Genomic DNA, 57,179 nt, shown 5'->3' on the forward strand with positions numbered 1-57,179 from the left:
AGGCCACGTACCGTCGCGGGTTGCTGCACGGTGAGGCCAACAACTACTTCCCCGACGGGCAACTGGCCGAAGCCGAAGTCTATCGCGACGGCGTGCGCGACGGCCACTACCGCCGCCTGCACCCCAACGGCAACCCGGCGGTCGAAGCCCGTTACCTCAACGGCCAACTGCTGGAACCGGCCCAAGCCTACGCCGAAGACGGCCGCCCGTTGGACGCCGAGGGCAAACCGATCTCCCGGCTGCGCTGGTGGTTCAAGCGCTGGAATGACCCGACTTAAACATGTTCCCTGACTTTCCTGTGGGAGCGAGCCTGCTCGCCAAAGCGGTGGATCAGCTTGAATCGATGGTGACTGTGCCGCCGCCATCGCGAGCAGGCTCGCTCCCACAACAATGGCCCTGCGTTGCATACAAAGGTCATGAACACCCAGATTCCCTGTGGGAGCCAGCTGGCTCGCGAAAGCGGTGGATCAGCTTGAATCGATGGTGACTGTGCCGCCGCCATCGCGAGCAAGCCCGCTCCCACAACAAGGGCCCTGCGTTGCATGCAAAGGTCATGAACACCCAGATCCCCTGTGGAGCCAGCTGGCTCGCGAAAGCGGTGGATCAGCTTGAATCGATGGTGACTGTGCCGCCGCCATCGCGAGCAGGCTCGCTCCCACAATTGGCCCTGCGCGCATGCAAAGCTCATGAACACCCAGATTCCCTGTGGGAGCGAGCCTGCTCGCGAAAGCGGTGGATCAGCTTGAACCGATGGTGACTGTGCCGCCGCCATCGCGAGCAAGCTCGCTCCCACAACAATGGCCCTGCGTTGCATACAAAGGTCATGAACACCCAGATCCCCTGTGGGAGCGAGCTGGCTCGCGATGGCGGTGGGTCAGTTGTATCGATAGCGCCTGTGCCGCCTTCTCCCCAGCTCAATGAATGCCCATACCTTTTGCTGGGGGCCATCACGCTAAAGCGCCTGCACAACATACCCACGTATGGTATCGAACGTGGTCCGGCGCGATGCAGACTCATTCTCCAGCGACGGCCACTTTCTCATGCCCAGAGAGGTGGCTTTCGCCAAAGCCCTTGAGCCAAGCCTTCGGAGAACGACCATGACCACGCATTTGAACGCCCCTGCAGCAAAGGATGGAATGCATCCGGATTCACACATGAGCTTGCACGCTACCTCGTACGAGGAGCTGGTCCCTTCACGTTATGCGCTGAAGATTGGCGAGATCGACGTACTGGTGGTCAGCGATGCGTTGTTCCCGGTCGCCTTCGACCACCCCGACTGGCACAACGGCTTTGAACATGACCCTGAAGAATCGGTCCGCGTTCGGGTCCGCCTGATGCGAGACGCGGCGGCGTCCGGTGAACTGCTGGTCGCCACTCACCTGCCATTCCCCTCCGTTGGCCGGGTGGCGGTCGACGGTGACGCCTTTCGTTGGGTAGCGGCCTATTGGGACTACTGAGTGCCCGTTGGATCGAGGCCAGCGTCCACACCGGACGCCGGCCCCTGCCGATGATCAACGGCGGATGACCCTGTACATCGGGGGTGCCCTGCGGGTCGACAATTTCCATGCCGAGCATCAGGCCACGCCCACGCCCCCACCGATCCAGTCGAACTCGTTTTGCAGTGCCTGCAAACCTGTGGAGAGGGGAGCCTCGCTCCCACAAAATCCCCTCACCACAAAATCCTCAGTGTCCCAGTCGATCGGGCCCACCTTCGCACATTGGCATGCAGAGTTTGTGGTCTATAGTTCCTGACAGATCCCAGGATCTTTCGCTCGGGCCAACAGGAGCTACACCCCTCGAGCCGTACCGCGCCGACGCCCACCAGCCGTCGGTCGAACAATGCAGGGAGCACACCATGCCGATCCAGCGGCCTGAGACACTGAGGTTGGCCCCTGGCACTGCTCATCGTGCCGAGGCCGATGACCATACCGAGGCCGGCGTGCTTCGGCGCGCCTTCGATCAAGCCAAGGAAGCCTACATCCTGTTCCCGCTGCTGGCCGTCCTGCTGTTGCTGGCCATCTGGAGCGCCACCCTCTACCTGATCAAGGTCGAACATCTTCGCGCGCAGCAGAGCGCCGCGACGGCCAGCCTGGAAATGGGCGCCACCTACGAAGCACAAATGTTGCGCGCCATCCATGAAATCGATCAAACCCTCAAGCTGGTCAAATACACCTATGAGACCGAGGCCGAGCCTAATCCCCTTCGCCGGCTCCAGGAGCGGGCCTTGTTACCGCCGGCCCTGGTGTTCGATGTCAGCGTGGTCAACCCGGACGGCAGGCTCGTGGCGAGTACGCAGGTCAACGGCCGGGAAAATATCGCCGACCCGAATGAGCAGCAGACACTGCGGCACAGCGACTCATTGTCCATCAGCCATCCGTGGAGAAGTCCAATCACCGGAGAATGGCGCTTGCGCTTCAGCCGGCGACTCGATGCCGCGGATGGCACGCTTTCCGGAATCGCCAGGGTCGAGGTCGACGCCGCCTATTTCGTCAGTAGCTACGACGCCTCGAAACTCGGCGAACAGGGTGCCCTCGGGTTGCTGGGCACTGACGGCCTCTTCCGCGTGCGGCGTACCGGAGAAACGGTACTGGCCGGCGATACGGTCGATTACACGGCAGTGGTGCCGGACGCGGAAAACACCGAGGCGGTGCTCTCGGTCAATGGTTGGGACGGGGTGCGGCGCTACACCAGTGCCCGCCAGCTCTACGACTTTCCGCTGGCGGTGATTGTCGGGTTGTCCGAGGAAGAACAACTGGCCGCGGTGAACCAGCAGGCGCGTACCTACCTCTGGCGCGCGGCGGGTGGCAGCCTGGTGCTGGTGCTGCTGGTGGGCGTGCTCGCCCGGATGAGCTGGCAACTGGCGCAGAGCCGTTTGCGCGCCGCCGAAGCCCAGGCTCAACTGGCCGCCGCCGCTCGCCAGGCCGGCATGGCCGAAATCGCCACCAACGTCCTGCACAACGTGGGCAATGTGCTTAACAGCGTGAATATTTCCGCCGACCTGGTCACCCGCAAGCTGCGCACCAGCAAGGCCTTGGGGCTCGGTAAGGCGGTGCAAATGATGAACGAGCACGCCGATGACCTCGGCGATTTCATCTCCCACGACGAGAAAGGCAAGCTGCTGCCCGGCTACCTGAACCAACTGGTGGACGCGCTTGCGCTCGAGCAACAGAGCATGACCGAAGAACTCGGCCAACTGAGCAAAAGCGTTGATCACATCAAGGAAATCGTCGCCGCCCAACAATCTTACGCAGGCACCTCCAGCCTTGCCGAAACCGTGCAGATCAAGGACCTGATCGAGGATGCCTTGCGCATGAACGCCGGCATCATCGCGGCGCATCGGATCACCGTGGTGCGAAACCTGGCCGAAACACCCTTGCTGCAACTGGACAAGCACCGGGTGCTGCTGATCCTGATCAACCTGATAAAAAACGCCAGCAGGGCGATGGATGACCGGCCGGAGCCGCCCCCTCGAATCATCCTTCAGAGCGAGATTCCCCAAGAAGACACCCTGGTGATCAAGGTCATCGACAACGGCGAGGGCATAGCGCCCGAGAACCTGACGCGGATCTTTGCCCATGGCTTTACCACACGCAAGGATGGCCATGGTTTTGGCCTGCACAGCTGCGTCCTGGCGGCCATGGAGATGGGCGGCTCGCTGGAGGCCCATAGCGATGGCCCGGGAACGGGAGCGACCTTTACGCTCAAACTGGCGATCTAGGCTACGCTTCGGCGCGTGATAACGCACAGCTTCAGCCAACATTACAAGGAACAGATGAATGGCGATCCACGCAACGAGGTTACCTTGACCCCCATGGTGAAAAAGCCCAATACCTTGGCCTTGGTAGTCGTGACGCTGTACGCCGGCGGCGCCAGTGCCGACGCAGCCGACATGTTCTCGCTGAGCAGTTTCGGCACGGTGGGGATCGTTCATTCCAGCGAGAAAAAAGCCGACTTCACGTCCAGTATCTTCAAGCCCAACGGCGCGGGGCATTCGCGCAACTGGAGCGCCGACGTCGACAGCCTGATAGGCGCCCAACTGACCGCCACCTTCACCCCGCAGCTGTCGGCCGTGGTGCAGGTCATTTCCGAGCAGCGCTACGACAACAGTTACCGGCCCTTCGCCGAGTGGGCCAACATCAAGTACCAGTTCACGCCGGATTTCAACGCACGCATTGGCCGTACCGTGTTGCCGACGTTCCTGGTGTCCGACACCCGCAAAGTGGGCTACACCCTGCCCTGGGTGCGGGCGCCTATGGAGGTCTACGGCCTGATGCCGATCTCCAGCAGCGACGGCATCGATGGCAGCTACCGGTTTCGAGTCGATGAAATCACCAACACGGTGCACGCCCACTACGGCCAGACCGACAGCCGCGATTCCGACGGGACCGGCAAGGCGCTGACGAGAAATCTCTGGGGAGTCACCAACACCACCGAGCTCGGCGTCCTCACCACACGCATCACCTACATGAAGGCCGACCTGACCCTGGAGCCATTCAATTCACTCTTCGATACGTTCAGAGAGTTCGGTCCGGAAGGCATCGCCATCGCCGATCGCTACGATTCCGATGACACCCCCGTCGACTTTATCGGCGTGGGTGCCAGCTACGATCCAGGCGACTGGTTCGTCATGAGTGAATGGGGGCGTCTGGATAGCCGTTCCGGTCTGGGCAGGACCAGCGCCTGGTACATCAGCGGCGGGTACCGCATCGCAGCGTTCACCCCCTATGTCACCTACGCGCGCTCCAGGACCGAAACAGAAGTCTCCAGCCCGGGCCTGACGCTATCGGCCTTGCCGCCGGCCCTGGCGGGCACTGCCGCCGAACTCAACGGTGCGCTCAACAGCATCCTGGGCTCTAATGAAGGCCAGCAGACCCTTTCCCTGGGTACGCGCTGGGACTTCACCAAGAACATGGACGCCAAGGTGCAATTCGATCACACACGCTTCAAGGGCAACTCGGTCGGTCCGTTGATCAACCCCCAACCGGATTTCACGTCGGGGGGTTCGCTCAACGTCATCAGCCTGGCTGTTGATTTTGTCTTCTGATGGAGCAGGCCATGTGGGTTGTGAGACTCATCGGATTCGCCATGGCGGGGCTCGCCCTGTGCGCCGCCAGCGTTGCCGTCAAGGCCGACGTGGTGGTGGTCGTCGCCGCGTCCAGCCCGGTGAAGACGCTCGCGCGCAATCAGGTGGCGGATATTTTCCTGGGCAAGGCCAGTCGTTTTCCCGGCGGCGGACAGGCGATTCCCATTGACCAGACAGAAGACTCACCGACCCGTGATGAGTTCTACACTACGTTCACCGGCAAGTCCGCAGCCCAGCTCAAGGCGCATTGGTCGAAAATCATCTTCACTGGCAGGGGCCAGCCGCCGCAGGCGGTTTCGAACGGGGCGGAGGTCAAGAAACGTATCGCAGAGAACCCCGACACCATCGGCTATATCGAGGCACGGGAGCTGGACGGCAGCGTCAGGGCACTGCCGCTGGAGTCGCAATGAGTACGGGCCTCTACGTACCGGGCTCCGTGTCGGCCGCCTGGGCTTGCAGCAACAGCTTGAACTGATCGGCGGGCACCGGTTTGTTGAAGTAAAAACCCTGGAACTCATCGCAGGCATTGTCCCGCAGGAAATCGGCCTGCTCCTTGGTTTCCACGCCTTGGGCCACCACGGTCAGGCTGAGGGTCCGGCCCATCGCGATGATGGCCTCGGTCAGGGCTTTGTCTTCCGACACGCTGCTGGTATCGCAGATACACGAGCGGTCGATCTTGATGACATCCAGCGGAAACTGCTCGAGCGCGGAGAGCGACGAATAACCGATCCCGAAATCATCGATGGCGATGCGGACCTGCAGGCGCTTGAGGCCGGTCAACACACCCAACGCCCTCTTGACGTCCTGCATGAGCAGGCTCTCGGCGATCTCCAGCTCCAACAGGCGCGCGTCCATACCGGTTTCGGCCAGTATCTCGGCCAAGTCCGTCAGCAGGTTCTCATCGGCAAACTGCCGTGCCGTGAGGTTCACAGCGATCCCCAGGTGTGGCAGCCCTTGTCGTTGCCAGGCGACGTTCTGCCGGCAGGCCGTCTTGAGCACCCACTTGCCGATCGGCACGATCAAACCGGTCTCTTCCGCGATCGGGATGAATTGCATGGGCGCCACGATTCCCAGGTCGGGATGATTCCAACGCAGGAGCGCTTCCATACCGGTGATCTGGCCACTGGAAATGTCCCGCTTGGCCTGGTAATGCAGTTGGAACTCCTGGCGCTCCAGCGCGTGGCGCAAGCTCAGCTCCAGCGTCAGCCGTTCCAGTGAGTCCGCGTTCAACTTCGCGGAATAGAACTGGAAGTTGTTCTTGCCACACTGCTTGGCCTGGTACATCGCGATATCGGCGTTTTTCTTGAGTGTCTGCTCGTCCAGGCCATCTTGTGGGAACACACTGATACCAACGCTGGCGGTCACACGGAACTCCTGGCCCTGGAGGTTGAAGGGCCGGGCAATGGCGGTCAGGACTTTTTGGGCGGCAGTCGCCACGTCGTTGTCCTGCGACAGCTCCGGCAGCAAGATCACGAATTCGTCGCCGCCCAATCGGGCCACCGTATCGCTGCCGCGCAGACACGCCTCGAGGCGCAGCGCGACCTCCTTGAGCAGTTGATCGCCGGCATCGTGCCCCAGGGTATCGTTGACTTGCTTGAAGCGGTCGAGGTCAAGAAACAGCACCGCCAGTTGCCGATCATAACGGCTGGCCTCGCGGATGCTCTGGCTCAACAGCTTGCTGAACAGGCTGCGATTGGGCAAGGCCGTAAGGCCGTCGTGATAGGCCAGGTACTCGACACTTTCCGCGTAGGCAATTTTCGCTTCGCCGGCGCGCAAGCGGCTTTGCACCAGTTGCCAGCTCATCCGGGCGAGCAGCCCCGCCAGCAACACCAGCACCAGGCTGCCGCCCGTGGCGCGCCACAGGTAGGTACGCGCTTGCTGGTTCACCGCGGCCAGTTGTTCTTCCTCGGACAACCCGACAATCACCGCCAGTGGGAAGTCGTAGAGCTGGCGGGCACTGGTGTAGCGCCACACACCATCCCCCGCATTGATTGCGCGTACGGCTTCGGTGCTTTCAGTGTCCGGGACCACGGTTGCATAATCGATCGATTCGCCGGCCGATACCTCCTCCCCACTGCGCCGTGCCCGAAAGACACCGTCACTACCCAACAGGCCGAGCAAACCTTGATTGCCGAGTTTCGAGGCGTCATAACTGCTGACGAAATAGGCGGCATCGACCTCGACCATGGCGATTCCGGCGAACGCGCCATCCCCACCATCGAGCCGTCGGCTGAAACGCAACTTCCACTCCCCCGTCACCGGGTTTTTCCACGGGCGGCTGATCGACAGCGCCGTGTCCGGGCCCAGCGTTTGCAGCTCATCCTTGGCCATTCGGCTTCCGGCTTCGCTCGGCTGGGTACTGGCAACGACCCGACCGCTGGCGTCGACCACACTGACATCGAACAAGTAGGGAGAAGGCAACAAGGCGCGTGCCTTGAGCTTGGGCAGCGGGTTGGGCTGCCGCTCGGACTCGTAGGTGTACTTGACCAGCTTGAGGGTCTGATCGATTTCACGTACAGCCCGCAGGATCTGCGCTTCGTAGGTGGCGCCGACTTCCAGGCTCGCCTCGGCGATCGCCTGCTGCGCCCGGGCCTGTTCGACCTTGATCAGGTACAGGGTGCCCGCCCAGATGACCACCAACAGCAGGACAGCCAGCAGCGGAAACAGGATGTAGGCTTCCCTGGCCTGATCGAAAACGCGCCGAAACCAATGGCTCGTCACATCGGCCAAGGCGTTTTCACGATGGACGATATCCAGGGCCGACGTCATTACACTCGCCCGTTGGATCGCCATGGTGTGCTCCCTGCCTTGTTCACTGCTGACGGCCTGCGGGTATCCGATGCAGCTACGGCGCGATGCGTGCGCAGTCCCTGATCGCCGGCACGGAAAGATTCCGGACCTGCTGAAAACTATAGACCACAAACCGTGCCCGCCACGGCCAATCGCACGCCGATCGCGGCTTTGCGTGGGGTGTGAATGACGAAGTGCAGTTGACGCCTTTGACTTATTGGTCCAGTTTCTAATGCAACCGAGCCCCGCAGTTCTCGTGCAGGACGCTAAGCTTGATGAACCCGGTTCGTAAACTCAAAGGGTCTTTGCAAGCCTATGAATGATGTCAGTAGCCCCTCCTCCCCTGCCATTGGCCACCCACGGTCATTCCTGTGTCGTTGATTCCCCTGGTGGTGTGTGACGACTCCAACATGGCGCGCAAGCAGGTGTTGCGTGCACTGCCGACAGACTGGCCGGTTTCGGTCACCGAAGCGAACAATGGGCGCCAGGCCATGGACGCCATACGCCAGGGCCTGGGGCATGTGGTGCTGCTCGACCTGACCATGCCGGAAATGGATGGCTACCAAGTGTTGAGCGCCTTGCGCGACGAGGGATTGAAGGCGCAGGTCATCGTGATTTCCGGTGACGTACAGGATGAGGCGGTGCGCCGCGTGCATGAACTGGGCGCGCTGGCGTTCCTGAAAAAACCCTTCGATGAAAACGACCTGCGCCAGACGCTGGCGCGGCTGGGGCTACTGGCCCAACCCAGCCAGGTGCCGTTGCAGAATCGTTCGGCCACGAACACGGCCATCAGTTTCCACGATGTGTTCCGCGAGACGGTCAACGTGGCCATCGGCCGGGCAGCGGCCCTGATCGCCAAGGTGCTGGGGGTCTTCGTGCGATTGCCGGTGCCGAACGTGAACCTCCTCGAGGTCGGGGAGTTGCACATGGCCTTGAACGACGTCGGCAGCTCCCAGCAACTCACCGCGATCTGCCAGGGGTTTATCGGCAGCGGCATCGCTGGCGAAGCCCTGTTGATCTTCCATGACTCGGAAGTCGCCGACATCGCGCAATTGATGCAGCGCCAGAGCGCCGACTATTCGGACCTGGAGATGTTGCTGGACCTTTCCAGCGTGCTGATCGGCGCGTGCCTGAGCAGCATTGCCGAACAGATCGACGTGGTGTTTTCCCAAGGCCACCCGCAGATTCTCGGCCAGCACGCGGCCATCGAGGAACTGATCCGGGACAACAGCAAGCACTGGAAAAAGACCCTGGCGGTGGAAATCAGCTACAGCCTGGAAGGGCACGATATTCGTTTCGACCTGTTGCTGTTGTTCACAGAGGACTCCATCGAACGGTTGACCCACAAACTCGCCTACCTGATGAACTGAGCCATGAGCGAATCCATCGATCTGAACGAATTCCACTGGTTGCTGGCCATCGTTCAGAGCATTGACGTCGGGGTGGTGGTGCTCGACCGCGAGTACCGCGTGCAAGTCTGGAACACCTTCATGGAGAACCGCTCCGGAGTGCAGCCCAAGGACGCGCACAACCAGGATTTTTTCAGCCTGTTCCCTGAAATCGATCGCCAATGGTTCAGCCGCAAGGTAGAAAGCGTCGCGACCCTGGGCACACCAGCGTTCACGGTCTGGGAGCAGCGGCCGTACTTGATGCGCTTCAAGAGTTACCAGCCGATCACCGGCCAGGAAGCGTTCATGTACCAGAACACCACGCTGTTACCGCTGCGCTCGCCCGACAACACCATCAAGCATATCTGCCTGGTGATCTATGACGTCACCGACGTCGCCACCAACCGGCATCAGCTCCAGGCCGCCAACGCACAGCTGCAACGACTCTCCAGCACCGATCAGCTGACAGGGCTGTACAACCGCGGTCATTGGGAGAGCAACCTGAAAGCCGCCTTCGCCCGGCACCAGCGCTACGGCCATGCGTTGAGCCTGGTCATGCTCGATATCGATCACTTCAAGCGGGTCAACGACACCTACGGTCACCAGGCTGGCGACAAGGTCATCGAGCACGTCGCCAGGCTGCTGCACGAACATGTGCGCGAATCCGACGTGGCCGGGCGTTATGGCGGTGAAGAGTTCGGCGTGGTGCTCTCGGACACCGACAAGGCCGGCGCACAGATTTTCGCCGAGCGCCTGCGCAAGGCTATCGAAGCGCTGGAAGTGCAGTTCAACGACCAGACTATCCGCTTCACCGTCAGCCTGGGAGTGGCGGACCTGAGCCAGCCCTCGAACGACCACGCCGAGCTGATCGCCAGGGCCGACCAGGCGCTGTATACCTCGAAGAAGACCGGGCGCAATCGGGTGACAGTGCATGATTAACGAACCCACAAAGGCTCAGCGCCCGATCACACCAGGCTCACCCAGCACCCGGCCCTGGTGGCGAGGGAGCTTGCTCCCGCTGGGCTGTGTAGGAGCTGGCGAAGCCTGCGATCTTTTGATCTTTCGCTTGGGACTCAAGTGTCTGGGGAAAGATCGCAGCCTCGCTCCGCTCGGCAGCTCCTACCCAGGGGGAGCAAGCGCCCTCGCGACAAAGGTGAGTCTCGATTCGGCTGATGGTGGGATGTGTGTTGCATTCATTCAACCGCAAGGGTTGAGGAAGTCTTGCCATACTTACCCAGCAACTTGAGCGTCACCCCATTCGTCCAGCCGAAGCCGTCCTGCAATTCATATTCGCCACCTCCCCCGCCGTCGCCCCGTCCGGACAGGTCGTATTTCTCCACCAACTTGTTTTCCTTGCGGTAGAGGTTCTCGACCTGCTGTAAAAAGCGGCCGCCTACCTGTTGCGCCAGCGCGGTGTGCCCGTAGCGATCCAGCCCTTCCGCCGCGACCCATTGCAGCGGCGCCCAGCCATTGGGTTCGTCCCACTGCTGGCCGGTGTTGACCTGGGTGGTGGCAATACCTGCGGCACGCAACAGGCCATCACGGACCGCATCGGCGGTGCGATGGGCATGTTCGGCGCTGGCCAGGCCCGTGAACAGCGGGAAAAGCGTCGCGGCCGTGAGCTGCTGGCGTTGTTGCTGGCGTTGCCAGTCGTAGTCCACGTAAAAACCTTTGTCGGCATTCCACAGGTGCTGCTCGATGGCCCGCTGGCGCAATTCGGCGCGCCGGCCGTAAGCCTGGACGCACGGGGCGTTCTGCACCGTCTCGCAGGCTTTGGCGATGGTCTGTTCCAGATGATAGATCAGGCTATTGAGATCCACGGGCACAATGGCCGTGGTGCGAATACTCGCCAGGTTCTGGCCGTCGTCCAACCAGCGCGAACTGAAGTCCCAGCCACTTTCGGCGCCGGCGCGCAGGTCGCGCCAGACTTCCTCCTTGGGCCGGGCCGGCGCCTGTTCGGCGGTGCGGACATCTTGCAACCAGGACTCCTGTCGAGGCGTCGGGCTGGCATCCCAATAGCGGTTGAGCACACTGCCATCGGCGAGTTTGACCACGTGCCGATCCGCAGCACCGGGCTTGAGTGCCTGGGCGCCCGCCATCCAATAGGCATACTCCTTCTGCAACTGTGGCAGGTATCGCCCATAGGCCTGGTCACCTTCGATACGCGCCTGCAACTCCACCATGTAGGCGAAGAATGGCGGCTGCGACCGGCTCAGGTAGTAGGTGCGATTGCCATTGGGAATGTGGCCGTAGGTGTCGATCATGTAGGCAAAGTTATCGGTCATCTGGCGGACCTGGGCCTTATCGCCGCTTTGCTCGAGACCCAGCATGGTGAAATACGAATCCCAGTAATACATCTCGCGAAAGCGTCCGCCAGGTACCACATAGGGCTGCGGCAAGGGCAACAAACTGCTGTAGGCCGGCACCTGGCTGTAGGATCGGCTCAGGATCGGCCAGAGGTTGTCGATGTGTTCCCGGATCGGAGCGCCGGGCTTGGGCGCCGGGCTTTCGGCTTGGCCAGATTCGATGAAGTTGGCTTTCACGAAAGCCTCGATATCGAAGCCGTCGTGGTCACGTCGGGCCAGGTAGTCGGCGCGGATCTGCGCCGGATCACGGTTGGGCAGTGCGTCCACGAAATGCTTCTGGTCGGTGAACACCTGACCACGCTGCACCGCCTCAAAGAGCTCGGGGTAGGCCTGGTCGGGGGGAAGATTGGCCCGTCCCTGGGCGTCGACGTAGCTCCAGGTGGCAGGCGGTTGGCTCGAACAGGCCACGCACAGCAGCGTGGCAAAGGAAAGGCTGGTGAGCTCAATAGGTCGCATCAAGGGGTCCGTCCTGTTTTTCGTTCCTGACGAACGAGTGACCTGCCGGGATGGACCTGGGTTCAGTCAATGATGCAGTGCCGGACGATGTCCAGACCAAACTGGTCAGTCCAATCTATATTTTTATTAATTGGTCTTGCCAATATTTTTTCCAGCCTGTAGTTTCGGGCCAAGGTCATGGGTGCAGGTCACCACTGGCCTACAACAAAAAAGAGAGCCCCGGTCCCGGCAGCCGCGCGCTCACAACCCTCCTCCCACCTGCTGGCAGCCACCGCCTGCAGGCCAGCCAAGGAGCATCGCCATGCTGACCGTCATCTGTAACGAACCCGGTTCGCTCACCCCCATCGAACGTGAACACCCCCTCAGGAAACCAGGGGAAATCCTGATCCGGGTCAAGCGTGTCGGGGTCTGCGGCACCGACCTGCACATCTTCACCGGTAATCAACCGTACCTCGAATATCCGCGGGTCATGGGCCACGAGTTCTCCGGGGTCGTGGAGGGCACCGACGAAGCCTGCGACCTGGCTGTCGGCGATGTCGTCTATGTGATGCCGTACCTGTCCTGCGGGACGTGCATTGCCTGCCGCCAGGGCAAGACCAACTGCTGCACCGCTATCCAGGTGCTGGGGGTTCACTGCGACGGTGCTTTCACTCAATACCTGAGCGTTCCCCATGCATTCGTGCACAAGGCCGTGGGGATTTCCCTGGAACAGGCCGCGATGATCGAATTCCTCTCGATCGGCGCTCACGCCGTGCGTCGCTCGAACATCCAGGCGCAGAAACACGCCCTGGTGGTCGGCACCGGCCCGATCGGCATGGCGGCGGCGATCTTCGCCAGCCTGCGCGGTGCGAAAGTCACCGTCCTGGATACCCGCGAGGATCGCCTGTCGTTCTGCAAGCAATACCTGAATATCCACGCCGCCGTGCACATCGGCGAAGGCGACAAGCAGGCCCTGGCCGAGCTGACCGAGGGTGATTTTTTCGACGTGGTCTTCGACGCCACCGGCAATGCCCGGGCCATGGAGCGCGGGTTCGAGTTCATCGCCCACGGCGGCACCTATGTGATGATCTCAGTGGTTCGGGACTCCATCACCTTCTCCGACCCTGAGTTCCATAAGCGAGAAGCCACGCTGATGGGCAGTCGCAACGCCACCCAGGAAGACTTCCGGCACGTCGAGCAATGCTTGCGCGACGGTTTGATTCCGGATGCGGCCCTGAACACCCACCGACTGACGCTGGCCGAGGTGCCCCACTCGTTCGCCACCTTGCTCGACCCCAAGCAAGGTGTCGTCAAGGCAATCATCGAGTGCTAGGAATCGGAGGACGCCCCCATGAACCCGCCTTCTTCTTTGCTTGTTCTGACACCCGGCGATGATGTCGCGGTGGCCCGAGGCGATATCGTCGAAGGTCAGCCGGTGAGTGCCGACGGCATCCGCCTGGTCGCCCGGCAGGCGATTCCGTCCGGCCACAAGATCGCCCTGCGCCCGGTGTTGGCCGGCCAGCGGGTGCTCAAGTACGGCCAAACCATCGGCCAGGCCACCCAGGCCATCGAGCCCGGCGATCACGTCCACGTGCACAACCTGGACATGCCCGCCAACACGGCCGAACACAGCGTACGGAACGTCTATGCCCCCACGTCGTTGAGCGAGAACCCCGCGACCTTCGAAGGTTACGTCCGCGAGGATGGACGCGTCGGCACACGCAATTACATCGGGGTCATTTCCAGCGTCAATTGCTCGGCAACCGTCTGCAAGCAGATCGCCAATGCCTTTTCTGCCGAGCGCTTGAAAGACTTCCCCAACGTCGACGGCGTCGTTGCAATCACCCATGGCAGCGGCTGTGGCATGGGTGCCCAGGGCGAAGGGATCGACATTCTCAAACGAACCCTGAGCGGCTATGCCAATCACGCCAATTTCGCCGGTGTGCTGTTGATCGGCCTGGGTTGCGAGGTCAATCAACTCACCCCGTTGATGAATGAACTGGCGGATCGCCCCGTGGCGCTCAAGGCCAGCCTGGTCATCCAGGACGAAGGCGGTACTCGCGAAGCCGTGCGACGTGGCATCGCCCACATTGAAGCGATGCTGCCCCTCATCAACCAATACCAACGGACGACCGTCGCCGCCAGCCACTTGTGCGTCGGTTTGCAATGCGGCGGCTCGGATGGCTACTCCGGTATCACGGCCAATCCGGCGCTCGGCGCGGCCGTGGACCTGCTGATGCAACAGGGCGGCACGGCGATCCTTTCGGAAACCCCGGAAATCTACGGGGCCGAACACTTGCTGACTGCCCGCGCCGCGTCTGCCGACATCGCGGCAAAATTGATGGCGCGCATCCATTGGTGGGAAGCCTACGTCCGCCACAACGACGGTGACATGAACAACAACCCTTCGCCGGGCAACAAGGCCGGGGGCATCACCACCATCCTGGAAAAATCCTTGGGCGCCGTGGCGAAAGCCGGTGCGACCGGGCTGATGGGCGTATACCAATACGCGGAAACGGTCGATGCCCGGGGCCTGGTGTTCATGGACACCCCCGGTTACGACCCGGTGTCGGCGACCGGCCAGGTGGCGGGTGGCGCCAACCTGATCTGCTTCACCACGGGCCGTGGCTCGACCTACGGGTGCAAGCCCACGCCCTCGTTGAAAATCGCCACCAACACCCGGCTGTTCCAACGCATGGAGCTGGACATGGATTTCAACGCGGGCGGCATTGTCGATGGCGTGGAATCGGTGGCCCAGGCGGGTGAGCGGTTATTCCGACTGATGCTGGCGACCGCGTCCGGGCACCGCACCTGCAGCGAGGAAAACGGCTTGGGCGATAACGAATTCCTACCCTGGCAGATCGGTGCGGTGATGTGAATGGGGGGAGTCGTTGCCCCCCTTTCCCTGTGGGAGCGAGCTTGCTCGCGCCCACCATCAAGCGCCTATGGTAGCCTTTGCCGACTCTCCGATGGACGTCCACCCATGGTCTCACCGATCAACGCCGCCGAACGCAAGCCCTACCAGAAAATCGCCGATCAACTGCGCAACTACATCGCCCAGGGGGATTTCAAGGCCGGTTCCAGGCTTCCCCCCGAGCGCGACCTGACCCAACTGTTGGGGGTTTCCAGGCCGTCGCTTCGCGAGGCGCTGATCGCCTTGGAAATAGACGGCGACATCGAGATCAAGATGGGCTCCGGCGTGTATGTGCGAGCCCGGTCCAAGGACGGAAAAAACCCGAGCATGACCTTGGGCGAGAGCCCTTCGGAACTGATGCAGGCGCGTGCGTTGATCGAAGGTGAGTCGGTGATCCTGGCCTGTCTGCATGGCAAGAAAAGCGACTACCGCTATCTGCAGGACTGCATCGATGCCATGCGCGCGAGCATTGCCAACGGCCTGCCTCCGCTGGAGGATGACCGTAAATTCCATCAGCGCCTGGCCAAGATGAGTGGCAACTCCGCCCTGGTGCGGATCATCACCGCCCTGTTCGATGAACGACACAACCCGATTTCGGCTCACCTGAGCAAACACTCGGAGAATGCCCTGACGTGGGAAGCCGCAGTCGCCGAACATGAAGCGATCCTGCGCGCCGTAGCCCTCAAGGATGTACTGGGTGCCCAAACCTCGATGCGCCAGCACCTGAGCCGTTCGGAAAACCGCTGGCTGCGAGCGCTGGAGCCGGAAGACACGGGCGACTAGGCCTGCGGTCTTGAAATTTTGGTGACCTGATCAAGTGCCATCGCGAGCAAGCTCGCTCCCACGGTTTGATCGGGGCGCACCTCGATTTTGCGACCAGCCCAAGCCTGCTGTGGGAGCGAGCTTGCTCGCGATGACGGCAGCACAGCCACCATCGCTTTCACAAGGCTTGCCAAACCTGATGGCCGGTCATACGTCCTCCGGCGAGTTCGGGAGCAATCGCCGACAAAATTCGTACGCCTTTGGCCACTGATACCACCCGCAAACCACCCAGAATCCAGTGGGTGATCGTCCACGCCAAAAGCAAATCAAAGCCTTGGTTGCGTTGCGCTTCGCTCTGCTTGGTCAGCGTCAAGCATTCGCAATTTGACACCACAACGCTGTCACCTATCGTTCCTCTCGAGACCGCACCCAGGGACCGGGTGGCCCGGACGCCTTTGCAGGCGCGGTCGTCAATGTCATTCCCTCAAGGAGCAACAAAATGTCTGGAGCGACCCAAACCATTGATGTGCTCGTCAATGTTGACGCCGATTACCTGCTCGCCCATCCCAACGACGTAGGCGGCGCGATTGCCATGCTGGTGACCCGCAGTGCCATCGACAGCCATGCCAATATCACCAGTGGCGAAGGCGAAGGCGGTAACGAGTTGTGGTTCGACGTAAAACCCGGTGACACCATTCGCTGGCGCGCCACCACGCTGTCGCGCAACTTCGACCGAATCGCCTTGATCAAGGACATCGAGATCGGCGACCCCCACCAGGGCGGCGATTACAAGGGCACCATTTCGAAGCCGACACCGTACAACATCCCCGGTATCCCCGTGCCTTATCTGGACAACGGCGCTCCCGGCGGCATCTCCAAAACCGACGTGACCTATACCTTCTGGCAGTCCACTGCGCTGAGCCCAGGAAAGCTCTGGTACAAAATCTACTTCGTTCTGCTGGACCGTAACCTGAACCAGATTGGCCCGACCAACACGTGGGACCCCTACATCACCGTCAATAACCAATAACTGAAAGGCAAACAGCCCTGTGGGAGCAGAGCTTGCTCGCGATTGGGTTAGCCAGTCGACAACGCCATTGCCGGTCTGCCGCCATCGCGAGCAAGCTTTGCTCCCACAGGTTTGAGGCTTATTTGAGGCTTAACTGACTGGCATTACCCTCCTAGGCCGCTTTTTCAAACTCCATCAATGCCGCCAACACCAACGGGTGCAGGACAGCGTCAGGATGTTTCGTTTGCCAGGCCATCAAGTCGCGACACATGGTTGGCGTCCAGAAGCTCTTGATGTGCTGGTACACACCCCGCACCGCCACCGCATGGTCCGGCTCACTGGCGAAATACTGACCGATCTGGTTGGCCATCTTGATCAAGCTGTCAGAACTCATCGACGCACCTCGGCTTTTTCGGCATGGCGGCGTTCCCTCAGCAGGCGGCCTTGTTCATCACTGAAGGCCTGGTAACGCTTCTGCCATTCCGAAGGCTGGCTGACCCGCACGACCTCCACCGCTGTCACCTTGTACTCCGGGCAGTTGGTGGCCCAGTCGGAGTTGTCGGTGGTGATCACATTGGCGCCCGATTCCGGGAAGTGGAACGTGGTGTAGACCACACCCGGCGCCACCCGCTCGGTCACCCTGGCGCGCAGTACCGTCTGCCCGGCACGGCTGCCGACACCCACCCAATCTTCGTCGACGATCCCGCGGTTCTCGGCATCGGTCGGATGGATTTCCAGACGGTCCTCCTCGTGCCAGGCGACGTTTTCGGTGCGCCGGGTCTGGGCACCGACGTTGTACTGGCTGAGGATACGGCCGGTGGTCAGCAGCAGTGGGTAGCGGTTGTTGACCTTCTCTTCGGTGGGCACGTAGCCGGTGAGCATGAAGCGGCCCTTGCCGCGCACGAACTGCTCGATGTGCATGGTCGGCGTGCCGTCTGGCGCGGCATCGTTGCAAGGCCATTGCAGGCTGCCGTGGCGCTCCAGTTCGGCGTAGCTGACGCGGGTGAAGGTCGGCGTCAGGCGGGCGATTTCATCCATGATTTCCGAGGGGTGGTTGTAGTGCATCTTGTAGCCCAGGGCATCGGCCAGGGCGATGGTGGCTTCCCAGTCGGCCTTGCCGGCCAATGGGTCCATCACCTTGCGAACACGGGAGATGCGGCGTTCGGCGTTGGTAAAGGTGCCGTCCTTCTCCAGGAACGAGCTGCCCGGCAGGAACACGTGGGCGAACTTGGCCGTCTCGTTGAGGAAGATGTCCTGGACGATCACGCATTCCAGCGCGGACAGCGCGGCCGTCACATGCTGGGTATTGGGGTCGCTCTGGGCGATGTCTTCACCTTGGCAATAAAGCGCCTTGAAGGTGCCGTCCAGGGCCGCTTCGAACATGTTCGGGATACGCAGGCCCGGGTCGGGTTGCAGGGTGACGTTCCAGGCCTGCTCGAACTCGGCGCGGACCGCTTCGTTGGAGATGTGCCGATAGCCTGGCAACTCGTGGGGGAACGAGCCCATGTCGCAGGAACCCTGGACATTGTTCTGCCCACGCAGCGGGTTCACCCCGACACCTTCGCGACCGATGTTGCCGGTCGCCATGGCCAGGTTGGCGATGCCCATGACCGAGGTGCTGCCTTGGCTGTGCTCGGTGACGCCGAGGCCGTAGTAGATGGCCGCGTTACCGCCGGTGGCGTAGAGCCGTGCCGCGGCGCGGATCTGCCCGGCAGGTACGCCGCAAACCGGGCCCAGGACCTCGGGGGAGTTTTCCGGCAGGCTGACGAAATCGCGCCAGCGGGCGAAGTCCGACGCCTCGCAGCGGGCTTCGACAAAGGGCTGGTCGATCAAGCCTTCGGTGGCAATGACATGGGCCAGCGCGTTGAGCATCGCCACGTTGGTGCCGGGACGCAGTTGCAAATGCAGTTCGGCGCGGGCGTGGGGCGAATCCACCAGGTCGATGCGCCGTGGGTCGATGACAATCAGTCGCGCCCCCTGGCGCAGGCGGCGCTTGAGCTGGGAGCCGAACACCGGGTGCGCGTCGGTGGGGTTGGCGCCCATCACCAGGATCACGTCGGCCTTCATCACCGAGTCGAAATTCTGGGTCCCGGCGGATTCGCCCAAGGTCTGCTTGAGGCCGTAACCGGTAGGCGAATGGCAGACCCGGGCACAGGTGTCGACGTTGTTGTTGCCGAATGCGGTGCGCACCAGTTTCTGCACCAGGTAGGTTTCTTCGTTGGTGCAGCGGCTGGACGTGATGCCGCCGATGGAGTCGCGCCCGTACTTGAGCTGGATCCGGCGCAGTTCGCTGGCGGCGTAGGTGACCGCCTCGTCCCAGCTGACTTCCTGCCACGGGTCGTTGATGTGCTTGCGGATCATCGGCTTGGTGATGCGATCCGGGTGCGTGGCGTAGCCCCAGGCGAATCGGCCCTTGACGCAGGAATGGCCATGGTTGGCCTGGCCGTTCTTGTCCGGGACCATACGCACCAGTTGTTCGCCTTTCATCTCGGCGCGGAACGAGCAACCCACGCCGCAGTAGGCGCACGTGGTGATGACGCTGCGCTCCGGCTGGCCGATTTCCACGACGCTCTTGTCGATCAAGGTCGCCGTCGGGCACGCCTGTACGCAGGCGCCACAGGACACGCATTCGGAATCGAGGAAGTTGTCACCCCCGGCCGCTTCCACCCGTGAATCGAAGCCGCGCCCGCTGATGGTCAGGGCGAAGGTGCCCTGGATTTCCTCACAGGCACGCACGCAGCGGCTGCAGACGATGCACTTGCTCGGGTCGTAGTCGAAGTACGGGTTGGAAATGTCCTTGGCCTCGTCCAGGTGGTTGGCCCCTTCGTAGCCATAACGCACTTCGCGCAGGCCCACCTGCCCCGCCACGGTCTGCAATTCGCAGTTGCCATTGGCCGAGCAGGTCAGGCAGTCCAGCGGGTGGTCGGAAATGTACAGCTCCATCACGTTGCGTCGCAGCGTGGCGAGCTTGGAGGTTTGCGTGCGCACCACCATGCCCTCGGTCACCGGCGTGGTGCAGGACGCGGGATAGCCGCGCATGCCGTCGATTTCCACCAGGCACATGCGGCAGGAGCCGAAGGCTTCAAGGCTGTCGGTGGCGCAGAGCTTGGGAATGGTGGTGCCGAGCAAGGCTGCGGCACGCATGACCGAAGTGCCGGAGGCGACGCTGATTTCGCGCCCGTCGATGGTCAGGCTGACCTGCACGTCGCTTTCACGCGCAGGGGTGCCCAGGTCGATGTCGGTGCTGGGATCGAAGATGGTAATCATTGGTCGGCCTCCGTGGTCGCCAGACCGAAGTCGGCGGGGAAATGCTTGAGGGCGCTGGCGACAGGGTAGGACGTCATCCCACCGAGGGCACAGAGCGAACCGTATTGCAGGGTGTCGCACAAGTCCTGCAGCAACAGGGCCTGTTCCTGACGGGCACCGGCTTCAGTGCTGGCGATCAAGCGATCCACCACTTCCACCCCACGGGTGGAGCCGATCCGGCACGGCGTGCACTTGCCGCAGGACTCCTCGGCGCAGAACTGCAAGGCGAACCGGGCCATCTGGGCCATGTCCAGGCTGTCGTCGGCGACCACCACACCACCGTGGCCGAGCATCGCCCCCATGGCGGCGAACGCTTCGTAGTCCAGCGGCGTATCGAACTGCGAAGGCGGCACCCAGGCACCCAACGGCCCACCCACCTGCGCGGCCTTCAGCGGGCGTCCGCTGGCGGTACCGCCGCCGTAACCTTCCACCAATTCTCGCAGGCTCAGGCCGAAGGCGCGTTCCACCAGGCCGCCGCGACGGACATTGCCAGCCAGTTGGAACGGCATCGTGCCCAGGGAGCGGCCCATGCCGAAGTCGCGATAGAACTGCGCGCCCTTCTCCAGGATGATCGGCACCGAAGTCAAGGTCAGCACGTTATGCACCAGCGTCGGCAACCCGAACAGGCCTTGCAGCGCCGGCAGCGGCGGCTTGGCGCGCACCGTGCCGCGCTTGCCCTCGAGGGACTCCAGCAGCGCCGTTTCCTCGCCGCAGATATAAGCGCCGGCACCGACCCGCACTTCCAGCTCGAACGCGCGGCCACTGCCGGCGACGTTCGCGCCCAGGTAACCGGCCTCACGGGCGATGTGCAGCGCGTCGTTCAGCGTACTGACGGCATCCGGGTACTCCGAGCGCACGTAGATATAGCCCATCGTCGCGCCTACGGCGATGCCGGCGATGATCATGCCTTCGATCAGCAGGAAGGGGTCGCCTTCCATCAGCATACGGTCGGCGAACGTGCCGGAGTCGCCTTCGTCGGCGTTGCAGACCACGTACTTCTGCGGCCCCTGGGCATCACGCACCGTGCGCCACTTGATGCCCGCCGGAAACGCCGCGCCACCCCGGCCACGCAGGCCGGAGTCCAGCACGCTGGCGACGACATCCGCGCCGTCCATCTGGATGGACCGGGCCAGGCCCAGGAAGCCGCCCCGGGCACGGTAGTCGTCCAGAGACAGCGGTTGCGTGATGCCGGCGCGCGCGAACAGCAGGCGCTGCTGGCTCTTGAGGTAGGGAATCTCCTCCACCGGCCCCAGGGCCAGTGGATGGCTGACAGGATCGCCTGCCAAGGCATCCAGCAGGCCCGGCACATCGGCCGGCGTGACAGGGCCGAAGCCCAGCCGGACGCCGGCGCTGTCCAGCTCCACCAACGGTTCCAACCAGTAGAGGCCACGGGAACTGGTGCGCAACACCGTCAGCGGCAGCTGGCGACGTTCAGCCTCACGGACCAACGCATCGGCCACCTTGTCCGCGCCCACGGCACGGGCTACCGAATCACGGGGGATACAGAGCGTCAGCATGCGCCCTCCTCCATGCAATCGTTCACCAACTGACGCAGACGCTCAGGCGTGATCCGGGCATGCAGCTCCCCGTCCAACTCCAGGGCCGGCGAGCAGACGCAGGCACCCAGGCAATAGACCGGCCGCAGGCTGATACTGCCGTCGGCGCTGGTGCCGTGATCGTCCAGCGCCAATTGCTCGCGCAACTGCGCAGCCAGGACTTCGGCGCCCATGCTTTTGCAGGACTCGGCCCGGCACAGGCGAAGCGTATGGCGCGCCGGCGGCGTGGTGCGGAAATCGTGGTAGAAACTGATGACCCCGCGCACTTCAGCCAGGCTGAGGTTCAGGGCGTGGGCAATCTCCGGGACGGCGCTGTCGGGGACATACCCGCAGCCTGCCTGGATGGCATGGAGGATAGGCAGCAAGGCACCGGGGGTGTCCTTTTCGCGCGCAAGCACGCTATGGATCAAAGGCAGGTGAAGCGTCTCATCGGGCATAAACGTACCTCGGCATCTCGAACGACACCGCCGCATGGCGGCAGCCGTCCGGAGTCTTGGCTGCGGCGTCCGGCCCACGTCACGGTAGCGTGGCACATCCGATCGCCATTCTCGCTCTCCGGCCAGGTGTCTTTGGCGCACCTGGTCCGGGGCATCTTCACAGCTTGCCACTCCCGGGGGTTGGCGATTGCACATGGACGACGAAACGTGTTCTGAAAGCGACTCCTTGAAAGCCGTCCCCGTTAATCAGCGTGCCTGAGCAAGTATAGACATACGCCGTATCCGCTTATTCGAACCGTCACTCCGCCTTAATGGGCTTGGCGCAATGCATTGGCAACCAGCGTAAATGCAGGCGAAGGTTGCCGCCGGCTGGGATAGTACAAATAGTAGCCTGAAAACGGCGGACACCAATCTTCCAGCACGCGCACCAGCCGCCCCTCTTGAAGATGGGGTTCAAACTCCTCCTCGGGCAGATAGGCAATGCCCAGCCCGGCCACCGCCGCCTGCACGATATGAGTCGACGTGTTGAAAATGAGCTGGCCGTCCACTCGCACGTTGACCTGTTTGCCTCGCCGTTCGAAATCCCAGACATAGAGCCCACCCGATGTCGGCATGCGCTGGTTGATGCAACGATGGTTCATCAAGTCGCGCGGATGCCCGGGAACGGCGCGAGTGGCGAAATACGCTGGCGAAGCCACGGCCGCCATCCGCAGCGGCGGGCCGATCGGGACCGCAACCATGTCCTTGTCGATGGTATCGCCCAGGCGCACGCCCGCATCGAAACGATCCGCCACGATGTCTCGAAACCCGTAGCTGACGTCGAACTCGACATTGATATCCGGGTAGTCGTGTAGCAGCCCAATCAGTTTGGGTAGCAAGGTCGTGCGCAGGACATGGTCACCGCAGGTGATGCGTACAGTGCCTGCGGGCTTGTCGCGCATGTCCGTGAGCATATCCAGCTCGGCTTCTATCTCATCGAAGCGATTACCGATGGCCTGCAACAGCCGCTCGCCGGCAATGGTCGGCGAAACGCTGCGGGTGGTGCGCGTCAGCAACCGGATCTGCAGGCGTGCTTCCAGGCCACTGATCGCCTGGCTCAGCGCGGATTGTGTGACACCCAGCACCCCGGCAGCTCGCGTGAAGCTGCCTTCGCGCGCCACGGTGACGAAAGACAGCAGATCGTTGAGATTTCTTTTGACCATGGCAAGAGCACTTCAAGCAGATTGATTAGCCCTGCTTATAGCCTTGTTAAGCACTCATTAGCTAGTCGCATAACTGCTCCCAGGGTCACCATGAACCCCATGAACAGAAAAACATGCACCGTTGCGATGAGATGGGCCCGGCTTGGTTTGCTGACCGTAATGCTCGTGCCTGGCAGCTATGCAACGCCCAATGCTGCCGCGTCGGCATCTTCAAAAGGGGAGAACACGGCTATGTGGATGACCGTCGGCGAACAACGCTTCGCCATCGCCCTGGCCGACAACGCTGCCGCCCGCGCGTTTGTCACGTTATTGCCGCTGACGTTGCAGATGAGCGATCTCAACCGTAACGAGAAATACGCCCCCCTCCCCCAAGCGCTGCCTGCCGAAGCAAACAAGCCGGGAACGATCCGCACCGGCGACTTGATGCTGTACGGCACGGACACCCTGGTCGTCTTTTACACGAACTTCAACTCGACCTACGCCTACACGCGCCTGGGACAAGTGGACGACACCGCGAAACTGGCTCAAGCGCTGGGCCGGCGGGATGTGCAAGTGACGTTTTCCCAACATTGATTACCCCGCAACGACAGGATTCCCAATGAAAAAGATCATCGTTTTACTCACCCTTCTTGTCTGTTCAATCTCAGCAACAGGAGCCGATATGTCCAACGGCGCAGATAACTTTTATACCAGCGACGACGTGACCGTACAGAAGGTCAATTTCAAGAACCAATATCAAATGAACGTGGCAGGTAACCTGTTCATCCCGAAAAAACTCACTGGCAAGACAAGAAGTCCGGCGATTGTCGTAGGCCACCCGATGGGCGCGGTCAAGGAGCAGAGCGCCAACCTCTATGCCACGAAAATGGCGGAAAGAGGCTTCGTGACCCTCTCCCTGGACTTGTCATTCTGGGGCGAAAGCGAGGGGCGACCGCGCAATGCCGTCTCGCCGGATATCTATACCGAGGACTTCAGCGCCGCGGTGGACTTTCTCGGCGCCCAGCCTTTCGTCGACAAGGAGCGCATTGGTGCCATCGGCATCTGTGGCAGTGGCAGCTTCGTGATCAGCGCAGCCAAGATCGACCCGCGCATGAAAGCCATCGCAACGGTGAGCATGTATGACATGGGTGGCGTCAACCGCAACGGATTGAAACACTCCCAAACCCTCGAACAACGGCGGGCGATCATCGCCCAAGCCACACAGCAGCGTAACGTGGAGTTCGCGGGCGGTGAAACGCTTTACACCAGCGGTACAGTGCATCAGTTGGATGAAAACACTCACCCTATCCAACGTGAGTTCTATGACTTCTACCGCACCCCGCGCGGTGAGTTCACGCCCTCCGGCTCGTCCAGAGACCTGACCACGCACCCGACGCTGACCAGCAACGTCAAGTTCATGAATTTCTATCCGCTCAATGACATCGAGACCATTTCGCCTCATCCGATGTTGTTCATTGCCGGAGCCGATGCTCATTCCAGGGAGTTCAGCGAAGAGGCTTACAAGCTCGCCGGTCAACCCAAGGAACTTGTCATCATTCCTGGGGCTGGCCATGTCGATCTTTATGATCGGGTCAGCCTCATTCCATTCGATAAGCTGACAACCTTTTTCCAGAGCAATCTGAGGTGACAAGGGGGTAGTTTTTCCCCCTTCATCCTACGCGACTACTTGATCTTGTTCTGGGCGCACAACTCCCGGAGTTCCGCGGTAAACGGCAGCAGTTCGATATTGCTGCCCACGACATACGCCGACGGGGAGGTGCTGCCGGCGCTCGAACTTGATGACGCGCCATCCATCGCCCTTAACCCACTACCGTGATAGGCCTTGTAATAGAACACGGTAAACTGCGCAAACGGATAACGCTTGGCCAGTTGCGTCAATTTGGCCGAGCAGGAACGCGGCTGTAACAAGGAACTAGCACGTGGGTCGTCGACCGTACAGGGCGAGTCTGAGTTGTAAATGGTGACCGTCGGAATCTGCCCTGACGCAACGGCATACTGGGTGTAAAGAGCGTCAAAGTTAAGCAGCATCCGCTCCTCGGCATGCCCCGTGAAGGTCCAGGTATTGACCTTCCATTGCTGGGCCAGCACATCGGCCACGTTGGCGCGCAAGGCTTTTGTCTTCGATACCGTTTGACGATTGATTTCGTTCTGCAGGTATTGAGCGCTGGACTTGTCTACGCCACCTTGTTTTTGTTGCGGCAGGCCTTTGTTAGGCAACACCTGTGGTACGGAGTCGGGGCTGGCCGGCAACCCTTGGTTCAATATGCCCGCCACGATCTGACCGGCATTGGCCGCACTCCAGAACAGATGAAACTGGCGGCTGCCCGCAAAAGTGAGGACAGTCCATAATCGCTTCTTTTCCTTGTCCTGGGCGATTGCGGCAAAGGCTTCGTCCAGCGAATCGAAACATTCAGGCATCGTTGCCGTCTCCCGCAGGTTTTCCTGGGAGGACAGCTTAGTACAAGCGATAGCGGGCGTTGCGTCTTGAGCGGTTATCATGCCGACTTTGCCAGCTCTTCTGCCGTACCGCGCCCTGCGGGAATGACCTACACAATTCACAAGCAGGGAAGGTAAAGAGCTCAAGTCGCATGGCTACCGAGTCCGTAACGCTATTCTCACTGGAATCGCACCGGAACATATCACCGGTTACCCCCTTTGTGCCCAACAGTCATGTCATATTCAGGCGCCTCCCCCAAGGCTCCAGGCAGCAGGAAATCAACAGAAACCATCGCTATGCTAACCACAGAGAGATGAGTCAGGAACGACCGTCCCAAGTGTAATATCAAGGAGGATTGGATAATGCGGGAAGCAACCACCGGACTCGAAAAACAGATAGAAATCGCGACAAAACTACTCTCCCTGTCGGCAAAAATCGGATTACTGATTGGCGGCACGTGCATTGTCAGTTATCTATTGAGCAACGGTCATTACCCGCAAGGCGTATCCGTTGGAGACAGTTTGTTATTCCTGGTCACGGCGTTTTGCTTTGGCCTGGTCTGCATTTATTTTTCTGCAGCCGTTACAGCGACCGGGATATTGCTTTCCCCGATCTTTATCCCCGTGCTTAGGGGCTTCGTCTGGCTGCATGGAAAATTCTCCGATAAAAACCCCATATTGGAATTCAAACGCCCAAAAATAACGTTCTTCTCAGTATTTTTTGGAATATGCGGCGCGCTGACCATTTATTTCCTGACCCATAAAAGCCCCTTGGAACACATTCAACTCATCCTCCTGCCGATTTTTCAGTACATCGTTTATTCAGCCTATCTGGAACAGAACAAAAAAATAAAAGCAGCGCAGCCATCGGCACCTGCCATCGTCGATTCCGAACATCCTGACCTGAATCCCCCTGACGAAATGAAACCCTTGAAAAGAACCAGGGCAATGATCGCGGGGGTCATCCTCCTGACGCCCCTTCTCATGGGTGGCGTGACTTCCGACTTGCTGCAAGCGGCCATGAGCTTCGCGCAGATACGCATAGAAAGGGCAACGATTCTGGTGAAACCGCCTTACGCCAACCTATTGCCAGCCCCCAAGGATTCCCCGCTGGAAAATTACAAACGATTTGAAAATGCGACGGTAATTTTCCGAGGCGTTGGCAATTCGACGCTCATTGAAATGCACACCGAGGAAACGGCGATCCGGTTGGAGATCCCCAATGACTCGATCATTGTCGAGCGTCGCGTGAAGCCCGTTGCCAAAATCAGGAAAAGTCCTGAGAAAACGGAAAGCTGATACCATCCGAACATTGACACGCCGAGCAGAACGACATGAATCGCCGCAAGAAAATAAACCAGTTACTGAAGGCTAACGCCAAAAAAGCCAGTGCCAAGCTGGCACCCAAAAGCAAGAATCAATACATCAGCAAGGCCGACCGCCTGAAACTGGCGGCTGAAGCCAGTGACGCGCCCATCACACCTGCGCAAGGCTGATCCACGTCACCGCCCCCCTTGAAGCGCTGCGCCAAAACCGCCGCGCCTGGCTGCCGATCTCAAGCTTGCGCTTCAGTCCTGCCGGGCTGGCTCCAGGCCGCCGCCCCTCCCCTTGAAATCATCTGCCCTCAGCGAAATTTCGGACCATCAGTCAAATTGCGTCTTGCGCTAAATATATGGAAATACGAATATTCATTTTTCCATATATTATGTTTTCGACCGGACGGGAGAGGTGCAATGACTGAGTTTTCCAGCGAACCCCCAAATGACTTTCCAAATCTGGACCTGTCACTTTTCGATGTACCTACGCCGGAAAAGCTCGCGCAGAGCGCAGAACCACAGCACAAGCCGCGCATACTTCTACTGCACGGATCAACCCGCGAGCGCTCCTTCAGTCAGTTGCTGACCCGCGAAGCGGCACGCCTGTTGGAGCTCATGGGCGCCGAAACCGCAATCTTCGATCCCTCCGGGCTGCCGCTGCCGGACGATGCGCCCGTCGATCATCCCAAGGTGCAGGAACTGCGCGACTTGGTGATGTGGTCGGAAGGCCAGGTTTGGTGCTCGCCGGAACGCCATGGTTCGATGTCGGCGGTGTTCAAGGCCCAGATCGACTGGATCCCGCTCGCCCTGGGCGCGGTTCGTCCCTCACAGGGCAAGACGTTGGCGGTGATGCAAGTGTGCGGCGGCTCGCAATCCTTCAACACGGTGAACCAACTTCGCGTGTTGGGTCGTTGGATGCGCATGGTCACGATCCCCAATCAATCCTCCGTCCCCAAAGCCTTCCTTGAGTTCGACGAAGCCGGGCGCATGAAGCCGTCGTCCTATTACGACCGGGTTGTCGATGTCATGGAGGAATTGATGAAGTTCACCTTGCTGGTGCGTGGCAGAGAAGCCTATTTGGTCGACCGCTACTCCGAGCGCAAGGAAAGCGCCGAAGCGCTCTCCAAACGCGTTAACCAGAGCGCTATCTAGACGCAGCGGCAGTGATAGGTGGAGAGCTTGCGCTGCCGCAGAATCAGGATGTGCTGCGTTTGGCTTTTCGAGGCAAAATACGCCCTTGAACCGCAAGGAACGCACGAGTGAGCGCTATTACATCCAAACCCTCCAGCCCAACCCTGAGTCAGGGATCGAAACACCATGGATGAACGACAAGCAGCCATCAAGAACAAGATCCGCGCCGTGGTGAGGAGTAGCGAATCCGACGAGATCACCTATCGATCAGAGTGGCTCGGTTACCTGCCCTTCCCGGTTTTTCAATGGATTGAATATCAGGGCGAGAGCTTTTCCAGCGACTTCCCCTTCGATTGGACCCTTGAGGATTTGACGAGTCTTGAGCGGACGGGGTTCTTGGAAACGCTGGAAGCCTACGAAAATCCGGAGGACCATTTTGATCGGGATATCAGGTATCGCGTTCATGTGGGAAACGTGTAACGGCTGATTGGGAAAATGGACAATCTGAGGAAAGGAAATGGGCATTCTTGATCGCTTGTTCGGCGGCCGCTTTACCCTGCCGCCACCAGAGGAAACGACTGTCAGCGACGCGGCGATCATGCGGGAGCTGCATCCCTATCGCTCCGGGCTCAAGGCGTTTGCCCAAGCCCTGTTGGTCCGCATGCCGGAAGACGAACGCGCCCGGCTGGTCAGGCGTGTGCTGCGCATTTACGGCTCGGGCCAGGAGCCGGCCACGGCCCTGGTGGAAGGCCTGTTGGATGCGGACAAGGGCCAGAAGCTCGACCACTTGGCTTTGCTAGGCGTCGACTGGAAAGGCTTTGATGGTTTCGAGTATCTGGTGCCTTACCTGGTCAGCGCCAGCGGGGTGAAAGAAACTTACCCCTACCGCCATGAGGGCACGCTGTCGATGTCGCAGACGCTGGCCAATTTCGACCGATGGCTGACGGCGTTCGATAAACGCTATCTGCACCTGGACTGCGGTGGCGACGAATATATCGGGTTCGTCGCCGAGGCAGACCAGGTCGAAGCCATGATCGAACTCGCGCGGCAGGCAGGTCTTGAAGCGCACATCGAGCGCTTCTGAACCAGAAGATGCATTCGCCGAGCATCGTTCTCCCGCTGAACGAAGCGAACAGCATGACAGTCGGAGCAACAGGACCCTCGACAAAGAAACCTGGCCCATGCTCCTACGACCCACTGCCCTCGCGACCTTGTTCACCCTGGCTGCCGGCACGGCAACCGCTGCGCCGGAACCCCTGCGCCTGGAAAGCCTGAAACGCTGTGGCGACCTGCTGGAAAGCCAGCACCAGGACTGGTGCCTGACAGCGCGCGGGTTGGGCGACCGCACGCCACAACTCAAGTTGGGCGCAAAGGCGCTGCCCGCGGACACGGTCCAGCGTGAAGGGGAAACCCTGCGCTTGCGCCTGGACAGCGCCGATTACCAGAGTGGCCCGCTCTGGCTGGAAGACGGCCCCCGCACCAGCAATGCCGCCTGGCTGACCTTGCGCAACAGTCATGTGCTGGCCGCCGGGCCGGACGAAGTGGCGAAGAACATGGACGGCCTGACCACTTACGTCGACCTGGTCAGCGTGCTGATCGAGGAAGACCGTGATGGTCGTCAGGAAGCCGAGCGTCTGGCCCAGAAATACGGAGCGAAAGTGGTCGGTAGCATCGCGCCGCTGAACCTGTACCAACTTCGCCTGCCGGCCAAGGACCTGGTGCAGCGTGACGCCTTGGTCCTGCGTCTGGGCAGCGAGACCAGCGTGGATGCCGTGGTCACCGAGGAGTCCTCGGCCGAAGAAACCGAGCAGGCCCCTGCCCAGCCTGAAGAACCGAAGAAACCGGCCCTGGACTCCGACGAATGGGCCGCGAATCGTTTTCTCGACGCGGTGAATTATTACCAACGACGCATCCCCGGGCGACAGCCGCCCATCCAGCCGCAACCGGTGCGCATCGGCCTGATCGAGCGCGATGTGGATTTCGACACGACGGATTTCGCGGACTACCCCGGTGCTTGCTCGCCACCGCGCACCTGCGTCTACGCCCGTGATGCGGACAAACCGGACAACCACGGCACAACTGTCGCCGGCATCCTCGCCGCACGCTGGGACGACAACGGCAACACCGGTTTTCTCCGTGGCCTGGACAAGGCCAGCGGTGGCTTCGAGGTCATCGTCGAACGTAATTCCGATGCCGGGATCACCGCCAACATCGCCGCCTCGGTCAACCTCGTGGAAGATGGCGTGCGCGTGCTCAATTGGAGTTGGGGCATCCATCGCGTCGGCACCAAAGATATCAAAGGCGATGACGTCGACTCGCTGCTGCGCTCGGGCCTGGCCATGGGCGGCTACGAAGAACTGCTGGAAGAATTTTTCCTCTGGCTGCGCAAGGCGCACCCCGACGTGATCGTGGTGAACTCCGCCGGCAATGGCTCCTCGTTCTCGGGCAGCGATGAATACCGCCTGCCCTCCTCCTTCATCACCGAGCAATTGCTGGTGGTCGGTGGGCACCAGCGCAGCGAACGCTCCGGCGTCGCCGTCGACGACCCGGCTTATGCGGTCAAGCGCAGCTCCTCGAACATCGACATGCGCGTCGACATCACCGCCGCCGCTTGCGCCCACGCCTCGACCACCAATGCCGGCCAGGACAGCGCGGTGCATTGCGGCACGTCCTACGCCACGCCCATGGTCGCGGGCCTGCTGGCGGCGATGCTGTCCATCAACCCGCAACTGCAACCCGAGCAGTTGCGCATGCTGCTACGCCGCAGCGCCATGACCATCGGCGACAACCACGACTTCGAACAGATGGACGCCGAAGACCTCACCGCCCCTATCCTGCCGTCGGAGCGTCGCTACCAACTCAACGACAAGGACGTCGGCCGCTCGGCGCGGCTGGACATGCAAAAGGCCCTGGACCTGGCCGCGCAAAGCCGTGACCGGGTGCGCTGAACCGGTGGGTCATGGGGCCAGTCGGTGGATGGAGCGCACCGAGCTCGAAGGAAAGTTGCAAGCCGTTACCTGCTGATGCCATTCGCCTTGAAGAGCCAGTCCAGCGCCTCTTGCACCGTTGGGGCAGCTACATCGGATGGGCTCGATTCAATCTGCCCGGCGGTGCGTTGAAACAGGTCCCTCACACCGGGAAGCACCGCTACAGGCATGTTGGCGGCACGCAACTGACGCTCGGCCTCTTCGACCTCTTTCAGGCGGCGCGGAGCATGGACAACGTGCGTGCGGATCAGGGCACCGAGAAAGTCGGGCAGACTCGCTTGATCAATGTCGCTCAAGGCGTCGTGCAGCTTGCCAGTCACCCCTTGTTTTTCAGCAGCCATGAAGCATTCAATCGTCAGGGCTTCCAGCCCTTTGGTAAAAACGCTACGCAGGATCTTCAGCGCCGCCGCGTCACCCGCGACACCGTCTTCCACGGCCTTGAGCGGTGCTCCAGCGGATGCGAACAGCGTAATCGCCCGATCCAGCCCCACCCCCGCACCGAGCAGATTAGTTTTCTCGTGGGTCAGGGCAATAGCGCCAAGGATGGCGACGTCAACATAGGCAATGCCCAACGCCAAGGCGTGTGCGGCGGCGGTTCTGATCTGAGCGGGATCGGCGGTGGTCATATCCACGAACAGCGCGTTCTTGCGCATGCTGCCGAGCGCCTGTTCGGCAACCGACAGGGAGACCGTTCCGAAGACACACGACACCACCACATCGCACTCGGGCACTGCATCGGGGATGGACGTCGAAATATCCAACCCCAACTGCGTTGCGAACGCCTGGGCACGAGGGGACGGCTTCAAATCACACAAAACGATGTCATGTCCCGCGCTTGACCAAGGCCGCGCGTAGGTGAGGCCGACTTCGCCAGCTCCGATAATTCCGATTTTCATTGTCGAGGTTTCCGATTCAGTGCGCCGCATAGGCGCCTTTGTAAGTGCCGGCAGCAATTTGTGCCAACATCTCTGCCTCTTTTTGTTCGGTCGCCCAGCACCGTTGCAGCAGGCTTTCTGCTTCCGATGCCGGGAACGCCACGATGCCATCGTGATCACCCACCACGATATCGCCAGGTGAAACGAGCATGCCTGCGATGCTGACCGGCACGTTGATTTCACCAGGGCCGTTCTTGTACGGGCCACGATGGAATCCCGCTCGCGCGAACACTGGGAATGTTCCTTTCCCTATCGTCGCCAGATCACGAATGGCACCGTCCACCACAACACCGGCCGCACCGCGCTTTTCGGCGATTGCCGCCATGATGTCCCCCATCAAGGCCCGGCTGATATCGCCTCCGCCATCGACCACCAATACCTGGCCGGGACTGAGGATTTCCAGCGCTTGATGAATCGCGCGGTTATCCCCGCAGGGGACTCTCACGGTCAGCGCGATACCCGCCATGGTGCCTTCTATTCGATGGAATGGCTTAAGCAGCGCGCCGGGTAAACGGTCCAGGCAGTCGCTGATAATGGAAGTGGACGTGCGGGTATAGGCCACCAGCAGGGTGCTGATGTCGGACGATGGAGCGATAGCGTTCATGTGGACTCCTCGGGTGTCTGATAGCTCCGAGGATAAAGAGGCTGCCAAATAGAAAAAGCGATATTATTCTATGACCATACATGCATTAAAGGAATGAACGTGATCACGCTTCGGCAACTCACTGCGCTTCACTGGATCGAGCGACTGGGAACCTTTGAGCGCGCGGCGGAACACCTGCATACCACCCAGTCCGCCATTTCCAAACGGGTTCAGGAGTTGGAATCGACCACGGGTCTTCAGCTTTTCGATCGCACGCAGCGGGGCGCACGGCTCACTGCAACCGGCGAGGAGCTACTGGTCATTGCCCGGGAAATGCTCAGCCTCGCCGACCGGATCTCTTCATTGAAAGATGGCACGCATGTGATGACCCGGCGCCTGAGACTAGGCGTAACGGAACTCACCGCCCTCACTTGGCTGCCCCGATTGATCGCACGGCTGGTGGAGGATTTTCCAGGGCTGACGGTTGAGCCGGAAGTAGACATGAGTCGCAATCTTCACGAGAAACTCATGGACGACCTAGTTGACCTCATCATCATTCCCGACACGTTCACAGCGCCAGAAGTGACGGCGGTCCAGTTGGCCATCGTGGAGAACGCCTGGATGGCTGCGCCCGGTCTGATCGCAGATTCAGGGGTCATGGCATTGGCCGAACTCGCCAAATATCCGGTACTGGTGCAGGGAAAGCGTTCAGGCTCCGGACTGTTCGTGAACAAGTGGCTGGGAGCACTGGGCATCGACCTTCCCAAGACACTTTCCTCCGACAGCCTCACTGCAATGCTTGGCTTGACTGCCGCCGGGCTAGGCGTGACCTACCTGCCGCTTGAATGCTTTCGCCCACTGGTCGACGAAGGAAAGTTGGTCATCATCAAGACAGACCCTGAGCTGCCGACTGTGCCCTATATGGCCATGTACCGAAATGACCGGCCCTCGGCCTTCGTTACCGAGGTGGTTTCCCGGGCGACAGCATTGTGCGACTTCTCCCGCCAACTGCAAAGCTGATGAGGAGCGCTGAATGGCTTCAATGCTCCTTGTTTGCTGGATCAGCAGGATCGCCAACGGGTCGCGAACCTAGTTCGTGGTGTTCTGCTCGCTGAGTCCGGCAGGCTCGTAAATGGACAACACGAAAACCAGCGCCGCCAAGGAACATACACCGAGGAAGACGAAAACGGCTGTCCAACTGTAGCTGTCCAGCAGCATGCCGGTGATCAGGGGGGCCATGGCCCCGCCTGCCTGTCCGGCGCTGTTTACCAGCGAAGCCGCTACCGGGTAAGTGCTCCGCGTGGTCAGGCCCATCGAGTAGACCGAGAACGACGAGTAGCCGATGTTCAGCAGGAAGCCCGTACCAAACAGCAGCAGACTGACGGAGAGCAGATCATTCGGCGCGTAGACCAATGCGACCATCATCAGGCAGGTGGCTACGGCGCTGATCATCATGGTCGGTTTTCTACGACGATCCAGAACCGTATCGGAGAGCCAGCCGCCGACTATGTTGCCCAATACGCCGCCAGCGAAGGGCAACGACGCCACGAAGCCGATCTGCATCAGTTCGAAATGCTTCACTTCACCCAGGTACTTGGGCAACCAGGCCAGCAGCACGTTGACCACGCCAGTCATCAGCAGATAACCCAGACCGCATCCCCAGATATTCCACGATGCAAACACTGAGCGCGAGGTCGCCAGGGGTGCGGTGCGCTTGTATCGCAGAAACGTGTCCAGCGCTCCAAAGCTCTTCTGTGTGCGCCCAGGTTCATTGTCGCTGCTGCTTTGATCCTCGATATGAATCGCCTCTGCCTCGTTGACCCGTTGACTGGCGCGAGGATCATTGGGCACTAACCACCACCAGATCAATGCGAGCAGCAAACCGGGAATGGCGAAGGCAAAAAACATCGTACGCCAGCCATCGAGCATGATCAGCGCAGCACCGATGGGCGGAGCCAGGACTGCGCCCATTTTCGCAGCGGACAGGAACGCCCCCGTTGCCAGCCCCTTCTCACGCGCCGGAAACCAACGATTGATCGTACTGAGCATCGATAAAGGCAATGCCGCTTCGGCTACGCCGAGAGCGGAGCGATAGACTTTCAACAAACCGAAGCTATGGGCGGTCCCGATGAGCAGGGTGACAACCGAAGTCAGCGCAATCGACACCGGTGCCACCAAGCGAACACCGACCTTACTGAGCAGGAAGCCAGCGGGAATCTGCCCCAAGGAGTAGAACAGGAAGAACGCGCTGACGAGCAGGCCGGCCTGCGCGTTACTCGCGCCGAACTCCTTCTGGATGTATGGCAGAGCAATACCGATATTGGCGCGATCCGCAGCCGCCAGCATGTACACAACCACGATGACCGAGAGAACAACCCAACGATATTTGGAGCGTGCCGCTTGCGCGGCAGCGTCAGTGGTGGCGATTGAAGTCATGGGGCCTCCTTTTTTTATGCTTATTGGAGGTGTCATGGTCGACATTCCACAAAGGGATAAAAAGCGATAAATAAGAAACCCTAACCATGCCCAAGAGGAATGATTAATCCCATGGGTCCCCCTCCACCTGCATGAGCAGAACCGCATCCACCTCTCATTGTTGCAGCGTGGACTTGAAGACAGGGTCGTTCAGATACGCCACATTGAGTCTCGTCCATGGATTGATACGTGATTGCTCAGGCGAAAAAATATGTCCGGGAGCGATCATGAACCCCTTCGGCAACAGCAGCCGAGTCAACTCCCTGGCATCGTCGAAATGGGGAAACCTGGCCCATAAATACAGGCTTTGCTCAGGACGACAGAACACCTCGGCCCCCATCTCATCCAGCATTTGCAACGCTGCGGCGGTAGCCGATTTGACCCGCTCCTGAAGCCGAATCAAGTGCCTCAGGAAATGCCCCTCCATTAACACCACGTCGACCGTTCGCTCGCAAAGCTCGGAAGAACTGGTGTGCAGCAACATTTTCAGGTCGCCCAACTCATCGATAACTTCCTTGCTGCCCGCGATGAACCCCACTCTCAGGGCTGCGGAAACGGATTTCGAAAAGCTCCCCACGTACAGCGAACGCTTCAGTTGGTCCAATGCCGACACTCTGATGGCTGCGGCGGGCTTGAAGTCAGCCAACGCGTCATCGTCCACCAAAATGAAATCATGCTCCTGTGCCAACTGAACCAGTCGATGGGCCTTAGCCGGCGAAATGTCAGACCCGGTCGGGTTATGGCCAACGGACTGCAGGAAAAACAGTTTCGGTTTATGCCGGCGCAGGTGTGCTTCCAGCGCATCAAGATCCGGGCCATCGGGCAAGCGCGGCACGGACAGCATTCGAGCACCCTGCAATTGCAACTTGCCGAACAAAGGGTAATAGCCTGGATCCTCGACAAGTACCGTGTCCCCCGACGCAAGGAAGCGTCGGATGATCAGGTCCAGCCCATGATTCGCACCGTGAGTCGTGACGATTTGCCGAGGATTCGCGCTAATGGCGTAAGACGCCAGCTTCTGCACCAGATGCTGGCGCAGGCTGGCATTGCCCAGGCGATTTCCGTACCTGAACAACGTGGTAACCCCCATCCGCATGATTTGCCGGGTGAACTTGTCCAGGCGCATGTCCATTAACCACTCGACGGGAGGGAATCCTTCCCCAAGAGGCGAATGCCCGGGCTCACGGACGAATTGCTGGCGCATTAGCCAAATGGTATCCATCGCCCTGGCATAGGGCGGCGGTTCCTCAGGTTCGTAGTGACCGCTGGTGCCTTGCTTGACGAAAAAACCCTGCCCATGCCTGGCTTCAACCAAGCCTTGAGAGGCCAGCGCTTCATACGCCGTGATGACCGTATTCTTTGAATGTCCCAACAAACGCATGCATTCACGAAGTGACGGCAAACGGTCGCCCACACGATAAGTCCCGTCGTCGATCCGGGCTGCCAACGAAGCGGTGAGCTGCTGAGCCAGGGTCATTCTGCTCATATCGAGAATCCTTCCAGGGCCAGCGTCAAGGGTACAGCTTAGGTACTGTCCGTCCAAACTGTACCTTCTTTACAGGCACAGAGCGGAATAGTGTGACTTCAACTTAAAACAACAACCGCGACAGGACTTTCCAGATGAGCATCGACTCTCGCCTTCCCAATTTTCGCAGCCTGACGCCTGCCGAGCGCCTCAATCACCTTCAAGACCTGCTCGACCTCCCGGCCGCTGACGTTGCCCTGCTTGGCGAGGAAGGCGCGCTCCGGCTCGAAATAGCCGATGGCATGATCGAGAACGTGATCGGCAAGTTCGAATTACCGTACGCCGTCGCCAGCAATTTCCAGATCAATGGCCGAGACGTGATTGTCCCACTGGTCGTGGAAGAGCCTTCCGTCGTTGCCGCTGCCTCTTTCATGGCCAAGCTTGCCCGTGACGCGGGGGGATTCCTGACGTCCAGTTCGCAACCGCTGATGCGCGCACAAGTCCAGATCGTCGACATTGAAGACCCTTTCAATGCCCGCCTCAGCCTCCTGCGTCGCAAGGACGACATCATTGAATTGGCAAATCGCAAGGATCAATTGCTCAATAAGCTGGGGGGCGGTTGCCGGGACCTCGAAGTCCACACCTTTGCCCAAAGCCCGAGAGGCCCCATGCTCGTGGCTCACTTGATCGTGGACGTGCGTGACGCGATGGGTGCCAATACCGTGAACACGATGGCGGAAGCGGTCGCCCCGTTGATGGAGGACATCACCGGCGGGAAGGTACGCCTGCGCATTCTCTCGAACCTCGCCGACTTGCGCCTGGCCCGTGCCCAGGTCCGCATCGCCCCAGCGTTGCTCACCACTGCCGCTTATAAAGGTGAGGACGTGATCGAAGGCATTCTCGACGCCTACAACTTTGCCGTCATCGACCCCTACCGTGCCGCGACCCACAACAAGGGCATCATGAATGGGATTGACCCGCTGATCGTCGCCACAGGTAACGACTGGCGCGCAGTGGAAGCGGGGGCTCACGCCTACGCTTGCCGCGATGGGCACTACGGCTCGCTGACAACGTGGGAAAAAGACAGCGAAGGGAATCTGGTGGGCACTCTCGAAATGCCGATGCCTGTCGGGCTGGTCGGCGGCGCCACGAAAACCCACCCACTGGCGCAACTCTCCTTGCGCATTCTGGGGGTGAAAACCGCTCAGGAACTCGCCGAAATCGCGGTCGCTGTCGGCTTGGCCCAAAACCTCGGCGCATTGCGAGCGCTCTCTACGGAAGGCATCCAGCGTGGCCACATGGCGCTGCATGCACGCAATATTGCGCTGTCAGCCGGCGCGAAAGGCGATGAAGTGACTTGGCTGGTCAAAGAGATGGTCGATGCACGGGACGTTCGCTCCGACAAAGCGGCTGAGCTTCTCAAGCAAAAGCGGGCCGAGTGATGAATAGCCATCTCGGACTGCCCGTTCGATTATTGGTTGATGCCAGGGAGTTCATTGACGCTCATCCGGGTCGTGAAACGGCGTCCAGGGTTGCGCGAGCACTCTTGGCAAAACGACGACGAGAGGCCTGACTCCGCTACGTTCCTTGATGTTCATAACAATAAAAGCTCGCAAGGGCAGTAGGAGAAATCCTTGAAATCCGATCTCTATGAATTATGGGGTGACACCGTGAACGGTCGTCACCTGATTTACGCCATGGCCATAGGCGCAGTCGTCAGCCTGGGGTCTTTTTTCCTGGCGAAGCACCTGCTCGTGGGGTGGGTAGACAATGTCCAGATGGCCAAGGCCTACGCCATGCTGGTGGGCATCGTCGGCTGCCTGGTGGGGGGAGCCATCAGTGCAAAGCTCTTCAAACCCAAGCGCAATGTGGTAGAGCACCAGGCAGATCCTGCGTGGCGGGCAAAGGTTTTGGCGGAATTGCAGGAGGAGTTCGCGGACCTTGGAAACCTGTCGGATCTACCCGCAAAAGCACTCGCTGAACTGCACGAAATGGATCTTTATGAGGTGTTTGCAGATTACGAGACAAACCTCACGCGTGCCGCTAACGCACAAAAAGACGCAACGGTAGCCCCGGTCGCTCCGATCCGGGCCAACGGTGGCCGGTCATGATGACACCCCTGTTGGAGCAGATTCTCATTGCGTTCGGGATGGGCATATTAGGTGCAGTGATCTTCGCCGGGATTGGCCTCATCTCGGGCAGCGATGAAACCACCACCCTCGCCCCGCTTACATTACTCGTGGTGCTGTTGGGTGTACCTGCGCCCGGTGTCCTGACGTTCTTTCTCGCAGGTGCAGTGGCCAAACACATGACCCACGCCGTGCCCACGGCATTACTGGGCATCCCCGGCGACACCCTGGCAACACCCCTTATGCGCGAGGCCAACTTCCTGCGCAACCTGGGCGTACCGCACGTAGCCCTGCGCAAGATGATTTCAGGCGCTGTGATCGCGGCGCTGATTGCAGTGCCCACGGCGGTGCTTTTCGCCGTGATGCTCGCGCCTTTTGGCGACACGATCAAGCGCGCCGCCCCCTGGGTCTTCCTGCTCGCTGCGATCGCCATTGCATGGTTTTCCAAGGGGCGGCTTGCGGCGGTGCTCGCGCTTGTCCCCTTCGTGATGGTCATCGTCGGCCTACAAAGCATCACCGGACAATACGGCGTCAAGCTGAGCGTCAGCTATTTCCTCGGTATCGCCATTGGCCCGCTGATTGCCGCGCTATTTTCAATGCTCGCCCCCGCTGAACGGGAGACGATGAGACGCCAGCACGTGCGCACCTTCTCGCTGTCTGCGGATGTGAAAGGCTGGGGCGGTTTTTTCCCCAACCCGCTCAAGGTGCTGGACAGCAGACAAAGCCTGTGGACTGCGATCACGGCCATTATCTCCAGCGCAACGTTCGTCTTCAGCCCCGTGGCGATGACCGTGATCATGGGCGAACTCGTCGGGTCACGGGTCAAGCATGTCTACCATCGGCTGACAACAGTGATCACGGCCCGTAACGGTGTCACTGAAGCGACATACATCGCTGAAGCCTTGATCCCGTTGATCGCGTTTGGCTTGCCGTTGAGTCCGGTCGCCGCAGGGCCGGCCGCACCGCTGTTCAACGCCCCGCCTCGCTTCAGCGTTGACACCGCCACCGGACAGGTCAACAACCTCCATACCCTGCTCAACACGTGGGAGTTTCTGGGTTATGGGATGCTGGCGGTGATCGTGGCGATCCTCATTGCCTACCCCTTCACGATGAATTACGCCCACCGGGCAGCGTCCTTCGTCTCACGCAAAATCAGTCACGAAGCGGTGATCTCGACGTTTGTCGGCCTGATCCTGGTGATCGGCATCTGGGAGGGCGGAGCACTCGGCCTACTGGTCATTGTCACCGTCGGCCTGCTGGGTGGTTTTCTATCGCGCTTCCTTGGCTTCAACATCGGCGTGCAGTTCATGGGGTACTACACCGCCGTACTGACGGTGCCGGCCATCGTCGCCCTGTTGAGCGTATGAGCCACTTCAACATAACAACAAACGAAGGTAACCAACATGCGCAAAAACCACTTGGCTTCCCTGTGCCTGGCCTTCAGCGCTGGCATCCTGCAAGCCCACGCGGACGCTATCCCCACGCTGAACTACCCGGCAGAGGGCCAGCAACTCCAGGCCATTGGGTCACCCGAAAAAGAGTTGCCGACGGTGACAGCCGATCTGTGGCTGAAGGTGTCCGACGGCCCCCTGCAACTGGAAGGTCCATCGTTCGACAGGGCCGGCAATCTGCTGTTTGTCGAGGTGTTCGGGGGGCAGGTTCTAAAGGTCGATCCCGAAAAGAAACTCAGTGTCGTCGTGCCGAAAAACGCGCTGGGAAGTGCGGGACTGGCTATTCATAAAGACGGCAGATTGTTTGTGGCAGGGCTGGGTAATTTCAAAAATACCGGCAACCTGACAGCCTACAAACCGGACGGCTCGGGAAAACAAGTCATCATCCCGGCAAGCAAAAACCATCTGGTGGATGACCTCGTGTTCGACAGCACGGGGGGATTTTACTTCACCGACTTCAAGGGCACATCGACTCAGCCCACCGGCGGCGTCTATTACGTCCCTGCTGGCGGCAAGACAATCGTCTCGATCCTGCCCAATCTCGCGATCGCCAACGGCATTGCGCTCTCTCCCGACGGCAAGACCCTTTGGGTCACGGAGTTCGCGACGGGGCTGCTGCACCGAATCGAACTGAAAGATGCCAAGACAATCGCGCCCTTCGGGGAAGCCGTTGTCTACCGGTTTAGCGGCCCATCACCTGACTCAATGCGTGTCGATCAAGATGGCAACCTGTACGTGGCCCTGTACAGCCAAGGCCGCGTGCTGGTACTCAACCCTAACGGCTTGCCCATCGGCCAGATCTTGATTCCAGGACGGGAAAAGGGTCACTTTCTTCGCTCGACGAGCATGGCGCTCAAGCCCGGTACCAATGAGGTTTATCTCGTGAGCAATGACGGCAGTCTCGGCGAAGGCAGCGCTATTTTCAGAGCCAAAGGCTTTGCCAATGCTGCGAAACTGTACTCCCATCAATAGCGAAATCCCGACGCATTCCATCACGGCTGCGCCCCTATCCGAGAGTCTCACTGATCCGGGCGCACTCTTCCCTGATCGGCCGCCCTTGTGACGTTTGATAACCGACTTCAGTACCCCCCCGCTCCGCGCCTGCCAGGCACTTCTTCTCCCCCCGCTACGCACAGGCAACGCCTGGAAAAATCCCGCCGCATCAGCTGCGTCGAACCCGTTTACGGCGCTTGACAGCATTCTTCATAGGTCACTACCATCGACTCATCGAGAGAAACAATATTTCTTTCAGAGATACAAATGAATTTAACTCCTGGCCCGCACCCATTTGTGCGAAGAGGAATGACTGAGCCCATTATTTTTTCCCATCCGCCAATCAAATAAGGAGCTTCCATGAAAACCTAAACGATAAAAGACCGCCCCTTCACTGGCAGAACGCTGCACGCCCATAACAACAATTACAGCGCCGACTGTTTCCTGACCAAAGGAAATGGCTGGACGCTTGCGCACGCCTGGAACATGACTCATATGAACAATAAACATGTTTTGACTGTTGCCCTCACCTGCACGCTCCCCCTGAACGCGCTCGCCGACAACGGCGGCTTTGTCGAGGATTCTCACTTCTCGATCAAAGCGCGCAACTTCTACATGAACCGCAACTTCCTCGATGACCGCACTGCGCAGAATTATTCCGAAGAATGGGCGCAGGGTTTCATCGGTATCTTCGAGTCCGGTTTTACACCGGGAACGGTCGGGTTCGGTGTGGATGCCATCGGCTTGTTGGGGATCAAGCTCGACACCGGCAACGGGCGCAAGGGCGGCGGCACGCTCCTGCTCGAAGAAGATAGCGACGGGGCCAAGGACGAGTACAGCAAGGGCGGTATGGCGCTCAAGGCGAAGCTATCGAAAACAGTGTTGAAGTACGGTGAGCAGTTGGTGAACCTTCCGGTGCTGGCGACCAGTGATAACCGTCTGCTGCCGGAAACCACCCAGGGCTGGCTGGTCACCAGCAAGGAACTGCCCGGCCTCACCCTCAACGCAGGGCATTTCACCGCCCTGCGCGGGCGCGATCAGAGCGGGCACGACAGCGGCCGCCTGACCGACCTTGACCTGATCGGCGGCACCTACCAATTCACCCCCAACCTCAGCGCGCGAGCCTACCACTCGGACGTCGATGACTACTGGCGCAAGAGCTACGTGGGCGCTACCTCAATCCTGCCACTGGGCACGGGCTACAGCGCAACCTTCGACTTCAACGGCTACGACACCAAGAGTCAGGGCCAGCAACGAGGCGGCGTCCTGGACAACCGCATCTGGAGTCTGTCGGCATCCCTGACGGCCGGGCCTCACACATTCCTGATCGCTCACCAGCGGGTCACCGGCACCGGCAATTACACCTACGGCGTGGACGGTAACAGCACAGTGTTCCTGGCCAACTCGGTTCAGTATTCGGACTTCAACTATGAGAACGAACGCTCGTGGCAGGCACGCTACGACTTCAACTTCGCTGCCCTCGGCGCACCGGGACTGACGTTCATGACCCGCTACCTCAAAGGCACCGATTTCCACACGGCGCTGACCGACGACGGCCATGCGTGGGAACGGGACATCGAGATGAAATACGTGCTGCAATCGGGCCCGGCCAAGGACCTGTCGTTCCGGGTGCGCCAGGCCAGTTTCAGAAGCCCGGATCGCGGGCTGAACTTCAACGAAGTCCGGCTGATTACCGAGTACCCGATCAACGTTTTCTGATCGTTATCGCCTTGAAAAATAAAAACCCCAGACCTGAATCAGGCTGGGGTTTTGTTGTGAGGAGCAGGTGCGGGACATCACAGGCGCTGGTAAGTCCCCGCGTGAAGGCGCTCGCTGATTTCTGCCGCAGCCGATTGCAGTTCGCGCAGCATGGCCGCTGGCGGAGGCGAAGGAATGGCCGCGCTTGGCCCGACGATACCGATGGTACCCACGATCACATCGTTCTCGCGAAAGATCGGGCAGCACAGGGCGTTGATGCCCATGGTCACTTCGCTGTCGGCGTCGTCGTACAGACGCTGACGAATCAACTCCAGACGCTGCGCCAACAACTCAGGCTCATGCAGGGTGCGTTCCGTCAGTCGCGGCATCTTGCGACGCATCACTCGCTGCTGACTGGCGGCATCGGCGAACGCCAGCACTGTACGGCCCTGAGCCGAGCAGTAAGGCAATACGCGGTTGCCCGGCTTGACCGAGATGCACACGTTGGCCTTGGACTCGACGCAGGACACGACCAGAGCGGTGTCATGGGTGGCGACAGCCAGCAAGGCCGACTGCCCCGTGGCATCGCGGATACGGGTCAGGTATGGGTCTGCGATTGCGCGCAGGTCGAACTGCTCGCCCGCAGCCTCGCCGTACGCTACCAGGCGAGCGCCCAGCAGGTATTTCTCAGTGACGGGATCCTGCTCGAGGATCCCGAGCTGGCGCATCGAAGCCAGATGCCGGTAGGTCCTGGGCTTGGCGGTTTGCAGCTGATGCGCCAGTTCGGTCACACCCAGAGGACGGCGCGCAGCCGTCAATTCATCGAGCAGACGGAACACCATTTCGACAGACTCGAGCAATACCGGTCCGGTGGTGGGCTTTTCGTCATCCTGTTCCAAGAGGTCACCTCAGATCGATCACTGGAAAAGCCCGATTGTATCTCCTGCCGAAACGCTTGTGTTGTTCTGCGATATCAAATTGCAGAAGGCTCCGGCATGGCCACCACGGCTTGCGCGCTGGTCGGCTTGACTCTCGACATCACCCACGCGCCGATCAGCGTCATGACTGCCAACACGTACAGGCCATACTCCAGATGCCCGCTGCTTTGCTTGATCCAGCCCATCATGAACGGGCTGGCATAGCCGCCCAGATTGCCGACGGTGGCGATCAGCGCGATACCCGCAGCTGCGGCCGTGCCGGTCAGCAGCACGCCAGGCAAGGCCCACAGCACACAGAAGCCCGCCAGGCCGCCGGACATCGCCAGGCTCAGACCGGCCAGCGACAGTACCGGCTGATCATGAAAGAACGCAGCAATCGCCAGGCCCAGTGCCGAGGCGAGGTTGCACAACGTGCCATGCCAGCGGCGTTCCCGGGTTCTGTCCGAATGGCGGCTGACCAGCACCATGATCACCGACGCCACGGCAAACGGAATCGCCGCAATCAAGCCGGTGTGAAACAGGCTCTTGACCCCCAGGCTCTGCACGATCTGCGGCAGCCAGAACGACACGCCGTAGGTACCGCACAACAAGGCGAAGTTCACATAGATCAGGCACCACAGCCCCCTGCTGACGAATGCCGCACGAAAGTTGTGCCCCGCCCCTGCCGCCTCGTGCTCCTGCCGTTGCTCGGCCAGATGCTGCACGACACGCGCATTCTGCGCCGGGGTCAGCCAGTGAACGTTGCCAGGGCGGTCATCCAGATAGAAGAACACCACAATCCCCAACAGCACGGCAGGCATGCCTTCGAGCAGGAACAGCCATTGCCAGCCCGCGAGCCCATGGACCCCAGCGAAGGTCTGCATGATCCAGCCGGACAACGGACTGCCCAACACGCCCGCCATGGCAATCCCCAGGTTGAACCAGGCCATGCCCTGTGAGCGGGCGTAGGACGGAAACCAGTAAGTCATGTAAAGGACGACGCCGGGATAGAACCCCGCCTCCGCCATGCCCAGCAGGAAACGCAGGATGTAGAACGACGTCGGTGTCTGGACGAACATCATCGACATCGACAGCAGCCCCCAGGTGATCATGATCCGGGTGATCCAGTACCTCGCCCCGACCCGCTGCAGCATCAGGTTGCTGGGGATTTCACACAGGCAATAGCCAAGGAAAAACACCCCGGCGCCAAACCCGTAGGCCATGTCGCTGAGGCCGACGTCGGCCGCCATCTGCAGCTTGGCGAACCCCACGTTCACCCGATCGAGGAAGGCAATGATGTACAGCACGAAAAGGAACGGCAGCAGGCGCCAGGCGATGCGATTCCAGAGGAGACTGTCCTGTTCGTTGTTGAAGGTGTTACGGGAGATAAGATTCATCGCTGTACTCTTGTAATTGTTGTGCATGCGAAGAGAAACCGATTCCGAAAACCGGCTTGTTTCAAGACATCCGAAGTTCAGGAAATCAGGCAGCGCTCCCCAGGATGAAGTCGGCGCAACGTTCGCCGATCATGATACTGGGCGCGTTGGTATTGCCACTGACGATCGTCGGCATGATCGAAGCGTCAGCCACACGCAGCCCCTGCACACCGTGCACTTTCAGGTCCGGGCCGACCACCGCATCGGCGTCGGTGCCCATTCGACAGGTGCCTGCGGGATGGAAGACCGTCTTGGCCACGCTGCGCACATAGTCCTCCAGCACATGATCGGGGATGTCGTCGTGGTTGGGCAGCAGCAGCATGTTTTCCACCACGCTGGCCAACGCCGGCGCGCGCAGAATACGACGGGCAAACCTGACACCGGCGACCATGGTGCGCAGATCGTGTTCGTCGCTCAGGTAGTTGGCCTTCAGCGCCACGTCCTGCATCGGGTCTGCGCTCTTGAGGCGCAATTGGCCTCGGGAACGTGGCCGCAGCGCACAGGGGTTGATGGAGATGCCGTGGCCGCCGGGCGGCAAACGATCGATGTCGCCGACCAACGCCGGCACCACGTGGAACTGCACGTCGGGGCGGCCACAGCCGGTGGCATCGACGAACGCACCACTCTCGACCACGTTGGAACTCAGCAGTCCCGAACGATTGGCCAGGTACTTCAACCCATGGCCCACGGCACGCAGGCCTCGATCATGGCCCAGCAAACTGACCGGTTCGCGGGTCTGGGCGTAGACCGAGGCACTGAGGTGGTCCTGAAAGTTCTCGCCCACCCCCGGCGAATGCACCCGCGTGGCGATGCCCATCGCTTGAAGATGACTCTGCGGGCCGATACCCGACAGCATCAGCAACTTGGGCGAAGCGACCGCACCGGCGCTGACAATGACCTCGGCCCGTGCCGTAAATTGTGTCGCAGCGCCACCACGACCCAGCGCCTGCACGCCTGTGACACGGCTGCCATCGAACAGCAGCCCCGTCACATGGGTATCGGTCATGACGGTGAGATGAGGATCGCGTCGCATCGGCTTGAGGTACGTGACAGCGGAACTGGCGCGACGTCCTTGTGAGGTCGTGGTCTGGTAGAAGCCTGCACCTTCCTGCTTCGCACCGTTGAAATCATCGGTCTCGGGCACGCCGGCCTGCACCGCTGCCTGAACGAACGCGCGACTCAAGGCATGCCGGTGATCCGGGTCGCTGACCTTCAGCGGGCCGTCCTGGCCATGCAGCTCGCCACCCAGGCGAGCATTGGACTCGCAGCGGCGGAACACCGGCAAGACATCGTTCCAGCCCCAGCCAGGGCAGCCGCTGGATTGCCACTCGTCGTAGTCCTCGGCCTGGCCGCGAATGTAGATCATGGCGTTGACCGAGCTCCCGCCTCCCAGGGTACGTCCCTGGGGAATGTAGATACGACGCTGATTGACGAAAGGCTCAGGCTCGGTGCGGTACATCCAGGTCCGCTGCGAACCGTGAACGCGAATGAAAGTGCCGGGAATGTGGATGTAGGGATGATTGTCGGCAGGACCGGCTTCGAGCAGCAGCACCTGCTTGCCCGCCTGTGCCAGCCGTGCGCTCAACGCACAGCCGGCCGAGCCGGCACCGACCACGATGTAATCGAAGGTTTTCATTGTTATTGTTCTCGTTAGTGGCGTCTTCTCAGCCGATCTGGCTGACGAATTTGGTGGTGAAATAGGCGTCCAGCCCTTCGCTGCCGCCTTCGCTGCCGTAGCCGCTGTCCTTCACGCCACCAAACGGTGTTTCCGGTGCTGCCAGGCCAAAGTGGTTGATGGACACCATGCCCGATTCCAGCTCGTCGGCCAGCAAGGTGGCGCGCTGGATCGAGCGGGTGAACGCAAAGGCGGCCAACCCGAACGACGGACCGTTGGCTTTCTCGATCACCTCTTCGACGGTGTCGAAGCGAACGATCGAAGCGATGGGCCCGAACGGTTCTTCATTCATCACCCGGGCGTTGTCCGGAACATCGGTCAACACCGTGGCCGGGTAGAAAAAGCCGGCGCCTTGTGCCGGTTTGCCGCCTAACATCAACTGCGCACCGACAGCCAGTGCGTCATCGACGTATTCCTGTACCGCGCTGACCCGACGCGGGTTGGCCAGTGGTCCCAGGTGGGTCGAAGCGTCATGACCATCCCCCATCTTGATCGCCGCTCCGGCCTGGCAGAATGCGTCGACGAACGGCTCGTAGATCGACGACTGCACGTAGAAACGCGTCGGCGACGCGCAGATTTGCCCGCCGTTGCGAAACTTCAGGCCGGCCCCCAGCGCCGCCACGGCCTTGACGTCCACATCGTCACAGACGATGAACGGCGCATGCCCGCCCAGTTCCAGGGTGCAGCGTTTGAGGTACTGCCCGGCCAGCGCGCCCAGTGCACGGCCAACTGGCACGGAGCCGGTGAACGACACCTTGCGAATGACCTCGGAGCGAATCAGGTAATCGGAGACTTCGGCAGGCACGCCGAACACCAGGTTCAGAACGCCGTTCGGCACACCGGCATCCTGAAACGCCCGGCACAATTCGATGCACGACGACGGCGTTTCTTCCGGTCCTTTGGCAATGATCGAGCAGCCCGCGGCGAGTGCTCCGGCGATCTTGCGCACCAGTTGGCTCACCGGGAAGTTCCATGGACTGAATGCCGCGACCGGGCCCACCGGTTCGCGCAGGACGGTCTGCCGCACACCACGGGCACGGGGCGGAATCACACGCCCATAGGCGCGACGTCCTTCCTCGGCGTACCAGTCGATGTGATCGCCAGCGCCGAACGCTTCAAGCTTGGCCTCTGCCAGCGGCTTGCCCTGCTCCTGAGTGATCAATGCAGCGATCTCGTCCGAACGCTGACGCACCAGATCGGCAGCTCGACGCAGAATCTTCGAACGCTCATAGGCAGACGTCTTGCGCCAGGCCTGGAACCCACGTTGCGCGGCGGCCAGCGCTCGGTCCAGGTCGACCGTCGAAGCCAGGCTCAGCTTCGCGATGACCTCGCCGGTGGCAGGGTTGAAGACATCCGCCTGGCGCTCGTGAGCACCGGTGGACCACTGGCCATCAATGAGCAGGGATTCAATAACTCGCATATCACGGGCCCTTCAGAAATTAATCACATTTGATTTCATTGAGAGAAATACTATTTCTCTGAATGGCGCCATCCTAGATTTCCAGAAGAACGGGTGTCAAGCCAAAAAAGTCACTTGACCGCCTATTTGCGTGGGCGTTAGCTTTATCTCAGAAAGAAACACAATTCTTACAAAAGAAACAAAGGAATCACCGATGAGCCTAGCCAACGCATTGCTTCACAACTGGAATGACCTGCCACGCGAGACCGTTCGCAAAGGCGTCGAGCGCGTCGCGTTCCGCGGGGACGACACGCTCTGTGTCATGAACTGGCTGACGCCGGGGATGGACGTGTTTCCCCACAGCCACACCTTCGAGCAGCTCGTCATCATCGTGCAGGGTCGGGTGCGCTTTCATCTCGGCGACGACGTCGTGGAAGGTGGCCCGGGCAGCATGATTCGCATCCCGCCCCACGTGGTGCATTACGCAGAACCTGTGGGCGATGAGGTGGTGATGAATCTGGATGTGTTCTCGCCGATTCGCGATGATTACCGCCACCTGATCGAATACCAGGCGGCCGAATTTGCGGGCGCCGGGCACCAGCCGTCATGAGCCGCACGGATTTCGCGGCCAGGCTGCGCGGCGGTGAAGCGCTGATCAGCACCTTCATCAAGACGCCCAGCCATGCCGTGATCGAGATCGCCGGTGACTGCGGCCTGGATGCGGTGGTGCTGGATGCCGAACATGCGCCCTTCGACCAGGGCAGTCTCGATCGTGGGTTGCTGGCCTGCCGCGCCAGCCATGTCGCAGGCTTGGTGCGCGTGGCCGACGATCGCGCCACGACTCTGCTGCAAGCGCTGGATCTGGGGGCCGATGGCCTGGTGCTGCCGCATATTGTCCATGCCGCCCAAGCCAGGCAGGTCTTGCAGGCCACCCGCTACCGCAGTGGCAACCGCGGTTTCTCCAACTCGCCAAGAGCGGGCGGTTATGGCCGCGCGAATCTGGCAGAACACCTGGCCGCCGAAGACGGTCGCCACGGGATCATCGCGCAAATCGAAGACCGTGAAGCGCTGGACAACCTCGCGGCCATCGCCAACGTCGAACAGATCGACTGCCTGCTGGTGGGCCGTGCGGATTTGAGTGTGTCGCTGGGCGTCAGCACGCTGGATGACCCGCGCGTGGAGTCCGCTGTCAGCCGGGTGATCGACGCGGCACAACAGGCCGGCAAGGCGGCCGGCATTTTTGTCTCCAACAGCGAAGACCTGGCGCGCTTCCGCGCCATGGGCGTGCGCTTTTTCATTCTGGGTGCAGACCAGGCGGTGCTGCGCGCCGGCTGGACACAACAGGTCCGGCATTTTCACGGCCAGGTTCGCTGAGCCCTATCCAAAACAACAAGAGGTAACGTCATGAACGCCATTGTCAAACCCACCACCGAGGACCGCCGGGCCCACATCGACAGCCTGATGCGCGGCGCCATCGACCTGCACTGCCACAGCGGCCCGTCCGTGATGCCCCGCTACTGCGACCATCTCGAGGCCATGCGTGAAGCCAGCGAAGCCGGGCTCAAGGCTGTGCTGCTCAAGGATCACTACTACAGTTGCACACCGGTCACGACCTTGCTGAACAAGCATTTCAGCGAGCTTGACGTGCACATGCTTTCCGGCGTGCCGCTGAACAACGCGGTCGGCGGCCTGAACGTACATGCGGTCGAACATGGTTTGAAACTGGGAGCGAAACTGGTCTGGATGCCGACTTTCTCTTCGGCCAACCACATCGCCCACCACCATCAGGACGCCAAGTTCACCGAGAAATTTCCACAGACCACCCAGCGCATGCTGCAACCGATTCCGCTGACCGTACTCGATGACGACGGCCATCTGAAAGAAGAAGTCAAAGCGATTCTGGACCTGATCGCCGCCGAAGACATCGTGCTTTCCGCCGGTCACCTGAACATTCGGGAAATCTGGCCGCTGTTCGAAGAGGCTCGCAACCGCGGGGTCAAGCGTCTGTTGGTCAACCATCCGACCTACGTGGTCGACGCGACCCTCGATGACATGCGTCAACTGGCCAGGGACGGTGTGTTCATGGAGCACTCGATGTGCATGTGGGTACCCGGTTCGAAGTTCAAATTCTACGATGATCAATTCCTGCGACAAGTCATCGAAGCCGGCACGGTCGACCTGACCATCCTCGGCTCCGACCTCGGGCAACAGGGCAACCCGAGCATTGCCGAAGGCTTTCGCAACGTGATCGGCCAACTGCTGGACCTGGGCTACAGCGACGAGGACATTCGCAAAATGACCTCTGGCAACGCCTCCCGTCTGATGAACCTGTGAGTGGAACGACCATGACGCGACTCACCACACCCATCGCAAGGCTGACGCTGAAAAACCCGGTCATCTGCGGCGCCGGCGAACAGACCATGACCCGCGAGGCCATTCGTGCCGCCCTCGCCAGCGGAGTTGGCGCGGTAGTGGCCAAATCCACCAACGAATCCCAGGCCGCCAAACAGCAACTGGACAAGACCGACTACGTGCTGCTGGATTCGAACTGGAACCGTTTGCCGTGGGACTTCTCGCCACCCGCCGATGCCAGCCTGTTCGGTCGCTCCGGCCTGGTTCAGCGCGAGTTTTGCGAATGGCTCGATGAGCTGGCGGTATTGGACATCGAAGCCCGACGGCAAGACGCCTATGTCATTCCAAGCCTGATCCTCAGTGACCTTGAGCAATGCGCCGAGTACGCCCGGCAGATCGAACAGGCCGGTCTGCGCGTACTGGAGCTGAACATCGGCGCACCTCACGGCGAGGAAGCGGCCAAGGGCGCCATCGTACTGGAACGGGGAGCGGCGCGAATCGAGGCGATTGTGTCGCGCATTCGCAAGGCCACCACCCTGCCCTTATGGATCAAGCTGACCGGACAGAGCGAGGACGTGGTCGGCCTGGCTCAGGCGGCACGTCGGGGAGGCGCGGACAGCGTGGTGATGATGGGTCGCTTCATGGGATTTCTGCCGGATCTGGACACCGGCCTGCCGATGCTTGGGACCAGTGCAGCCATCGGTGGCGGCTGGGCGCTGCCACTGACCGCACGCTGGCTGATGATGACCCGCAAGGCCATGGGCGACAGCTACCCGCTGATCGCCACCAACGGTGCCCGTAACGGCCTGGATGTCGCGCGTTTTCTACTGGCGGGGGCCTGCGCCACCGAGATGACGTCGGCGGTATTCGCCGGCGGTTACCCGGTCCTCTCACGCGCCGTGCAGGAGCTGGACGACTATGTCCGCCGGCGCGGCCTGAACGTGGAACAACTGCTGGGCAGCGCAGCCGATCAGGTGCAGACCTATCAGCAACAGGCTGACCGTCCCGACTGGTGGAAACACTTCGCCCCGGAGTGCCCAGGGTCTCCAGGCTGAAGCGGCTTGGCCGGGAGATCACTGAAAGCTGGCGATTGATGTTGCCGTAAAAGCCCCCCGCCCGGGGGCTCGTTACCACCATATCGGTTTGAAGGTTTGCCCCGAATATTTCCCACCGACGATCGCTCCCCCTTGCGCCCCGAAGGGAAACAACGGCAAGCCCGCCTTAGCGACAACACAGGCAACCACTGATCAGCGGTTGATCGGGGTCGTTTTCAAGAAATGTAACCACGACTTCCATGCCCGTCCGCAAAGGCCCGATTTCACAACCCCAATCGGAGGGCCCCATCAGCCAACACCGACTCTTGTCGTCAAATCTGTCGTCGCGGTCCCAGGGGAACTTGACCTTGATCCTTGCCAAGCGCCCATCAATCTGGATCTCCTCGTCTGGCAAGGCGATGACTACAGCCGTCTGGTCGCTTGGCACCTGAGGTTTCTTGTGGGCCAACGACGGACGATAGGACACATTCCATGGCAGAACGATAAAGCGGTTGCGGTAACCCTGATGGAAGTCACCCTCGTGCACCGTGTTGCCACTGGCGACATCCTCATTCAATACCTGTGGTTGCCGGCCTTCGTGGATAACCTGGGTCAGTAGCCATAGGGCGTTCCACTCCTGGCGCGGATGGCCTGAGATTTCCAGCACATGGCCGCTGACTAACCGAGTCTGGTCACTCTGCCCTTCGGCTTGACGATAAGCCGCATGGCGACGCTCCATAGTACGAAGACGTCTCTGCTTGCCGTGCTCATGACCGGTGAAGCGCTCCAGCCTGTCATCGTCTTCAATGTCCAGCTGTCGCTCGACGCCGTCGTTGCGGTGCGAGTCACGACGGGGGAGCCGCCCCAGGCGCAGGTTGATGCGCTTGATCAGTGGCTCGTTGCTCACCCTATCGCGCGCTTGCCCATAAGCAGTGGGCTGCCCGATCCCGGGAAAAACCGCCTGATCGTCACCAAAGACCAGCACGTGGCCTTGAACACTGTGCTGGAAGTGAAAGTGGATACCCTCTTCTTCGCACAAGCGCTGGATAAAGTGCAAATCCGTTTCGCCGTACTGGGTACAGTAGTCACGCCCTGGGTAGGTCGCGCCCAGGTGAAAGCGATAGGCGTCGCCCAGAATGCCGTGCTCTTCCAGGATCAAAGCGACGATTTTCGGCACCGAGAACTGTTGATAGATCCTCTGGCTGATGCGGTGCCGCAAGTAGGACAGGTGGGGGACTAGGGCCAGGCTGTAATGCGTCAAACCCTGGCCGTGACCGCTTTGTGCGATGTGGTAGACCCGTCCATGAATGCCGTTGCCCTTCGCGTCTAACGTCAGAAAAGCCTCTTTGTCGAAGAGGCTTTCGAGATCCAGGTCAGAGCGCTCGCTAACACACTCCACATTGAAGAGGTAAGGCCTGCTGATTCCCTCTTCTCCAGTGAATGCGAGCACTTGAACATCGTGCTCGAAACCGTTGATGGTCAAACTGAACTGCGTTTGATTGGCTGGGCTGAACATCCACTGTTCTCTTTTTACATGGGGCGGCGCAATGGACCGGAAGACGCCGGACTGATGAGTTTACAGATACCAACCAGCCCTGCGCCCCTGTATATCGGCGTTTACGTCTTACTTTCCAGGTATCCAAATCAAAGCCGGATCACACGCCGCTCTTCACTTTGGTCCAGATCCGCGTGCGGATGCGCTCCAGCTTCAATGGCAGGGGTTCAAGTGGAATAAGTGTAGCGATCGTCTTTTTGTCTGGATAAATCCAGGGATTGTCTCGCAGTTTCTGCTCGACAAACTCGGCGGCATCCTTATTTGCGTTAGGGTATAGCGTGTGGTTTGAGGTCTTGGCGATAATTTCTGGTCGCAACATATAATTGATGAACGCCATGCCTTCCTTCGGATGAGGCGCATCTTTTAGCAAAACCAGATTCTCCGACCAGGACAACGCGCCTTCGCGGGGAAGACTGTAGGTAATCTTGCGTCCCGTATTGGCCTTCTCGTTGATAGCCTGTGCCGCCAGGGCACCATTGGCCCATCCCACCACCGCACAAATATTGCCGTCAGCCAAGTCGGCGTCGATTCTTGACGAGTCGAAATAAAGGACATAAGGCCGGATCTTCAACAGCAGGGCTTGAGCTTTCTGGTAATCATCCGGGTTCTTGCTGTTGCTGGGGAGTCCAAGGTAATTCAAGGCAATCGAAATGATCTCGCTTGGCGAGTCAAGCATTGCCACGCCACACGACTGTAGCTTACTGATGTTTTCTTCTTTGAAGATCAGATCCCAGCTATTTACCGGAGCATTGTCACCCAATGCCGCTCTGACTTTGTCAACGTCATAACCGATGCCAGTAGTGCCCCACAAATAGGGTACCGCGTAGCGGTTACCAGGATCATTGACCGCGAGTTGGGCCAGGATGTCAGGGTCGATATGTGAAAAGTTACTCAGCTGATGACGATCCAAAGGCTGAAGAACGCCCGCCTGGATCAGGCTTGGCAACACATTGGACGTCGCCACGACCACGTCATACCCGGTACGCCCGGCCATGACCTTGCTCTGCATGATTTCTGCGCTGTCGAACGCATCCATATGCACGCGCGTGCCAGTTTCCTGCTCAAACTCCTTTGGCGTCTGCGGCGCAAGCAATCCGAACCAGTTATACAGATAGATCCCGGGCTCTACAGCTGCCACTGAAGTGCTTATCCCTGCCCAGAGAAGCGAGACCGAAAAAATGGTTCGCAAATGTGACTTTCTCATGCAACATCCTTGTCAAGACGATATGCCCTCATGGCCATCGTAAACACTGGCAGCGAATATACCGGGTGTTACCGAATAGTAAATACCTACGAATACTTACCTTTGACTTGCGAATCCCTAACCCTAAAGGGGTAGAAAATGCCGTTTGACCTCCATAGCCTGGCTTGGCATCGATCGATCGGGAAGCTGATCATGCAGCTGAATCGTCCAGATTTCTGGAGTTCCCTGGTTCGCACATTGAATGAATATGTACAGATCGATAATTGGGTTGTATTGATTTTCAGCAATGAACACGTGCAAGTCGTCAGCCTTCCTGAGGTCGCCGATGCGGAAGAAGTCGACGCATTCACTCATCGCTATGTGAAAGGTCTTTACTTGCTGGATCCATTTTATATAGCCAATCGGGAAAAACCACAGAGTGGCTTCTTCCACCTATTGGACATTGCGCCGGAATACTTTCTTAAAACCGAGTATTACCACCAGTACTTTGCCCAATACATCTCCATGGATGAGGCACAGTACAATGTCCAGCTCGACCCCGACCGAACGTTATGCATTTCCATCGGCAGTAAAGTCCGCTTCAGCCAAGAGCAAATAACCATCCTTGACATTATCAAGCCGTGGGTGATTGCCTTGATGCATCAGCGCATGGGTTTTGAGATTGACGTAGAAAAAACGCTGACCGAGCCGCCGCTGTGGCCAGAAACGCTCAGTCAACTTGGCACACAAATTACCGCACGCGAAAGTGACGTACTCCGCTTATTACTCAGCGGTTTTTCCAACAAAGAAATAGCCGGAAAGCTGTCCCTCTCGGCGGAGACCATAAAAGTTCACCGCCGCAACATTTATGCAAAATTGAACATCAAGTCACAATCTGAACTGTTCGCTCGATTTTTCATGCCAAAACAGAGTATTCCCGCTCCCCACTGAAGTCAGGGCACCACGCTGATTGGCGCGGTCATGCGCCTGCCAGCATCAGGTCCAGATTCTGCACCGCCGCGCCCGCGGCGCCCTTCCCAAGATTGTCAAACACCGCGGCCAGCAAAACCTGCCCGGTCTCATCGTTCTCGAACACCGACAATCGCAAATCATCTGTGCCGTTCAGCGCTTGGGGATCAAGGAACGTCAACTCTTTAGCTTCCTGCATCGACATCACGTGTACATGGCGTGCATCGGCGTAGTGCTGGGTCAGACACGCATGCAACTGCACCGCGCTCACGCCAGGCGCCAACAAGCGGGTTTGCACAGGTATGGTCAGCGCGATCCCCTGCCGAAAAGCGCCATAGGCCGGCACAAACATCGGCCGTTCCGTCAGCCCGCTTTGCTGCTGGATCTCCGGAACGTGCTTGTGTGCCAACCCCAGCCCATAGACCTGAAACGCCGGCGCCTGCGATGCGCCCTCGCCCTCATATTCTTCTACGCCGGCACGCCCTTTTCCGGAATAGCCCGACACGGCGTAAATATTCATCGGGTAGTCCGTGGGCAGTAGCCCAGCCTCCAGCAGTGGACGTAGCAGCCCTATCGCGCCCGTGGGATAGCAACCAGGATTGCTGACCCGCCGCGCCGTGGCGATTCGCCTTGCCTGCCGCGAGTTCATCTGCGCGAAACCGTAGACCCAGTCTGGATGGGTGCGGTGCGCGGAACTTGCATCGATCACGCGTACAGCCGGGTTTTTGATGCTCGCTACCGCATCGCGCGCAGCCGGGTCGGGCAGGCAAAGCATTGCGATGTCGCAGTCGTTGATGGCTTCAGCGCGGCGTTGCGGATCCTTGCGATAGTCGGCGCTGAGGGTGAGCAGCCGCAGATCGCTCCGGTCGCGCAGACGTTGATGGATTTGCAACCCGGTGGTGCCTTGGTCGCCATCGATGAATACAAGGGGACTTGCCATGGCATGCTCTCGAACATTGAAAATCAGGAGCTCCAATGTTCAGCGAGGCGCTAAGATAGGAAAAGTTGAATTTATTAACGCTGTAATTCAGTTTTCCTGAAGAAGGGCTCACTTATGCGGGAAATCAGCCTGGACCGGCTGCGTACGTTGGTGGCGATTGCCGACCTGGGATCGTTTGCCGAAGCCGCGCGCGTGCTGCACCTTGCGCCCCCCACTGTCAGCCTGCATATCGCCGACCTGGAGTCGCGGGTGGGTGGCAAGCTCTTGTCGCGCACACGTGGGCGCGTTCAGCCTTCAGCGATAGGAAATACCCTGGTGGAGCGCGCGCGGCGCCTGTTGGCGGATGCGGAGCAGGCGCTCGAGGACGTGGAGCGTCAGGTACAGGGATTGGCCGGACGTGTGCGGCTAGGCGCCTCCACCGGGGCCATCGCACAGTTGCTGCCGAACGCTTTGGAAACGTTGAGCCAACGCCACCCCGCTATCGATGTGCAGGTCGCGGTGCTCACCTCCCAGGAAACCTTGAAGAAGCTTGCCGAGGGCTCCTTGGAGATCGGTCTGGTCGCGCTGCCGCAGTCGCCGGTGAAGGGCCTGCGGATCGAGCCGTGGCGACGGGACCCGGTCATGGCCTTCTTGCCGGCTCGCTGGGAATGCCCGGATACCGTGACACCCGGTTGGCTGTCCGCTCAGCCGTTGATTTTGAATGACACCACCACTCGCCTTTCGCGCTTGACGTCGGAGTGGTTCGCCAGTGACGGCCTGCAGCCTGTGCCGCGCATCCAACTGAACTACAACGATGCGATCAAAAGCCTGGTGGCGGCGGGATATGGTGCGACGTTGTTGCCCCATGAGGCCTCCACGCCATTGCCCGATAC

The 57,179-nt window shown here is 60.2% G+C and carries 51 protein-coding genes and 2 pseudogenes (2 of these 53 only partly in view); 31 read left to right on the plus strand and 22 right to left on the minus strand.

Going from position 1 to position 57,179, the window contains the following annotated elements; translation table 11 throughout:
* Both BLQ55_RS03450 and BLQ55_RS03455 read left to right on the plus strand, forming a co-directional pair.
* Positions 1-278, plus strand: the 3' portion of a protein-coding gene (locus BLQ55_RS03450; protein ID WP_092198073.1) for a toxin-antitoxin system YwqK family antitoxin. The gene continues 259 nt to the left of window position 1, outside the view; the window shows 278 of its 537 coding nt (coding positions 260-537); the start codon falls outside the window, past its left edge; its stop codon occupies positions 276-278.
* A 963-nt stretch (positions 279-1,241) separates the two neighbouring features.
* Positions 1,242-1,457 (plus strand): annotated as a pseudogene (locus BLQ55_RS03455) (MBL fold metallo-hydrolase); the annotation flags it as partial.
* A 58-nt stretch (positions 1,458-1,515) separates the two neighbouring features.
* Here the strand turns inward: BLQ55_RS03455 and BLQ55_RS32735 are convergent.
* Positions 1,516-1,598 (minus strand): annotated as a pseudogene (locus BLQ55_RS32735) (hypothetical protein); the annotation flags it as partial.
* Positions 1,599-1,855: 257 nt separating this feature from the next.
* Here BLQ55_RS32735 and BLQ55_RS03460 point away from each other — a divergent pair.
* Genes BLQ55_RS03460 through BLQ55_RS03470 form a run of 3 tightly spaced genes read left to right on the plus strand, consistent with a single transcriptional unit; the run spans position 1,856 to position 5,493 of the window.
* On the plus strand, positions 1,856-3,718 hold the full coding sequence (locus BLQ55_RS03460; RefSeq protein ID WP_092198067.1) for an ATP-binding protein: 1,863 nt from the start codon (positions 1,856-1,858) through the stop codon (positions 3,716-3,718).
* A 54-nt stretch (positions 3,719-3,772) separates the two neighbouring features.
* Positions 3,773-5,044 (plus strand): porin, encoded by a 1,272-nt coding sequence (locus tag BLQ55_RS03465; RefSeq protein WP_256326514.1) that lies wholly within the window; start codon positions 3,773-3,775, stop codon positions 5,042-5,044.
* Between the two features lie 11 nt (positions 5,045-5,055).
* Positions 5,056-5,493 (plus strand): type 2 periplasmic-binding domain-containing protein, encoded by a 438-nt coding sequence (locus BLQ55_RS03470; protein ID WP_092198061.1) that lies wholly within the window; start codon positions 5,056-5,058, stop codon positions 5,491-5,493.
* 10 nt (positions 5,494-5,503) lie between these two features.
* On the opposite strand, the gene BLQ55_RS03475 is transcribed toward BLQ55_RS03470, so the two are convergent.
* Positions 5,504-7,876: a bifunctional diguanylate cyclase/phosphodiesterase gene (locus tag BLQ55_RS03475; RefSeq protein WP_092252390.1), complete on the minus strand. Its 2,373-nt coding sequence runs from the start codon at positions 7,874-7,876 to the stop codon at positions 5,504-5,506.
* 368 nt (positions 7,877-8,244) lie between these two features.
* Here BLQ55_RS03475 and BLQ55_RS03480 point away from each other — a divergent pair, with 368 nt between their 5' ends.
* Together BLQ55_RS03480 and BLQ55_RS03485 are read left to right on the plus strand one after the other, a co-directional pair.
* Positions 8,245-9,243, plus strand: coding sequence for a response regulator (locus BLQ55_RS03480; RefSeq protein WP_092198055.1), 999 nt, complete (start codon positions 8,245-8,247; stop codon positions 9,241-9,243).
* A gap of 3 nt (positions 9,244-9,246) precedes the next feature.
* Positions 9,247-10,200, plus strand: a complete 954-nt coding sequence (locus BLQ55_RS03485; protein WP_092252392.1) for a sensor domain-containing diguanylate cyclase — start codon at positions 9,247-9,249, stop codon at positions 10,198-10,200.
* Positions 10,201-10,454: 254 nt separating this feature from the next.
* Here the strand turns inward: BLQ55_RS03485 and treA are convergent, their stop codons facing one another.
* Positions 10,455-12,083, minus strand: coding sequence for an alpha,alpha-trehalase TreA (treA, locus tag BLQ55_RS03490; protein ID WP_092252394.1), 1,629 nt, complete (start codon positions 12,081-12,083; stop codon positions 10,455-10,457).
* A gap of 301 nt (positions 12,084-12,384) precedes the next feature.
* Here treA and BLQ55_RS03495 point away from each other — a divergent pair, with 301 nt between their 5' ends.
* The 3 genes from BLQ55_RS03495 to BLQ55_RS03505 all read left to right on the plus strand — a co-directional run bounded on the left by BLQ55_RS03495 (position 12,385) and on the right by BLQ55_RS03505 (position 15,759).
* A complete protein-coding gene (locus BLQ55_RS03495) occupies positions 12,385-13,395 on the plus strand; it encodes a zinc-binding alcohol dehydrogenase family protein (RefSeq protein ID WP_092252396.1) in 1,011 nt (336 codons plus the stop codon).
* A gap of 18 nt (positions 13,396-13,413) precedes the next feature.
* The gene (locus BLQ55_RS03500; protein ID WP_092198043.1) at positions 13,414-14,940 is read left to right on the plus strand and encodes a UxaA family hydrolase; all 1,527 of its coding nucleotides are present in this window, start codon (positions 13,414-13,416) and stop codon (positions 14,938-14,940) included.
* 105 nt (positions 14,941-15,045) lie between these two features.
* On the plus strand, positions 15,046-15,759 hold the full coding sequence (locus BLQ55_RS03505) for a FadR/GntR family transcriptional regulator (protein ID WP_092198040.1): 714 nt from the start codon (positions 15,046-15,048) through the stop codon (positions 15,757-15,759).
* Positions 15,760-15,916: 157 nt separating this feature from the next.
* Here BLQ55_RS03505 and BLQ55_RS03510 read toward each other — a convergent pair whose 3' ends face one another.
* Entirely contained in the window at positions 15,917-16,111 is a 195-nt protein-coding gene (locus tag BLQ55_RS03510) for a hypothetical protein (protein WP_092198037.1), read from the minus strand.
* Between the two features lie 126 nt (positions 16,112-16,237).
* Here BLQ55_RS03510 and BLQ55_RS03515 point away from each other — a divergent pair, with 126 nt between their 5' ends.
* Positions 16,238-16,768, plus strand: coding sequence for an AidA/PixA family protein (locus BLQ55_RS03515; protein ID WP_092252398.1), 531 nt, complete (start codon positions 16,238-16,240; stop codon positions 16,766-16,768).
* A gap of 151 nt (positions 16,769-16,919) precedes the next feature.
* On the opposite strand, the gene BLQ55_RS03520 is transcribed toward BLQ55_RS03515, so the two are convergent.
* The 5 genes from BLQ55_RS03520 to BLQ55_RS03540 form a co-directional block, all read right to left on the minus strand.
* Positions 16,920-17,141, minus strand: coding sequence for a formate dehydrogenase subunit delta (locus BLQ55_RS03520; protein ID WP_092165271.1), 222 nt, complete (start codon positions 17,139-17,141; stop codon positions 16,920-16,922).
* Complete coding sequence (gene fdhF, locus BLQ55_RS03525; protein ID WP_092252400.1) at positions 17,138-20,014, minus strand: formate dehydrogenase subunit alpha; 2,877 nt, start codon at positions 20,012-20,014, stop codon at positions 17,138-17,140. The genes BLQ55_RS03520 and fdhF overlap by 4 nt, the downstream gene beginning before the upstream one ends.
* Entirely contained in the window at positions 20,011-21,570 is a 1,560-nt protein-coding gene (locus tag BLQ55_RS03530) for a formate dehydrogenase beta subunit (RefSeq protein ID WP_092198028.1), read from the minus strand. The genes fdhF and BLQ55_RS03530 overlap by 4 nt, the downstream gene beginning before the upstream one ends.
* A complete protein-coding gene (locus BLQ55_RS03535) occupies positions 21,564-22,046 on the minus strand; it encodes a formate dehydrogenase subunit gamma (RefSeq protein WP_092252402.1) in 483 nt (160 codons plus the stop codon). Before BLQ55_RS03535 ends, BLQ55_RS03530 begins: the two co-directional genes overlap by 7 nt.
* Before the next feature lie 308 nt (positions 22,047-22,354).
* A complete protein-coding gene (locus tag BLQ55_RS03540; protein ID WP_092252404.1) occupies positions 22,355-23,248 on the minus strand; it encodes a LysR family transcriptional regulator in 894 nt (297 codons plus the stop codon).
* Between the two features lie 126 nt (positions 23,249-23,374).
* Between BLQ55_RS03540 and BLQ55_RS03545 the strand changes: the two genes are divergently transcribed.
* A complete protein-coding gene (locus tag BLQ55_RS03545; RefSeq protein WP_092252406.1) occupies positions 23,375-23,821 on the plus strand; it encodes a cyclophilin-like fold protein in 447 nt (148 codons plus the stop codon).
* A gap of 25 nt (positions 23,822-23,846) precedes the next feature.
* Positions 23,847-24,875, plus strand: coding sequence for an alpha/beta hydrolase (locus BLQ55_RS03550; RefSeq protein WP_092252408.1), 1,029 nt, complete (start codon positions 23,847-23,849; stop codon positions 24,873-24,875).
* A 35-nt stretch (positions 24,876-24,910) separates the two neighbouring features.
* On the opposite strand, the gene BLQ55_RS03555 is transcribed toward BLQ55_RS03550, so the two are convergent.
* Entirely contained in the window at positions 24,911-25,747 is an 837-nt protein-coding gene (locus BLQ55_RS03555) for a hypothetical protein (RefSeq protein ID WP_092198012.1), read from the minus strand.
* Between the two features lie 300 nt (positions 25,748-26,047).
* Between BLQ55_RS03555 and BLQ55_RS03560 the strand changes: the two genes are divergently transcribed.
* The 6 genes from BLQ55_RS03560 to BLQ55_RS03585 all read left to right on the plus strand — a co-directional run bounded on the left by BLQ55_RS03560 (position 26,048) and on the right by BLQ55_RS03585 (position 31,079).
* A complete protein-coding gene (locus BLQ55_RS03560) occupies positions 26,048-26,983 on the plus strand; it encodes a hypothetical protein (RefSeq protein ID WP_092198009.1) in 936 nt (311 codons plus the stop codon).
* A 35-nt stretch (positions 26,984-27,018) separates the two neighbouring features.
* Positions 27,019-27,180, plus strand: coding sequence for a DUF2986 domain-containing protein (locus BLQ55_RS03565; RefSeq protein WP_092198006.1), 162 nt, complete (start codon positions 27,019-27,021; stop codon positions 27,178-27,180).
* Between the two features lie 237 nt (positions 27,181-27,417).
* On the plus strand, positions 27,418-28,152 hold the full coding sequence (arsH, locus tag BLQ55_RS03570; protein ID WP_092252410.1) for an arsenical resistance protein ArsH: 735 nt from the start codon (positions 27,418-27,420) through the stop codon (positions 28,150-28,152).
* 165 nt (positions 28,153-28,317) lie between these two features.
* Positions 28,318-28,611: a hypothetical protein gene (locus BLQ55_RS03575; protein WP_092252413.1), complete on the plus strand. Its 294-nt coding sequence runs from the start codon at positions 28,318-28,320 to the stop codon at positions 28,609-28,611.
* A gap of 37 nt (positions 28,612-28,648) precedes the next feature.
* A complete protein-coding gene (locus tag BLQ55_RS03580; RefSeq protein WP_092252415.1) occupies positions 28,649-29,215 on the plus strand; it encodes a DUF6630 family protein in 567 nt (188 codons plus the stop codon).
* A 97-nt stretch (positions 29,216-29,312) separates the two neighbouring features.
* Positions 29,313-31,079 (plus strand): S8/S53 family peptidase, encoded by a 1,767-nt coding sequence (locus BLQ55_RS03585; RefSeq protein WP_092252417.1) that lies wholly within the window; start codon positions 29,313-29,315, stop codon positions 31,077-31,079.
* 65 nt (positions 31,080-31,144) lie between these two features.
* Here the strand turns inward: BLQ55_RS03585 and BLQ55_RS03590 are convergent, their stop codons facing one another.
* The gene (locus tag BLQ55_RS03590) at positions 31,145-32,014 is read right to left on the minus strand and encodes an NAD(P)-binding domain-containing protein (RefSeq protein WP_176814175.1); all 870 of its coding nucleotides are present in this window, start codon (positions 32,012-32,014) and stop codon (positions 31,145-31,147) included.
* 16 nt (positions 32,015-32,030) lie between these two features.
* Positions 32,031-32,657, minus strand: coding sequence for an RraA family protein (locus tag BLQ55_RS03595; protein ID WP_218130098.1), 627 nt, complete (start codon positions 32,655-32,657; stop codon positions 32,031-32,033).
* 93 nt (positions 32,658-32,750) lie between these two features.
* On the opposite strand from BLQ55_RS03595, the gene BLQ55_RS03600 reads away from it, so the two are divergent.
* Positions 32,751-33,656: a LysR family transcriptional regulator gene (locus BLQ55_RS03600; protein WP_256326516.1), complete on the plus strand. Its 906-nt coding sequence runs from the start codon at positions 32,751-32,753 to the stop codon at positions 33,654-33,656.
* A gap of 69 nt (positions 33,657-33,725) precedes the next feature.
* On the opposite strand, the gene BLQ55_RS03605 is transcribed toward BLQ55_RS03600, so the two are convergent.
* Together BLQ55_RS03605 and BLQ55_RS03610 are read right to left on the minus strand one after the other, a co-directional pair.
* Positions 33,726-35,072, minus strand: coding sequence for an MFS transporter (locus BLQ55_RS03605; RefSeq protein WP_092197985.1), 1,347 nt, complete (start codon positions 35,070-35,072; stop codon positions 33,726-33,728).
* Positions 35,073-35,226: 154 nt separating this feature from the next.
* Positions 35,227-36,597: an aminotransferase-like domain-containing protein gene (locus BLQ55_RS03610; protein ID WP_092252421.1), complete on the minus strand. Its 1,371-nt coding sequence runs from the start codon at positions 36,595-36,597 to the stop codon at positions 35,227-35,229.
* Positions 36,598-36,731: 134 nt separating this feature from the next.
* Between BLQ55_RS03610 and BLQ55_RS03615 the strand changes: the two genes are divergently transcribed.
* The 4 genes from BLQ55_RS03615 to BLQ55_RS03630 all read left to right on the plus strand — a co-directional run bounded on the left by BLQ55_RS03615 (position 36,732) and on the right by BLQ55_RS03630 (position 41,128).
* Positions 36,732-38,018: a hydroxymethylglutaryl-CoA reductase, degradative gene (locus BLQ55_RS03615; protein ID WP_092252423.1), complete on the plus strand. Its 1,287-nt coding sequence runs from the start codon at positions 36,732-36,734 to the stop codon at positions 38,016-38,018.
* 192 nt (positions 38,019-38,210) lie between these two features.
* Entirely contained in the window at positions 38,211-38,687 is a 477-nt protein-coding gene (locus BLQ55_RS03620; RefSeq protein WP_256326517.1) for a hypothetical protein, read from the plus strand.
* Entirely contained in the window at positions 38,684-40,072 is a 1,389-nt protein-coding gene (locus BLQ55_RS03625) for a tripartite tricarboxylate transporter permease (RefSeq protein WP_218130099.1), read from the plus strand. The genes BLQ55_RS03620 and BLQ55_RS03625 overlap by 4 nt, the downstream gene beginning before the upstream one ends.
* Positions 40,073-40,108: 36 nt before the next feature.
* Positions 40,109-41,128, plus strand: coding sequence for an SMP-30/gluconolactonase/LRE family protein (locus BLQ55_RS03630; RefSeq protein ID WP_092252425.1), 1,020 nt, complete (start codon positions 40,109-40,111; stop codon positions 41,126-41,128).
* Positions 41,129-41,422: 294 nt separating this feature from the next.
* On the opposite strand, the gene BLQ55_RS32110 is transcribed toward BLQ55_RS03630, so the two are convergent.
* Complete coding sequence (locus BLQ55_RS32110; protein WP_170847554.1) at positions 41,423-41,737, minus strand: hypothetical protein; 315 nt, start codon at positions 41,735-41,737, stop codon at positions 41,423-41,425.
* Between BLQ55_RS32110 and BLQ55_RS03635 the strand changes: the two genes are divergently transcribed.
* A complete protein-coding gene (locus BLQ55_RS03635) occupies positions 41,645-42,868 on the plus strand; it encodes an OprD family porin (RefSeq protein WP_092252426.1) in 1,224 nt (407 codons plus the stop codon). The genes BLQ55_RS32110 and BLQ55_RS03635 overlap by 93 nt on opposite strands.
* A gap of 77 nt (positions 42,869-42,945) precedes the next feature.
* On the opposite strand, the gene BLQ55_RS03640 is transcribed toward BLQ55_RS03635, so the two are convergent.
* The 4 genes from BLQ55_RS03640 to BLQ55_RS03655 form a co-directional block, all read right to left on the minus strand.
* Entirely contained in the window at positions 42,946-43,746 is an 801-nt protein-coding gene (locus tag BLQ55_RS03640; RefSeq protein WP_092168902.1) for an IclR family transcriptional regulator, read from the minus strand.
* A gap of 74 nt (positions 43,747-43,820) precedes the next feature.
* Positions 43,821-45,161 (minus strand): MFS transporter, encoded by a 1,341-nt coding sequence (locus BLQ55_RS03645; RefSeq protein ID WP_092197971.1) that lies wholly within the window; start codon positions 45,159-45,161, stop codon positions 43,821-43,823.
* Positions 45,162-45,246: 85 nt separating this feature from the next.
* A complete protein-coding gene (locus BLQ55_RS03650; protein WP_092197968.1) occupies positions 45,247-46,836 on the minus strand; it encodes a GMC family oxidoreductase in 1,590 nt (529 codons plus the stop codon).
* Positions 46,837-46,864: 28 nt separating this feature from the next.
* Positions 46,865-48,295 carry an NAD-dependent succinate-semialdehyde dehydrogenase gene (locus tag BLQ55_RS03655; RefSeq protein WP_092252428.1) on the minus strand — a complete coding sequence of 477 codons (1,431 nt, stop codon included), beginning with the start codon at positions 48,293-48,295 and terminating at the stop codon, positions 46,865-46,867.
* A 193-nt stretch (positions 48,296-48,488) separates the two neighbouring features.
* On the opposite strand from BLQ55_RS03655, the gene BLQ55_RS03660 reads away from it, so the two are divergent.
* From BLQ55_RS03660 to BLQ55_RS03675, 4 genes are read left to right on the plus strand one after another with little or no spacing between them, the layout of a single operon-like run.
* The gene (locus BLQ55_RS03660) at positions 48,489-48,884 is read left to right on the plus strand and encodes a cupin domain-containing protein (protein WP_092197962.1); all 396 of its coding nucleotides are present in this window, start codon (positions 48,489-48,491) and stop codon (positions 48,882-48,884) included.
* Positions 48,881-49,648 carry an HpcH/HpaI aldolase family protein gene (locus BLQ55_RS03665; RefSeq protein ID WP_092197959.1) on the plus strand — a complete coding sequence of 256 codons (768 nt, stop codon included), beginning with the start codon at positions 48,881-48,883 and terminating at the stop codon, positions 49,646-49,648. Before BLQ55_RS03660 ends, BLQ55_RS03665 begins: the two co-directional genes overlap by 4 nt.
* A gap of 30 nt (positions 49,649-49,678) precedes the next feature.
* Entirely contained in the window at positions 49,679-50,608 is a 930-nt protein-coding gene (locus BLQ55_RS03670; protein WP_092252430.1) for a DUF6282 family protein, read from the plus strand.
* Positions 50,609-50,619: 11 nt separating this feature from the next.
* Positions 50,620-51,681 carry a beta/alpha barrel domain-containing protein gene (locus BLQ55_RS03675; RefSeq protein ID WP_092252432.1) on the plus strand — a complete coding sequence of 354 codons (1,062 nt, stop codon included), beginning with the start codon at positions 50,620-50,622 and terminating at the stop codon, positions 51,679-51,681.
* A 166-nt stretch (positions 51,682-51,847) separates the two neighbouring features.
* On the opposite strand, the gene tssI is transcribed toward BLQ55_RS03675, so the two are convergent.
* Together tssI and BLQ55_RS03685 are read right to left on the minus strand one after the other, a co-directional pair.
* A complete protein-coding gene (tssI, locus tag BLQ55_RS03680) occupies positions 51,848-53,176 on the minus strand; it encodes a type VI secretion system tip protein TssI/VgrG (RefSeq protein ID WP_092252434.1) in 1,329 nt (442 codons plus the stop codon).
* A gap of 139 nt (positions 53,177-53,315) precedes the next feature.
* Positions 53,316-54,419, minus strand: coding sequence for a polyamine ABC transporter substrate-binding protein (locus tag BLQ55_RS03685; RefSeq protein ID WP_092252436.1), 1,104 nt, complete (start codon positions 54,417-54,419; stop codon positions 53,316-53,318).
* Positions 54,420-54,557: 138 nt separating this feature from the next.
* Between BLQ55_RS03685 and BLQ55_RS03690 the strand changes: the two genes are divergently transcribed.
* Entirely contained in the window at positions 54,558-55,349 is a 792-nt protein-coding gene (locus BLQ55_RS03690; protein ID WP_092252438.1) for a response regulator transcription factor, read from the plus strand.
* 28 nt (positions 55,350-55,377) lie between these two features.
* On the opposite strand, the gene argC is transcribed toward BLQ55_RS03690, so the two are convergent.
* A complete protein-coding gene (argC, locus tag BLQ55_RS03695) occupies positions 55,378-56,307 on the minus strand; it encodes an N-acetyl-gamma-glutamyl-phosphate reductase (protein WP_092197950.1) in 930 nt (309 codons plus the stop codon).
* 114 nt (positions 56,308-56,421) lie between these two features.
* On the opposite strand from argC, the gene BLQ55_RS03700 reads away from it, so the two are divergent.
* On the plus strand, positions 56,422-57,179 hold the 5' portion of the coding sequence (locus BLQ55_RS03700; RefSeq protein WP_092252440.1) for a LysR family transcriptional regulator. 127 nt of this gene lie beyond the right edge of the window; 758 of the gene's 885 nt are visible here — the first part of the coding sequence; it begins with the start codon at positions 56,422-56,424; its stop codon lies off the right edge, out of view.

The sequence above is a fragment of the Pseudomonas sp. NFACC13-1 genome (assembly GCF_900104425.1).
Lineage (GTDB): Bacteria > Pseudomonadota > Gammaproteobacteria > Pseudomonadales > Pseudomonadaceae > Aquipseudomonas > Aquipseudomonas fluorescens_AA.

Bases quoted from the DNA above. Each gene is read 5' to 3' on its own strand.
- BLQ55_RS03460 (WP_092198067.1), top strand. From the start codon at position 1,856: ATGCCGATCCAGCGGCCTGAGACACTGAGGTTGGCCCCTGGCACTGCT.
- BLQ55_RS03465 (WP_256326514.1), top strand. From the start codon at position 3,773: ATGAATGGCGATCCACGCAACGAGGTTACCTTGACCCCCATGGTGAAA.
- BLQ55_RS03470 (WP_092198061.1), top strand. From the start codon at position 5,056: ATGTGGGTTGTGAGACTCATCGGATTCGCCATGGCGGGGCTCGCCCTG.
- BLQ55_RS03475 (WP_092252390.1), bottom strand. From the start codon at position 7,876: ATGGCGATCCAACGGGCGAGTGTAATGACGTCGGCCCTGGATATCGTC.
- BLQ55_RS03485 (WP_092252392.1), top strand. From the start codon at position 9,247: ATGAGCGAATCCATCGATCTGAACGAATTCCACTGGTTGCTGGCCATC.
- treA (WP_092252394.1), bottom strand. From the start codon at position 12,083: ATGCGACCTATTGAGCTCACCAGCCTTTCCTTTGCCACGCTGCTGTGC.
- BLQ55_RS03495 (WP_092252396.1), top strand. From the start codon at position 12,385: ATGCTGACCGTCATCTGTAACGAACCCGGTTCGCTCACCCCCATCGAA.
- BLQ55_RS03500 (WP_092198043.1), top strand. From the start codon at position 13,414: ATGAACCCGCCTTCTTCTTTGCTTGTTCTGACACCCGGCGATGATGTC.
- BLQ55_RS03505 (WP_092198040.1), top strand. From the start codon at position 15,046: ATGGTCTCACCGATCAACGCCGCCGAACGCAAGCCCTACCAGAAAATC.
- BLQ55_RS03515 (WP_092252398.1), top strand. From the start codon at position 16,238: ATGTCTGGAGCGACCCAAACCATTGATGTGCTCGTCAATGTTGACGCC.
- BLQ55_RS03520 (WP_092165271.1), bottom strand. From the start codon at position 17,141: ATGAGTTCTGACAGCTTGATCAAGATGGCCAACCAGATCGGTCAGTAT.
- fdhF (WP_092252400.1), bottom strand. From the start codon at position 20,014: ATGATTACCATCTTCGATCCCAGCACCGACATCGACCTGGGCACCCCT.
- BLQ55_RS03530 (WP_092198028.1), bottom strand. From the start codon at position 21,570: ATGCTGACGCTCTGTATCCCCCGTGATTCGGTAGCCCGTGCCGTGGGC.
- BLQ55_RS03535 (WP_092252402.1), bottom strand. From the start codon at position 22,046: ATGCCCGATGAGACGCTTCACCTGCCTTTGATCCATAGCGTGCTTGCG.
- BLQ55_RS03540 (WP_092252404.1), bottom strand. From the start codon at position 23,248: ATGGTCAAAAGAAATCTCAACGATCTGCTGTCTTTCGTCACCGTGGCG.
- BLQ55_RS03545 (WP_092252406.1), top strand. From the start codon at position 23,375: ATGAGATGGGCCCGGCTTGGTTTGCTGACCGTAATGCTCGTGCCTGGC.
- BLQ55_RS03550 (WP_092252408.1), top strand. From the start codon at position 23,847: ATGAAAAAGATCATCGTTTTACTCACCCTTCTTGTCTGTTCAATCTCA.
- BLQ55_RS03555 (WP_092198012.1), bottom strand. From the start codon at position 25,747: ATGATAACCGCTCAAGACGCAACGCCCGCTATCGCTTGTACTAAGCTG.
- BLQ55_RS03560 (WP_092198009.1), top strand. From the start codon at position 26,048: ATGCGGGAAGCAACCACCGGACTCGAAAAACAGATAGAAATCGCGACA.
- BLQ55_RS03565 (WP_092198006.1), top strand. From the start codon at position 27,019: ATGAATCGCCGCAAGAAAATAAACCAGTTACTGAAGGCTAACGCCAAA.
- arsH (WP_092252410.1), top strand. From the start codon at position 27,418: ATGACTGAGTTTTCCAGCGAACCCCCAAATGACTTTCCAAATCTGGAC.
- BLQ55_RS03575 (WP_092252413.1), top strand. From the start codon at position 28,318: ATGGATGAACGACAAGCAGCCATCAAGAACAAGATCCGCGCCGTGGTG.
- BLQ55_RS03580 (WP_092252415.1), top strand. From the start codon at position 28,649: ATGGGCATTCTTGATCGCTTGTTCGGCGGCCGCTTTACCCTGCCGCCA.
- BLQ55_RS03585 (WP_092252417.1), top strand. From the start codon at position 29,313: ATGCTCCTACGACCCACTGCCCTCGCGACCTTGTTCACCCTGGCTGCC.
- BLQ55_RS03590 (WP_176814175.1), bottom strand. From the start codon at position 32,014: ATGAAAATCGGAATTATCGGAGCTGGCGAAGTCGGCCTCACCTACGCG.
- BLQ55_RS03595 (WP_218130098.1), bottom strand. From the start codon at position 32,657: ATGAACGCTATCGCTCCATCGTCCGACATCAGCACCCTGCTGGTGGCC.
- BLQ55_RS03600 (WP_256326516.1), top strand. From the start codon at position 32,751: ATGAACGTGATCACGCTTCGGCAACTCACTGCGCTTCACTGGATCGAG.
- BLQ55_RS03605 (WP_092197985.1), bottom strand. From the start codon at position 35,072: ATGACTTCAATCGCCACCACTGACGCTGCCGCGCAAGCGGCACGCTCC.
- BLQ55_RS03610 (WP_092252421.1), bottom strand. From the start codon at position 36,597: ATGAGCAGAATGACCCTGGCTCAGCAGCTCACCGCTTCGTTGGCAGCC.
- BLQ55_RS03615 (WP_092252423.1), top strand. From the start codon at position 36,732: ATGAGCATCGACTCTCGCCTTCCCAATTTTCGCAGCCTGACGCCTGCC.
- BLQ55_RS03625 (WP_218130099.1), top strand. From the start codon at position 38,684: ATGATGACACCCCTGTTGGAGCAGATTCTCATTGCGTTCGGGATGGGC.
- BLQ55_RS03630 (WP_092252425.1), top strand. From the start codon at position 40,109: ATGCGCAAAAACCACTTGGCTTCCCTGTGCCTGGCCTTCAGCGCTGGC.
- BLQ55_RS03635 (WP_092252426.1), top strand. From the start codon at position 41,645: ATGAACAATAAACATGTTTTGACTGTTGCCCTCACCTGCACGCTCCCC.
- BLQ55_RS03645 (WP_092197971.1), bottom strand. From the start codon at position 45,161: ATGAATCTTATCTCCCGTAACACCTTCAACAACGAACAGGACAGTCTC.
- BLQ55_RS03650 (WP_092197968.1), bottom strand. From the start codon at position 46,836: ATGAAAACCTTCGATTACATCGTGGTCGGTGCCGGCTCGGCCGGCTGT.
- BLQ55_RS03655 (WP_092252428.1), bottom strand. From the start codon at position 48,295: ATGCGAGTTATTGAATCCCTGCTCATTGATGGCCAGTGGTCCACCGGT.
- BLQ55_RS03660 (WP_092197962.1), top strand. From the start codon at position 48,489: ATGAGCCTAGCCAACGCATTGCTTCACAACTGGAATGACCTGCCACGC.
- BLQ55_RS03665 (WP_092197959.1), top strand. From the start codon at position 48,881: ATGAGCCGCACGGATTTCGCGGCCAGGCTGCGCGGCGGTGAAGCGCTG.
- BLQ55_RS03670 (WP_092252430.1), top strand. From the start codon at position 49,679: ATGAACGCCATTGTCAAACCCACCACCGAGGACCGCCGGGCCCACATC.
- BLQ55_RS03675 (WP_092252432.1), top strand. From the start codon at position 50,620: ATGACGCGACTCACCACACCCATCGCAAGGCTGACGCTGAAAAACCCG.
- tssI (WP_092252434.1), bottom strand. From the start codon at position 53,176: ATGTTCAGCCCAGCCAATCAAACGCAGTTCAGTTTGACCATCAACGGT.
- BLQ55_RS03685 (WP_092252436.1), bottom strand. From the start codon at position 54,419: ATGAGAAAGTCACATTTGCGAACCATTTTTTCGGTCTCGCTTCTCTGG.
- BLQ55_RS03690 (WP_092252438.1), top strand. From the start codon at position 54,558: ATGCCGTTTGACCTCCATAGCCTGGCTTGGCATCGATCGATCGGGAAG.
- argC (WP_092197950.1), bottom strand. From the start codon at position 56,307: ATGGCAAGTCCCCTTGTATTCATCGATGGCGACCAAGGCACCACCGGG.